Origin of the sequence: Sphingomonas nostoxanthinifaciens (assembly GCF_019930585.1) — a bacterium.
Taxonomy (GTDB): Bacteria; Pseudomonadota; Alphaproteobacteria; order Sphingomonadales; family Sphingomonadaceae; genus Sphingomonas_I; species Sphingomonas_I nostoxanthinifaciens.
Genome location: NZ_CP082839.1, coordinates 1864557 through 1920706, shown reverse-complemented (window position 1 = coordinate 1920706; position 56150 = coordinate 1864557). Strand labels below are relative to the sequence as shown.

The window sequence follows — 56150 nt, the reverse complement described above, 5'->3', positions numbered from 1 at the left end:
ATGCCTCGACCATGCCCGACCGCGCCGAGATCAGCTATACGGTCCATGGCGAGGGCACGACCTCCGACGAGGCGGTGCGGGCCTTGGTGGCGAAACGCGTGGCGATCGACGGCGGCCTCGCGACGTTCAAGGCCCAGCCGCAGGCGAGCAACGTGTCGGTCGGCGAGGTGCGCGGGCGCGACTGCAACACCCGCGGCTTTGGCAACCCGCACCTTTCGACCGGCGAGTGCGCGATCGTCGGCTACACCGCCGACCTGTTCGTGCGCGTGCGGACCGGCGCGGTGAAGGATGCGGGGACGATCGTCGGCCTGATCGGTCGGCTCGGTGGCACCAACCCGCATATCCAGACCTTCCAGGTCAGCGACGACGCCGCCGCGCGCCGCGCGGCGATGACCGAGGCATTCGCCGCCGCGCGCGCCCAGGCGCAGGCGGTGGCCGCCGCCGCCGGCGTCCATCTCGGCCCGATCATCCAGGCGACCGACGGCAGCTTTGGGGGCCTGTTCGGCAGCGACGACATCGTGCTGAGCGGAAGCCGCGTCGACGCGCCGTCGATCATGTCGGTTCCCGCACCGCCACCGCCGCCACCCCCCGTCCCGATGGCCCTGACCCCGCAGCCGATCGAGACCACCGCGCGGGTGACGGTGATCTACCAGATCGTTCCGTAGGCCGCCTTCAAGCGCCCACGTCACCCCGGACTTGTTCCGGGGTCCACCGGGCGGCCGGCGAGGCGCGTTCGGAACGAGCGATACGCGCTCGGCCGGCGTGGACCCCGGAACAAGTCCGGGGTGACGCTCAAAACCGGTTGAACCCGCCGCTCACCCCAGCCTTGCGAGCGCAGCGCGCAGCCGCTCCGCCTCGGCGGTCTTGGCGGCGTGGTCCTCGCGCGCCTTGGCGACGGCCTCGGGCTTGGCCTTCTCGACGAATGCCGGGTTGCCGAGCCGGCCGGCGAGCCCCGCCGCCTCCTTCTCCGCCGCCGCTGCCGCCTTGTCGAGGCGCCCACGCTCGGCGGCGAGATCGATCACGCCTTGGAGGGGCAGAACGAACGTCGCTTCGTCCACCACGATCTGTGCCGCCCCGCCCGGCGCGACCTGATCCGCCAGCTCGGCGACGCGGGCGAGCCGCTGGAGCGTTGACAGGTTGCGCGCGAGCCGGCCGGCGGTCGCCACGCCGGCATCGTTCACCGCCAGCGGCAGGCGCGCGCCCGGCGGCACGTTCAGCTCGGTGCGCGCCGAGCGGATCTCGCTGATCAGCCGGATCAACCACTCCACCTCGGCGACCGCGTCCGGATCGATCGCGCGCGCATCGGCCATCGGCCAGTGCGCGACGATGATGTCGTGGTCGCGCTCCGCAAGCTTGTGCCAGAGCTCCTCGGTGATGAACGGCATGAACGGGTGGAGCAGGATCAGGATCTGATCGAGCACCCAGCCCGCCACCGCGCGCGTCTCGCCCGCGCCCTCGGCACCTTCGTCCTGCAGGACCGGCTTGATAAGCTCCAGATACCAGTCGCAGAACGTATCCCACACGAAGTGATAGATGGTGTTCGCCATCTCGTCATAACGCAGGTCGGCGATGGCGAGATCGAGCGCCTGGATGGTCTTCACCGCCTCGGCGAGGATCCAGCGATTGACCGCCAGCGTCGCGGCCGGCGGCTCCAGCGTGGTCGATCCGCCGATTCCCTGGCCCTGCGCGAAGCGTGCGGCGTTCCACAGCTTGGTCGCGAAGTTTCGATAGCCCTCGACACGCTTCTCATCGAGCTTGATGTCGCGCCCCTGGCTCTCCATCGCCGCCAGCGTGAAGCGCAGCGCATCGGCGCCATATTTCTCGATCAGGCCGAGCGGGTCGACGGTGTTGCCCTTCGACTTCGACATCTTGGCGCCGTTCGCGTCGCGGACGAGCCCGTGCAGGTAGAGCGTCTTCCAGGGCTTTTCCTTCATGAAATGAAGGCCCTGCATCGCCATGCGCGCATCCCAGAAGAACAGGATGTCGAAGCCCGAGATCAGCACGTCGTTGGGATAATGGCGCGAGAGAAGCGAGTTCCCTTCAGCCCTCTCCCTTGAGGGAGAGGGTTGGGTGAGGGTGTCCGACGCCGACGGGGCGTGCTCGGCTGCGCCTCGCTCCCCCTCACCCAACCCTCTCCCCGCCGGGGAGAGGGCTTGATCGGCGCCATGCTCCGGCCAGCCGAGCGTGCCGAACGGCCACAGCGCCGACGAGAACCACGTGTCGAGCACGTCGCTGTCGCGGGTCAGTCGTTTGTTGCCGGCTTGCGCCTGCGCCGCCGCCTCGTCTTCTGCGACGTAGACCTGGCCGTCCTCGTCATACCATGCCGGGATCTGGTGCCCCCACCACAATTGGCGACTGACGCACCATGGCTGGATATTTTCCAGCCAGTTATACCAGGTCTTCTTCCACGTCTCGGGAACGACGCGGATGTCGCCCGAGCGCACTGCGTCCAGCGCCGGGCCAGCGAGCGTCTGCGCGTCGACATACCATTGGTCGGTCAGCCACGGCTCGATCACTACACCCGAGCGATCGCCATAAGGCGTCTGGATCACGCGATCCTCGACCTTCTCCAGCGCGCCCGCCTCGGCCAGCAGCGCCACGATCGTGTCGCGCGCCTCGAACCGGTCGAGCCCGATCAGGTCGGCGGGGATCAGCCCGTCGGCGGTCTGCGCCACCTTCGCATCGGCATCGAGCATGTTGAGCATGTCCGCAGGCTTGATCCCGGCGCGAACACCCACTTCGAAGTCGTTGAAATCGTGGCCTGGTGTGATCTTCACCGCGCCCGAACCGAGCTCCGGATCGGCATGCTCGTCGGCGACGATCGGGATCAGGCGGCCGGTGATCGGCAGGCGGATGCGCTTGCCCACCAATGCAGTGTAGCGCGCATCGTCCGGATGGACCGCGATTGCCATGTCGGCCAGCATCGTCTCGGGCCGCGTGGTCGCGACCGAGATCGTGTCCGAGCCGTCCTCCAACGGATAGGTCAGGTGCCAGAATTGGCCGTGGCGCTCCTTGGTCTCGACCTCAAGGTCCGAGATTGCGGTGCGGAAATGCGGATCCCAATTGACCAGCCGCTTGTCACGATACAGCAGCCCCTGCCGGTAAAGCTCGACAAAGACGTGCGAAACCGCCTTGGAGAAGCCGGCATCCATCGTGAAGCGCTCGTTCGCCCAGTCGCACGATGCGCCGAGGCGGCGGAGTTGGCCGGTGATCGCGCCACCTGACTGCGCCTTCCACTCCCACACATGCTCGATGAAGGCTGCGCGGCTCATATCCTGCCGCTTGACGCCCTGGCTGCCGAGGTTGCGCTCGACCACCATCTGCGTGGCGATGCCGGCGTGATCGGTGCCGACCACCCAGAGGGCATCCTTGCCCTGCAGCCGCGCATGGCGGACGAGGATGTCCTGCAGCGTCACGTCGAGCGCGTGGCCGATGTGGAGCGAGCCCGTGACATTGGGTGGCGGGATGACGATCGTGAACGGCTCGGCCGTCTCACGTGCCGGGCGGAACGCGCCGGTCGTCTCCCAATGCGGATACCAATGCGCCTCGATCTGCGCGGGGTGGAAGGTCTTGTCGATGGTCATGCGCGCGTCCTTAAAGGGGTCGCGCGCATGATGCACCTCCTTACCAAAGGTCATCCCGGACTTGTTCCGGGATCCACCGGGGGGCGGGAGCCGCGCCGTGCGGTCCGGACGCGCCGTGGACCCCGGAACAAGTCCGGGGTGACGATCTTCAGACCGCCTGCGAGGCCGGCACGTTCACGCCCATGCTGACGAGATAGCGCTTCAGATTGCGCGCCGCCTGGCGGATGCGATGCTCGTTCTCGACCAAGGCGATCCGCACATAGCCCTCGCCTTCCTCGCCGAAGCCGGTGCCGGGGGCCACGGCGACATTGGCATGGGTGAGCAGCTGCTTGGAAAATTCGAGGCTGCCGAGGTGGTGCAATGCCGGTGGGATCGGCGCCCATGCGAACATCGACGCGTCGGGCGGCGGAATGTCCCAGCCAGACCGGCCGAAGCTTTCGACCAGCACGTCGCGGCGGCCGCGGTAGAGCTTGCGGTTGGCCTCGACGATATCCTGCGGGCCGTTGATCGCCGCCACCGCCGCCGCCTGGATCGGGGTGAAGGCGCCATAATCGAGGTAGGACTTCACGCGCGTCAGCGCCGAGATCAACGTGCGGTTGCCCACCGCGAAGCCGATCCGCCACCCCGCCATCGAATAGGTCTTGGACATCGAGGTGAACTCGATCGCCACGTCCATCGCCCCCGGCACCTGCAGGATCGACGGCGTCGGCGTGTCGCCGAAATAGATTTCGGCATAAGCGAGATCGCTCAGTACCCAGAGCTTATGCTCCTTGGCAAACGCGACGACCTGCTCGTAGAATTTCAGGTCCGCGACGTAAGCCGTTGGATTGGAAGGATAGCCGATCACCAGCACCGACGGCTTCGGCACGGTATAGGCGATCGCATGTTCCAGCCGGCGGAAGAAATCCGGCCCCGGCGCCGCCGGGATCGATCGGATCGCGGCGCCCGCGATGATGAAGCCGAACGTGTGGATCGGATAGCTCGGGTTCGGCGCGAGCACGACGTCGCCCGGCGCGGTGATCGCCTGCGCAAGGTTGGCGAGCCCCTCCTTCGAGCCGAGCGTGACCACCACTTCCTTGGCGGGATCGAGCTCGACCCCGAAGCGCCGGGCATAATAGCCGGCCTGCGCCTTCTTCAGGCCGGGGATGCCCGACGAGGCGGAATAGCCGTGCGCATTGGGATTGCGCGCTACCTCACACAATTTCTCGATCACGTGCGGCGCGGGCGCACCGTCGGGATTGCCCATCCCGAGGTCGATGATGTCCTCGCCCGCCGCGCGCGCCGCCGCCTTCATCGCGTTCACTTCGGCGAACACGTAAGGGGGCAAACGGCGGATGCGGTAGAAATCCTCGGTCATCATGTCCTCGGTCGGTTCGAAGCCCCTAGCCGTGGCGGCGCGGATCGCCCATCTAGCCGGAGCGGCGCCGCTATAGCGGCTTCGGGCGGCCGGGACGAGAATCAATGGCGGATGAAGCGACCAAGGATACCGACACCCTCCTGAAGGAAATGTCGCACTGGACCGGCATCGCCGGCGAGATGCAGCAGCTGATGATGGAACATGGCGCGTCCGTGTTGCTGAAGATGGGCGACGACACCGCCGCCGGCCTCGCGACGACGCCGCTGCCGAGCACCGACCAGATGCTTGCTGCGCAGAAAGCGTGGTGGCAGGAAACTGCCGCGACGTGGCGCAAAATGATGCCGCTGTCGCCCGAAAGCGCCGCCGCCGCGACGGGCGACCGCCGCTTCGCCGGGGTGGAATGGCGCGAGCCGATCTTCGACATGATCCGGCAGACCTATACGGCGATCGCCGACCAGCTGCTGGCCGGGATCGCACGGGTCGAGGGGCTGGATCCCAAGCAGAAGGAGCAGTTGCTGTTCCTCACGCGCAACTTCGTCGAGGCGATGAGCCCATCCAACTTCGCGCTGACCAACCCGCAGGTGTTCGACAAGATCATCGAGACGGGCGGCCGCAACCTGGTGGTCGGGCTCGAACGGATCCTCGCCGACGTCGGCCGCGGCCAGATCAGCCACACCGCCGCCGACGCGTTCGAGATCGGCCGCAACATCGCCACCACGCCCGGCAAGGTCGTCAAGGAGACCGCGCTCTACCAGCTGATCCATTATGCGCCGACGACGCCGAACGTGAAGGCGACGCCGCTGCTGATCTTCCCGCCATGGATCAACCGCTTCTACATTCTCGACCTGCGGCCCGAGAAGAGCTTCGTGCGCTGGGCGCTCGACCAGGGGCTGTCGGTGTTCATGGTGTCGTGGAAGTCGGCCGACGCCAGCATGGCCGGCACGCTGATGGACGATTACATCCTTGCGGGCGAGCATGACGCGATCGACACGGTGCGCGACCTGCTCAACGTGCCGAGCGTGCATGTGATCGGCTATTGCGTCGCCGGCACCGCGATGGCGATGCTGCTGGCGTGGCTTGCGGCACGCGGCGAGGGCGAGAAGGTGGCGAGCGCGACCTTCTTCACCGCGCAGGTCGATTTCAGCCAGGCGGGCGACCTGTCGCTGTTCGTGGACGACGCCCAGATCGGCCTCATCAACAGCTTCGCCACCGACGGCTTCCTCGACGGGCGTTATCTCGCCGCGACGTTCAACTTGCTGCGCGGGCGCGACCTGATCTGGAACTATGTCGTCAACAATTACCTGCTGGCGAACGATTATGCGCCGTTCGACCTGCTGCATTGGAACAGCGACGTCACCAATCTGCCGGCCGAATGGCACCGGCGCTATCTGTCCGATCTCTACCGCGACAATCTGCTGGTGAAGGCGGGCGGGCTGAGCGTGGCCGAGGTGCCGATCGACCTCTCCCAAGTGCGCACCCCCAGCTACGTCCAGGCCGGCCGTGAGGATCATATCGCGCCGCCGGAAAGCGTGTGGAAGCTGACCCACCATTTCGCCGGCCCGCTGCGCTTCGTGCTGGCGGGCTCGGGCCACATCGCCGGCGTGGTCAATCCGCCCGCCGCCAACAAATACGGCTATTGGACCAACGACGCCAAGGTGCCGACGCTGGCGGAATTCGTCGCCGGTGCGACCGAGCATAAGGGAAGTTGGTGGCCCGACTGGATCAGCTGGATCGATACACTTTCAGGCGATGACGTCGCCGCCGACGGCGCGCGCATCCCCGGCCAGGGCAAGCTGCCCGCGATCGAGGACGCCCCAGGGCGCTACGTGCGCACGCGCTGAGAAGAAGGAGCGCAGTGCGCGGAGGCGCGTTGCCGCTTAATGCCGTCCACCGCGATCCGCGCCACCGCTTATGACGAAGACGATCGCCGGCTCGACGTGACCTTCGTCACCGGACGCCGTTACGCCTATCGCGACGTACCGCCCGAGATATTCGAGGAGCTGGAGAAGGCCCCATCCAAGGGGCGCTACTTCAACGAAGCGATCCGCGATCGCTTTCCGTTCACACGGAAGCGATGACGACGCTGGAGCGGGCGAAGGGATTCGAACCCTCGACCCCGACCTTGGCAAGGTCGTGCTCTACCCCTGAGCTACGCCCGCTCGCGTTGCAACCGGGGTGGACCCCGGGGGTGAGGCGCGCTGATAGCTGCGACCCTGCAAGGCCGCAAGCCCCTTTTCGCATCGACGCGCGGGCTTGTCGCGGCGGCGAAACGGACCACATAATGCCCGACCTTTGTTTTGGAGATGTGACCCTTGGCGACCCTGGGCCTGAGCGCCACCGAGCGCGAGGAGATCGAAGCGTTCAAGCGCGACGTGATCGAGCCGTCGATGGACGCGCTGGTGATCCTCGATTTCTGGGCCGAATGGTGCGGCCCCTGCAAGCAACTCGGCCCGGTGCTGGAGAAGGTCGCTGCGGCCTACGCCAATAAGGGCGTCAAGCTGGTCAAGGTCGACGTCGACCAGCAGAAGCTGATCGCGAGCCAGTTCCGCGTCCGCTCGATCCCGACCGTCTATGCGATCTTCCAGGGCCAGCCCGTCGCCGATCTCACGCCCGCGCGCACGGAGGGCCAGATCACGCAGATGCTGGACCAGATCCTGCGCCAGCTTCCGATCAACGGTGCCGACGACCAATTGCAGGAGGATATCGCCCCGCTGATCGAGATGGGCGAACAGGTGCTGGCCGAGGGCGACGCCGAGCGTGCGCTCTCGATCTTCGGACAGCTCGCCGAAATGGCGCCGGAGGATCCCGCGGTGGTGAGCGGCCATGTGCGCGCTTTGCTCGCCGCTGGTCATGTCGACGAGGCGCAGGCCGTGCTGGACGCTCTGCCCGAGGACAAGGCGAAGGATCCCGCCATCGCGCGGGCGCGCGCAGCGGTGGCGCTGGCGGGCGAGACCGGCCTGGCCGGCGATCTCGCCGCGCTGCGCGTGCGCGTCGCCGCCGATCCGACCGATCAGGACGCGCGCTACGAACTCGCCGGCGCGTTGATGGCGAGCGGCGACCGCGACGGCGCGGCGGACCTATTGCTCGATTCGATCGCGCAGGATCGCGACTGGAACGAGAATGCCGCGCGCAAGCGGCTGCTCACCTTGTTCGAGGCGACCGGGCTCGAGGATCCGTGGGTGGCGGCGCAGCGGCGGCGGCTCTCGGCGATATTGTTCGGCTGATGCTCAAGACCGGCAGCCGATTGTCGATCTTCCCGCTGCCGGGCGCCTTGCTGTTCCCGCGCAGCCATTTGCCGTTGCACATCTTCGAGCCGCGTTATCGGGCGATGGTCAGCGACGCGCTGGCGCGCGATCGCCGCATCGCCATGATTCAGCCGCGGCCTGGCGAGGAGAGCGACCGGCCAGCCTTGTTCGACATCGGCTGCCTCGGCCGCATCGCGCATGTCGAGGCGCTGGAGGACGGCCGCTTCAATCTGGTGCTGGAGGGGCTGAGCCGCTTCCGCACGGTGCGCGAGCTGGATGCTGGCACGCCTTTCCGCCAGATCGAGGCGAGCTTCGACGATTTTGCCGAGGATGCCGACGAGGATCAGCCGGTATTGGCGAGCATCCTGCGCGCCGATCTGGAGAATCATGCCAAGGCGTTCGCGCGGCGGCACGGCTATCAGGTGGATTGGGAAAGCGTCGGCCGGCTGGACGACGAGGCGCTGGTCAACGGCATCGCGCAGATCGCGCCGTTCGACATCGCCGCCAAGCAGGCGTTGCTGGAGGCGCGCGACGTGCCGGATCGCGCCGACCTGCTGGTCCAGTTCCTGCGCTTCTTCGGGCCGCACGATGGCGATGAGGCGACGCTGCAATAGCAGGTGCGATATCGTACTGCGGGCGATGGCGTTTTCCGGGCCGCGCCGCTAACCACCCCGCGCATGGAAGTATCCGATCTTCGCGTCGCCCTGTTCTCGGGCAACTATAATTATGTGCGCGATGGCGCCAACCAGGCGCTCAACCGCCTGACCGGCTATCTGCAGAAGAATGGCGCGCGGGTGCGGATCTACAGCCCCAAGAGCCCGAACCCGGCTTTCCCGTCGATCGGCAAGGTGATCGGCGTGCCCGCCATCCCCTTCCCCGGCCGCGCCGAATATCGCATGCCGCTCGGCATCACGCCCAAGGTGCAGCGCGATCTCAAGGATTTCGGCGCGAACATCTTCCACATCTCGTCGCCCGAATTCCTCGGCCATCGCGCGGTGACGCTGGCGCGTCGCTGGAACGTGCCGGTCGTGGCCTCGGTCCACACCCGGTTCGAGACCTATTTCCGCTATTATAACATGGCCTTCCTCGAGCCCGCGATCGAGGCGGTGATCCGTCGCCTCTATCGCCGCTGCGACGCGATCTTCGCACCGTCCGAGTCGATGGCACAGGTGCTGCGCGAGCAACGCATGAGCTACGACGTCGGCATCTGGTCGCGCGGCGTCGAGACCGACATCTTCAACCCCGCGCGGCGCGATCCGGTGTGGCGGCGCGCACTCGGCATTCGCGACGACGAGCCGGTGATCGCCTTCATCGGCCGCATCGTGATGGAGAAGGGGCTCGACGTCTTCGCCGAATCGATCGACGTGCTGCGGCGGAGCGGCGTGCGCTCGCGCGTGCTGGTGATCGGCGAGGGCCCTGCGCGGCAATGGTTCCAGGGGCGGCTGCCCGACGATGCGATCTTCACCGGCTTCCAGCGCGGCGACGATCTCGCCCGCGCTATCGCCAGTGCCGACATGCTGCTCAACCCGTCGGTGACCGAGACGTTCGGCAACGTCACGTTGGAGGCGATGGCGTGCGGCCTGCCGGTGATCGCGGCGCGCGCGACCGGCAGCCTCAGCCTCGTCGAGGAAGGCGTGACCGGCCGCCTGATCCGTCCCGGCGCGAGCGAGCAGTTCGCGCAGGCGCTGCGCCGTTACTGCGAGGATCCGGGCGCGCGGGCCGAGGCCGGCGCCGCGGGCCGTGCCACAAGCGAGCGTTATTCGTGGGATGCGGTCAACGGCGCGTTGGTCGAAGGCTATCTGCGCATCATCCGCCACCGCGAGGCAGGCGGCATGCCGATCAGCCGGCCACGCTGAACGCCCTCGTCCCAGCGAACGCTGGGATCTCGTTCGGACAGGGCGCGCGCATGCTTCGGGAGATCCCAGCTTTCGCTGGGATGACGGCGGCTTAATTAAAAGCGGTTCACGCCTTGCGCAGCGCCTGCGCGACCAGCTTGTGCAGCTTGGAATGCATGCTGTCGCTGGCGGCCAGATATTCGTTGCGGATCATCGGCTGGTCGCCGCCGCGGAAATCGGTGACGAAGCCACCCGCTTCCTTGACCAGCAGCATGCCCGCCGCCGTATCCCATGGCTTGAGGTTGCTTTCCCAATAAGCGTCGAAGCGCCCGGCGGCCACCCACGCCAGATCGAGCGCGGCGGCGCCGAAGCGGCGAATGCCCGCCACCTGCGGTCCGACATGCGCGAAGATGCGCGTCCACTGCTCGAAATCGCCGTGGCCCATGAACGGGATGCCGGTCGCGACCAATGCCTCCGACAGGTCGCGCCGCGCCGACACGCGCAGGCGCTTGTCGAACAGCCACGCACCCCGGCCCTTTTCCGCCCAGAAGCTTTCGTCGGTGAGCGGCTGGTAGACCAGTCCCTGCGTGATTTCGCCCTGCCCGTTCGGCTTCGGCTCCTCGACCGCGATCGAGATCGCAAAGTGCGGAACGCCGTGGAGGAAGTTGGATGTGCCGTCGAGCGGATCGACGATCCAGCGCGGCTTGGTGGGATCGCCCTCGCGCGCGCCCCCCTCTTCGCCGAGGAAGCCCCAGTCGGGCCGGGCTTTCTTCAGCTCCTCGTAGAGGGTCTCCTCGGCCTGCTGGTCGGCCTGGCTGACGAAGTCGGCCGGACCCTTGCGCGAGACCTGGAGTTGCTGGACCTCGCCAAAATCGCGGCGCAGGCGCGGCGCCGCCTTGCGGGCGGCGCGCTCCATGACGGTGATGAGGCCGGAATGGGCTGCCACTAGAAGCTCCTGATCGCCTCTCCCGACGGAGAGGGCCCGCGCGCAAAGGCGCGCGGAAGGGTAAGGACTATCACGACGAGGGCATATCCCCCGCCTTACGCCCTCCCAAACCGGGAGGGCTCGACAGGATCACTCCGCGCGGCGGACATATTCCTGGCTGTACACGTCGACGACGATGCGCGTGCCCGACGAGATATGCGGCGGCACCATCACGCGCACGCCATTGTCGAGCACGGCCGGCTTGTAGCTGGACGAGGCGGTCTGCCCCTTCACCACCGCGTCGGCCTCGACGATCGTCGCCTCGATCGTGTCGGGCAGCTGCACCGAGATCGGGCGCTCGTCGTAAAGCTCCATCACCACGTCCATGCCGTCCTGCAGGAACGCCGCGGCGTCGCCGAGGATGCCCGCGTCGAGCGTGATCTGGTCGTAGGTCTGCTTGTCCATGAACGTCAGCTGGTCGCCGTCGCGGAACAGGAACTGGAAGTCGGTGGTATCGAGACGGACGCGCTCGACCGTCTCCGCCGAGCGGAAGCGGACATTGTTCTTGCGGCCGTCGATGAGGTTCTTCATCTCGACCTGCATATAGGCCCCGCCCTTGCCGGGCTGGGTATGCTGGATCTTGACGGCGCGCCAGATGCCGCCCTCATATTCGATGATGTTGCCGGGACGAATGTCCACGCCGCTGATTTTCATGATTGTCTCGCGGATGTGAGAAAGAGCCGCGCGCATGTAAGGGGAAAGCGCGGCGAAGGCTAGAGGGATCGCACCCGTTCACCCCCGCTTCCCTCTGTCACCCCGGCAGAAGCATCGCCACCCCAGCGAAAGCTGGGGTCTGCCGCTTCAACGCGCCACCGCACGAGATGCCAGCGTCCGCTGGCATGACGCGGAGAGCGGAGGCGTCAGCGCAGCGCGACGACCCCGCCCGCCGCGGGCCGCGCATCGGCGAGACGATAGAAAGCGGTGTAGCCGATATGGTCGGACAGCATCCGGCCGTTCGCATCGTGCCCGAACGGGGCGTCGATGGCCGCCGGTGCGATCGCCAGTTCCGCGCCCGAGGCATAAGCCTGCCAATCCTTGCCGCGGCGAAAGGCCTTCTTGACCTCCACCGCCTGGCCGAGCGCGCAGCCGCTGTCGGCACCCAGACAGGTGCCGAGCGCGGTGCGCACGACGCCGGCATCGGTCGCGCGCGGCAGGCTCGCCAGCATCGCCTCGAATGCCGCGCGACGCTCCACCGACTTGCCGATATTGGTGTCGCCGGCCAACACATAGGGCGTGCCGGCTGCCAGATTGGCCTTCAGGAACGAACCGATCGTTTCCGACTGGCGCATCCACGCATAGGTGAAGCGATCCGCGGAGACGCCCGATGCCTGCCGCGAATTCATGTGGGTCGCGACGACGGCGACCGGCTGCGCGGCGCCGGGCACCTGCACCATCGCGAGCATGACGCCCTTGTTGGCGAGGCAGTCGTAACCCGCGCAGGCAAAGGTCGGGAATGCCGTGCGCGCGACCGAGACGATCGGGTAATCGGACAGGATGGCGAGCCCGCTGCCCGCCCACTTGCCGATGCCCTCACCCTTCATGAAATTGCCGCGCCGGGCGAATGCGCGGTCGGCATCGCTCTCCGGCTCGTGATTGACGAGATCACGATCGGGTCCGAAGGCGACATAGCGATAGCCTGCCTTGCGCCCGATCGAGCGCTGCGCGCTCCCGAACGCCTCCTGCAGCACGACGACATGCGGCTGCGCGCCATCGGCGCGCATCGCCGCCAGCTGCTCGGCGATCCGGCGCGCGGCGTCGCTGCGCCCGAACCGGACCGGCGTCGGCAGCCCCTCGATATTGTAGGTCATCACCGATAGCGTGTTCGCGTCGGCACGCGCCTCGACCAGCGCCGGCGGCGATGCCTGTGGCAGCGTCTCCTCGGCGCTCACGCCGGTCAGCGCGAACACCAAGGCTGACCCGAGCCCGATCCCTAACACTTTGCCTCGTAACGACCGCATGCTCGTCCCCGATGCCCTGCACCTAGGGAAGAGACGTTACCGTCGGAACAAAGCCTCAGCGGTTGCGTTGCGGCGCGCCGCAGATTCGGCAAGATGATCGACGCAAGCGATGAAATCAGGCCTCGCGATCCACGCGCGGCTGATCGGGCGCCCTTGCGACGGCGACCATCGCCGGGCGGAGCAGCCGATCCTTGATCATGTAGCCCGCCTGCATCTCCTGCACGATCGTGCCAGGGGCCTGATCGCTCGGCATCTCGATCATCGCCTGGTGGCGATTGGGGTCGAGTTTGGCGCCGATCGCCTCGATGCGGGTAATGCCGTTGCGCTGGAAGACATTGTCCAGCTCCTTGCCGGTCATCTCGATGCCGGTGACGAGGCCCTTGGTGCTCTCGCCCTCGCGCAGTTCGGCCGGGATCGCGGCGAGCGCGCGGGCTAGATTGTCGGCGACCGACAGCATGTCGCGTGCGAAGCCGGTGGCGGCATAAGCGCGCGCGTCGGTGGCGTCCTTCTCCAGCCGGCGACGTACATTCTGCGCCTCGGCCTGCGCATAGAGGATCTGCTTCTTCAGATCCTCGATCTCGGCGCGAAGCGCGGTGGCGTCGTCATGCTCGGCCACTTCGGGCGCTGCGGCCGCGGTTTCGTCGCGCAGGTCGGCGTCGGGGGTGGTCGTCTCTTCGGTCATGCCATCCATCTCGTCAGTGTCTGTGCGGTGAATTCCACCATGGGAACCACGCGCGCATAGTTCAATCGCGTCGGCCCGATAACCCCCACCACGCCGACCACCCGGCCGGCGGCATCATGATAGGGCGCGGCGATCACCGACGAGCCCGACAACGCGAACAGCTTGTTCTCCGATCCGATGAAGATCTTCATCGCGCGGGCGCCACGCGCGCTTTCCAGCAGCCGGGCGATCTCCTCCTTGCCCTCGATCTCGTCGAGCAGCTGGCGCACGCGCTCCAGATCGGCGGCGGCGGTCGCGTCGATCAGATTGGCCTGGCCGCGCACGATCATCACCGGACGGTGCGCGCCATCCTCCGACCATAACGCCAGCCCGCGCGCGACCAGCCCGCGCGCTGCCTCGTCGAGCGCGACGCGGCCTTGCGCGATCTCGTCGATCAGCCGCGCCTGCGCCTGCGGCAGGGTGAGCCCCGCCAGCCGGGCGCTGATATAATTGCCCGCTTCGTCGAGCGCGCCGAGCACCACGTCGGCCGGAATATCGACCACGCGATTCTCGACCGAGCCATCGGCACCGACCAGCACCGCCACCGCCTGCCCGCCATTCAGCGGCACGAACGAGAATTGGCGCAGCACCGGCTCGCGGCGCGGCACCAGCACGATGCCGGCGCAGGCCGACAGGCCTGACAGCACCTGGCTGGTCGCGACGAGCGCTTCCTCGATCGGGCCGCGCGCCTGCGCCTCGATCGCGGCGCGCTCGAGATCGGACGGCTCGGTCGCCTGCATCATCGCATCGACGAACAGGCGCAGCCCGCCCTCTGTCGGCATACGCCCGGCCGACGCGTGTGGCGCGGCGAGCAGCCCGCGCTCCTCCAGATCCTGCATCACGTTGCGGATCGATGCGGGCGAGAGGTTGAGGCCGCCCAACTGCGCGATGGTGCGCGATCCCACCGGCATCCCCGAATCGAGATAACCTTCCACCACGAGGCGGAACACCTGGCGCGCGCGGGCCGACAATTCAGCGACGGGTGGCATCCGTGCTTCATGTAAGGGCTTGGGGCGCGCGCCGAAAGCTTTTGCGGTGGCGACCGGGCGGGTCTAAGGCGCGGCTCCACCAGCGAATAAGGATCACCATGCGTCCCAGTGGCCGCGCGCCCGATCAGATGCGCGCCATCAGCGTGCAGCCTGGCTATACCCGCCATGCCGAGGGCTCGTGCCTGATCGGCTTTGGCGACACCAAGGTGCTGGTCACCGCCTCGATCGAAGAGCGCGTGCCGCCGTTCCTGCGCGGCAAGGGCCAGGGCTGGGTCACCGCCGAATATGGCATGCTGCCGCGCGCCACGCACACGCGCGGCCAGCGCGAGGCCGCCAAGGGCAAGCAATCCGGCCGCACGCAGGAAATCCAGCGGCTGATCGGCCGCTCGCTACGGACGGTGGTCGATCTGACCGCGCTCGGCGAACGCCAGATCACGCTCGACTGCGATGTGATCCAGGCCGACGGCGGCACGCGCACCGCCTCGATCTCGGGCGCGTGGGTCGCGCTGCGGCTGGCGGTCGACGGGCTGCTGTCGCAGGGCCTGCTGGCGCAGGATCCGATCAAGTCGCAGGTCGCCGCGGTCTCGTGCGGCATCTACGAGGGCACGCCGGTGCTCGACCTCGATTATGTCGAGGATTCGAACGCGCATGCCGACGCCAATTTCGTGCTCCTGTCCGACGGCAACATCGCCGAGGCGCAAGCGACCGCCGAGGGCGCGACCTATGACGAGGAAGCGCTGCTGCGCCTGCTCCGCCTCGCCCGCATCGGCTGCGGCGAGATCTTCGCCGCGCAGCGGCTGGCGGTGGGCAGGTGACGATCATGCTGGTCGACGACGAGCCGCCCGCGGTGCCGCATCGCCGGCTCCAGCCCGGCACGCTCGTCATCGCCAGCCACAATGAGGGCAAGGTGCGCGAGATCCGCGCCCTGCTCGCCCCCTATGGCATCGAACCGGTCTCGGCGGCGTCGCTCGACATTCCCGAGCCGGTCGAGACCGGCACGACCTTCTTCGCCAATGCCGAGCTGAAGGCGCGTTTCTCGGCCGATCTGGCCGGCATCGTCGCGCTCGCCGACGACAGCGGGCTGTGCGTCGACGCGCTCGGCGGCGATCCGGGCGTTTATACCGCCGATTGGGCCGAGACGCCGAACGGCCGCGACTGGACCATGGCCATGGAGAAGGTCGAGTCGGCGCTGGCGGCGGCCGATCCCGATGCGGGGCGCGACGCGCATTTCGTCAGCGTGCTGTCGCTCTGCTGGCCCGACGGCCATGTCGAGAGCTTCGAGGGGCGCGCCGAGGGTCACCTTGTCTGGCCGCCGCGCGGCACGATCGGCTTCGGCTATGATCCGATGTTCATGCCCAATGGCTACGACCAGACCTTCGCCGAACTCGATCCCGCCGAGAAGAACCGCATCAGCCATCGCGCGGCGGCGTTCGCCAAGCTGGTGGCGGCGTGCCTGGCGCCCTGACCGACGCCGACGGGCTCGCGCTCTACGTCCACTGGCCGTTCTGCGTCTCCAAATGCCCTTATTGCGACTTCAACAGCCACGTCCGCGACGGCGTCGATCAGGCGCGCTGGCGTGACGCGCTGCTGACCGACCTCGCTTATGAGGCCGAGCGCACCAGCGGGCGACGGCTGACCTCGATCTTCTTCGGCGGTGGCACCCCCTCGCTGATGCCGCCCTCCACCGTCGCGGCGCTGATCGCTGCAGCCGAGACGCGCTGGAGCTTCGCGCCCGATATCGAGATCACGCTGGAGGCGAACCCCTCTTCGGTCGAAGCGGCGCGCTTCACCGATCTGGCGGCGGCGGGCGTCAATCGCGTGAGCCTGGGGCTGCAGGCGCTCGACGACGAAGCCCTGCGTTTCCTCGGCCGCGCGCACGACGTGAACGAAGGGCTGGCAGCCCTCGACGTCGCGCAGCGCGCCTTCGACCGGGTGAGCGCCGATCTGATCTATGCGCGGCCCGGCCAGTCGATCGCGGCATGGGAGGCTGAACTCGCCCGCGCGCTCGGCTTCGGCACGGATCACCTGTCGCTCTATCAGCTCACGATCGAGCCGGGCACGCGCTTCGCGACATTGGTGGCACAAGGCAGGCTGGAGACGGTCGATCCCGACGAGGCCGCCACTCTGTTCGAGCTGACGCGCGACGTCACCGCCGCCGCCGGCTTGCCCGCCTACGAAATCTCGAACCACGCGCGCACCGGGCAGGAGAGCCGCCACAATCTCACTTACTGGCGCTACGGCGACTATGTCGGGGTCGGCCCCGGCGCGCATGGCCGGCGCGCGGGCATCGCGACGGTGCGGGCCAAGAAACCCGAGAACTGGCTCGCGCGCATCGACACGGCCGGCAACGGCATCGCCGAGGAAGAAGCCCTCGATGCGGCGACGCGCCCGGTCGAGGCCTTGCTGATGGGGCTACGGCTGGAGGAAGGCGTACCGCTCGCCCGCATCGCCGGCGCCTATGACGACGCGCGGGTGGCGCGACTCGAGCGGCAGGGCCTCGTCGCGCGCGATGCGGAGCGCCTGCGCGTATTGCCGGCCGGCATGCTCCTGCTCGACGCGATCCTGCGCGAGATCGCCGTCTGAGGCGCTAGAAGGCGGTCGGCGCGGGCGACACGACCGTGCCGCCGGCGCCCACCTGATGCACCGCCAGCGCGCGCTCGGCGACGTGGCCGCCGGAAAAACGGAACGCGCCGTCCACGCCGGAGAAGCCGCCCTCGTCCGCCAGTCGATCGACCGGGAACGGCGCGCCCATCTTCCAATCGGACGCGATCCGCGCGGCGAGCAGCACGCCGTCATAACCCAGGCTGGCGAGCCGATAGGGCGTGCGGCCGTCATACCGCGCCTTGTAGCGCGTCGCGAACTGACCGAAGGTCGTGTCGTCGACGCTGGCGAACCATGCACCGGCCATCACCGGCGCGGCATTCAGGCCCGGCTCGGCATTCCACAATTCGGTGCCGAGCAATTTCGCGGCCACGCCGTTCTTGCGCAGCAGCGGCGCCGCCGCGACCGCGATGCGCCCGCTGTCGGCGATCAGCACCGCATCGAACTTCTGCTTGGACAGCGACGTTACCGCATCGGCGATCGATTTCGGGCTGCGGTTGAAGCTCTGCATCGCGACCACGCTCCCGCCGGCCGCCTCGGCCGTGTGGATCAGCGTGCTGGCGGCGCCGCGTCCGTAGACGCCCTGCGGGATCAGCCCGGCGAAGCGGGTGAGCCCCCGGCTCTTGGCATAGCGCACCACCCGATCGATCGACTGGCCCGGCGAGAATCCCAGCAGCCAGACGTCGTCGCCCAGCACCGACGAATCGTTGGAAAAGGCGATCACTGGCACGCCGGCCGCCGCCGCAGTGGGCGCCACCGCACGCACGTCGTCGGCGAGAAGCGGGCCGAGGATCAGGCCGTTGCCCTCCGCCAGCGCCTTCTGCGCGGCGAGCTGTGCGCCCGGCGCGGTATCGTAGGTGGTGATGCGCAACGCCTTGCCGCCGGTATCGACCAAAGCGAGCGAAGCGGCGTCGGCGATCGAGCGCCCGACCGCCGCGGCCGGCCCCGTCAGGGGCACCAGCAGCGCCACGCGATGCCGTTCGACATCGACGGGAAGCCCGGTCTGCGGCGCGGGCGCCGGACCTGCAACGGGCGGCGGCGGCGGGGCGACGGCCCGCTCCGGGCCGCGGCCATGCGGCACCACGGTCGAGCACCCCGCCAGCGCCAGCGCGAGCGCCGCCGTCATGAAGCGCGTCACGATCGTGCGTGAAGATTGCCGCCGGGCACCAGCCTCTGCCATGGTCCGTTTATGTCCTTGTTCCAACCCGAAGAGGGGCGTCTTGCGCCGGGCCTCTACATCGTCGCGACCCCGATCGGCAACTTGTCCGACCTCTCGTCGCGCGCCGCGACGATCCTTGGCCAAGCCGATGCGATCGCGGTGGAGGATAGCCGCGTCACCGCCAAGCTGCTCGCCCACATCGGTACGAAGCGGCAGATGATCCCCTATCACGACCATAATGCCGACCGCGTCCGCCCCGGCTTGATCGCGCGGATGGCGACCGAGGCGATCGCGCTCGTCTCCGACGCGGGCACGCCGCTCATCTCCGATCCGGGCTACAAACTGGTGCGCGAGGCGCGCGAGGCGGGCCATGCGATCGTCACTATCCCCGGCCCGTGCGCTGCAATCGCGGCGCTGACGCTGGCGGGGCTGCCGACCGACCGGTTCCTGTTCATGGGCTTCCTGCCCGCCAAGGCCAAGGCACGCGCCGACACGATCGCCGAGGTGTCGGCGATCCGGGCGACGCTCGTATTCTACGAATCGGGGCCGCGGCTGGGCGCGACCCTCGCCGCGCTGGCGGAGGGGCTCGGCGGACGCGAGGCGGCGGTCGCGCGCGAAATCAGCAAGACCTACGAGGAATGCGTCGCCGATACGCTGCCGGCGCTCGCCGCCCGCTATGCCGACGCGCCGCCCAAGGGCGAGATCGTGGTGGTCGTCGCCCCGCCCGGCGAAGCGCCGCTGGCAGGGGCAGTCGATGCGGACGCGCTGCTCGTCCGCGCGCTGGAGCGGATGCCGGCCGCGAAGGCCGCGAAGGAGGTTTCGCAGGCGACCGGCCTCGCCCGCGCCGATCTGTATGCGCGCGCGCTGGAGCTGAAGGCCCGGTGACCGATCGGCGCAGCGCCGAACGACGCGGGCGCGTGGCCGAGACGGGCGCGGCGTGGTGGCTGCGGCTGAAGGGCTGGCGCATCCTCGCGCGCCGCGTCCGCACGCCGGTGGGCGAGATCGACATCGTCGCGCGGCGATCGGGCCTCGTCGCCTTCGTCGAGGTGAAGAGCCGGGCGACCGACGCCGAGCTCGACTTCGCGATCGACGAACGCCGCCTCGCCCGCGTCGCCGCGGCGGCCGAGCTACTGGCGCCGCGCTTCCTCCAGCCGAACGACGACATGCGGATCGACGTCATCCTGATCGCGCCCGGCCGCCGGCTGCGCCACATCGAGAATGCCTGGATCGGGTGACAGCCGGCGCGCGAGCGCCTATCGGCGCGCTCGACCCCAAAGGAGGACGACATGGCCCTGCGCGTCGCGGTCCAGATGGACCCGATCGAGACGATCAACATCGCCGGCGATTCGACCTTCGCACTGATGCTTTCGGCGCAGGCGCGCGGGCACAGCCTGTTCCATTATGCGGCGGGCGACCTGTCCTATCGCGACGGGCGGCTGACCGCGCCGGCGCGCCCTGTCACCGTCCAGCGCGTCGCGGGCGACCATCACCATTCGGGCGCGCCGATGACGCTCGATCTGGCCGAGGATGTCGATGTGGTGCTGATGCGGCAGGATCCGCCGTTCGACCTCGCCTACATCACCGCCACCCATCTGCTGGAACGCATCCAGCACCGCACCCTGATGGTCAACGATCCGGCGGCGGTGCGCAACGCACCCGAGAAACTGTTCGTGCTCGATTATGCCGAGTTCATGCCGCCGACGCTCATCACGCGCCGGCTGGACGAGGCGCGCGCCTTCCATGCCGAGCATCGCGAGGTGGTGGTGAAGCCGCTTTACGGCAATGCCGGCTCGGCGGTGTTCCATGTCGGCGCGAAGGACGCGAACCTTGCCGCGCTCACCGAATTGTTCGGGCAGGTGTGGCGCGAGCCGTTCATGGTGCAGGCGTTCCTTCCCGACGTGGCGAAGGGCGACAAGCGCATCGTGCTGGTCGACGGCAAGCCGGCGGGCGGGGTCAACCGCCTGCCCAAGGCGGGCGAGATCCGCTCCAACCTCGCCGTCGGCGGCAAGGGCGCGGCGACCGAGCTGACCCCGCGCGAGCTTGAGATCTGCGCGAAGATCGGCCCCGAACTGGCGAGGCGCGGGCTCGTCTTCGTCGGCATCGACGTGATTGCGGGCTACCTGACCGAGATCAACGTCACCTCGCCCACCGGCATCGTCGCGATCGACGCCTTCAACGGCACCGATACGCCCGCGCTGATCTGGGACGCGATCGAGGCGCGGTTCGCCGCGCTTTCATGACGAAAAGGCCGACGGACTCGCGTCCGCCGGCCTCTCCTGTCCAGATCGAAGGGTTCGCCGCCGGAGACGTCAGGCGAAGGTCACGTTCGCCGGACGACGCTGGCGGAGCATGAAGCCCATCAGGCCGAAGCCGACCAGCATCATCGCCCACGTCGCCGCTTCCGGCACCGCGCCCGCGGTAATGTTGATCGTGCTGTTGGCGGTGCCGCCGCCATCGGCGGTAGTGACCGTGTACTTGGCGACCTCGTAGCTGTCGTCGGTGCCGGCCGACGGCGCGCTGACCGAATAGGTCGACCCGAGATTGGTCGTGTCGAACATCGCGTTGGCGAGCTCGATGTCGTTCATGAAGGTCGATTCAGCCACCGAGACCAGGTTGTAGCCGTTGGCGGTGAAGGTGCTCAGCAGGCTCGCCGGCTGTGCGGTCAGGCCCGACTTGACGAGGTAGATCGTCAGCGAGCCGGCCAGATCGGCGCTGGTGTCGAGCGTCTGCGTGAAGAAATCGGCGCCGGTGGCCGAACCGCCGGCCGAAACGCCGATCGAGAAGGCACCATAATTGCCATTGTAGGTGAACAGGTTGGAGTTGGACGCGCCCACATAGGTCACGTTGCCGTTGTTCACGCCGCTCGTCTGCAGGAAAAGCGAGATGGTGGCATCCGCCTGGGAGCTGGCGCCCGCGAGAAGAGCGACGCCGGCGAGATAGGTCCAAACCTTCATAACAACTCCCAAGCTACTGTACACCGGCCATCCGCTGGCCGTGCCGCACTCATGGGCAAGTGTTCGCGCAGTGTCGATATTTAAAGAGCGTTAATACTGCAAAACGCAGCAACTTTTAAAGTAAATATGCCGATTGTGTGAAGGTTATTGGTAAATCACCGGCAGTAACTATCCCATATCGATCGCGAGGACGGGATTGGCACTCAATCGGCGCGGACCAGCGCACCATTCTCGATTCGGCGGTAGAAGCAGCTCGTCGCGCCGGTGTGGCAGGCCGGGCCGGCGGGATCGGCGCGCAGCCACAGCGCGTCCTGATCGCAATCGACGCGCAGTTCGATCACGCGCAGCACATGACCCGACGTCTCGCCCTTGCGCCACAACCGCCCGCGCGAACGCGACCAGAACCACGCCTCGCCGCCGGCGATCGTCCGCTCCAGCGCCTCTTCGTTCATATGCGCCACCATCAGCGGCTCGCCCGTCTGGTGATGCGTCACCACGGCGGTGACGAGCCCGGCCGCATCCCATTTGAGCTGAAGGCGCGTGCCCTGTTCGCGATCGTCGGTCATGGCCGACGCCCCTAGCCGATCACGGTAACCAACGGAATTCGTCACATGATCGTCACGGAGGGCGACAATCGTGTTTGGCTGCCCTATATCCGCCACGCGTTCCACCCAGAGGCGGGCGATGCTCACCACGAATCCCTTCGACGACGACCATCTCCGCGAGGAATGCGGCATTTTCGGCGTTTACGACGTCGAATCTGCCGCCGCCATCGTGGCGCTCGGTCTCCATGCCCTCCAGCATCGCGGCCAGGAGGCGGCGGGCGTCACCACCTGGGACGGCCACCTGTTCCATACGCATCGCGCGATGGGCCACGTTGCCGGCAATTTCGATCGCGACGACGTGATCCGCAGCCTGTCGGGCCGCGTCGGCATGGGCCACGTGCGCTATTCGACGACCGGCGAGACCGCGATCCGCAACGTCCAGCCGTTGTTCGCGGAGCTTGCCTCAGGTGGCTTCGCGGTGGCGCATAACGGCAATATCTCCAACGCGATGACGCTCAAGCGCGAGTTGATCCGCCGTGGTTCGATCTTCCAGTCGACCAGCGATACCGAAACGATCATCCACCTCGTCGCCACCTCCAGCTATCGCACCCTGATCGACCGCTTCATCGACGCGCTCCGCCGGATCGAGGGCGCCTATTCGCTGATCTGCATGACCCCCGAGGGCATGATCGCCTGCCGCGATCCGCTCGGCATCCGGCCGCTGGTGATGGGCAAATTGGGCGACGCGACTATCTTCGCATCGGAGACGGTCGCGCTCGACGTGTGCGGCGCCGAATTCGTACGCCATGTCGAGCCGGGTGAGCTCATCACCGTGTCGGAAAGCGGCATCCGCTCGATCCACCCGTTCGCGCCGGTACGCGCACGGCCCTGCGTGTTCGAGCAGGTCTATTTCTCGCGTCCCGATTCGGTCGTCGACGGCCAGTCGGTCTATTCGGTGCGCAAGGCGATCGGCGCAGAGCTCGCGCGCGAGAATCCGGCCGATGCGGATTATGTGATCCCCGTGCCCGATTCGGGCGTGCCCGCCGCGATCGGCTATGCTCAGGAGAGCGGCGTGCCGTTCGAGCTGGGCATCATCCGCTCGCATTATGTCGGTCGCACCTTCATCCAGCCGGCGGACAATATCCGCCACCTTGGCGTGAAGCTGAAGCACAATGCCAATCGCGCGCTGCTCGCGGGCAAGCGGATCGTGTTGATCGACGATTCGATCGTGCGCGGCACGACCAGCCTCAAGATCGTGCAGATGATGCGCGATGCCGGCGCGACCGAGGTGCACATGCGCATCGCCTCGCCGCCGACGCGGCACAGCTGCTTCTACGGAGTCGATACGCCGGAGCGGGCCAAGCTGCTCGCCGCGCGCATGACGGTGGAGGAGATGGCGGCCTATATCGGCGCGGACAGCCTCGCCTTCGTCTCGGTCGACGGACTTTACCGCGCGATGGGCGAGCCCGGCCGCGACGCCGCCAGCCCGAGCCATTGCGACGCCTGCTTCACCGGCGATTACCCGACCACCCTGACCGACCATGACGAGGCGGCGGTGCCCGACCAGTTCGCGTTGCTGGACGAGCGGGTGATGGCCTGATAGCCGCGCGGCCCCAGCCAGGAGCCGCCGCCCGATGACCGACCACCCGCTTTCCGACACGATCGCGCTCGTCACCGGCGCCAGCCGCGGCATCGGCGCGGCGACCGCGCGCGCGCTGGCGGCGAAAGGTGCGCACGTCGTGCTGACCGCACGCACCCCCGGCGGGCTGGAGGAGACCGAGGAGGCGATCCACACCGCCGGCGGCACCGCGACCATCGCGCCGATCGACCTTGCCGACGGCGATGCGATCGGGCGACTGGCGTCGGCGGTGGGCGAGCGCTGGGGCCGGCTCGACACGATGGTGCTCAACGCGGCGATGCTCGGCACGCTCGCGCCGGTGCCGTCGATCGACGCCAAGGAATTTTCGCGGCTGCTGTCGCTCAACATCGGCGCCAATCAGGCGCTGATCGCGGCGTTCGATCCGTTGTTGCGGCAGAGCCCGCGCCCGCGCCTCGTCGCGCTCACCTCCAGCGTCGGCGCGAAGCCACGCGCTTTTTGGGGCGCCTACGGTGCGTCCAAGGCCGCGCTGGAGACGCTCGTCCTCGCTTATGCCGAGGAGATGGAGGGATTGGGCGATCTGCGCGTCGCGATCGTCGATCCCGGCGCCACCGCCACCGCGATGCGGCGCGCGGCCTTTCCGGGCGAAGATCAGGCGACGCTGAAGTCGCCCGAGGTGGTCGGCGAAGCGGTCGCCGACCTGGTGGCGGATGGCTATCCCACCCGCCACCGTATCCGGATCGGCTAGGCCGCCGAAGACCGGCTTAGCGCGGTGCGCCGCCGCCCGGCGGGTTGGCGAGTGCATGCAGGAATGCCGAGCGATCGGCCGGCGTCAGCTGCGCGGCAACCTGCAGCAGCCGATCGTCGCGACGCGCCAGCACCTGCGTGATCAGGCCCTGCTGCTGCTTCAGCAAGGCGCCGAGCTTGGTGAGATCGACGGTCGGCGCCATCACGGCGGCCACGATCTGCTGATGCACGGCCCGCTGCTTGCCGGCGAGATCGACGAGCATCGGATCGGGCGTCGTCTGCGCCTTGGCGAGGATGGCGTTGCCGGCATCGGACACGCCCGGCAGCTTGGCCGGCTGCGGCGCGCCGGGCTGGGTCAGCTGGGTCCGCTGCAATTGCGTCGGCGGCACGGCCGGCACGGCGGAGGCGGCGCTGGCCCCCAGCAGGATCGCGAATGGCAGCAAGGCCTTCATCTTGGTCTCCGGTTGATATCGGTCTGATATCTCCATTGAAGCCTCCGCGCGCTGAACACAATCTTGATACCGGCCCGCTTCTGGGCGATCTGCCTTCATACGCCCCAAGGAGCACCGCCGATGACCGACCTCCCCTACCGTCCCGCCGCCGGCATCATGCTGCTCAACGCCGACGATCGGGTGTGGGTGGGCCAGCGGATCGATAATGCGGTGGAGGCGTGGCAAATGCCCCAGGGTGGCCTCGATCCGAACGAGGAGCCGCGCGCGGGCGCGCTGCGCGAGCTTGAGGAGGAGACGGGCATTAGCCCCGATCTGGTGGAGATCATCGCCACCGCCCCACGCACGCTCGATTATGATCTGCCGCCCGACCTGGTCGGCAAGTTGTGGCGCGGGCGCTATCGCGGCCAGCGCCAGACCTGGTTCCTCGCCCGCTTTCTCGGCACCGACGCCGATGTCCACATCGACCAGAAGCACCCCGAGTTCCGGGCGTGGAAATGGGCCGATCCGCGTCATCTTCCCGACATGATCGTGCCGTTCAAGAAGGCCCTGTACCACGCCGTACTCGACGAGTTCCTGCCGCTGATCGGGTGACCTCATGATGCCACCGCGTGCCTGCCTTCCAGCTTTCGCGGTCGCCCTGGCGGCCGCCGCGCCTGCCATGGCGCAGGTCGACCTCAGCTCGCCCTTCGTCGGCGTGGCACCCGTGCCTGCACTCGCGCCGCCGGCGGCGCCCAAGCCGAAGCCCAAGGGCATTCAGGCCGATCCGACCGTTCCGCCCGTGCCCGCCAATCCCGATGCGGCCGACGCCTTGGCGGCGATGATCGCCGCGGCTTATCGTTCGGGCGACGATGCGACGATCAACGCGGTGGTCGGCGTCGCCAAGGCGACCTTCCCCGATCGCGCGGCCGAGATCGACCGGCTCGCCGCGGGCGACGCCGCGATCCTCGCCAGCGCCCGCAAGGAAGAGAATGAGCGCCAGCAGGCGCGGATCGCATCGGCGCGGTTCTTCGAGATCTGGAAGGGCGAGCTGGAGTTCGGCGCCAGCCGCTCGACCGGCAGCACGCAGCAACTGGGGATCTACGCCTCGGCGAAGCTCAATCGCGAGGGGCTGAACTGGATCCAGAAATTCTCCGGCCGGCTGGATTACCAGCAGACCGATCACGTGACGACCACCGAGCGTGTCGTCGCGCTCTATCAGCCCGACTACAAGATCAACGACAAGCTCTATGTCTACGGCCTTGGCCAGTATGAGCATGACCGCTTTCTTGGCTACAACCATCGCTTCACCGGCGGCACCGGCGTCGGCTACACGGTGTTCAACCGCGGCGATCTGAAACTGCAGGTCGAAGGCGGCCCGGCGGTGCGCCAGACCGATTATACCGATCTGGCCAACCGCACGACGCTCGCCGGGCGCGCCGCGATGAGCGCGCGCGTCGCGATCACCCCGACCCTAGTCTTTAGCCAGGACGCCGCCTTGTTCTTCGAGGCGCGCGACACCACCGCCAGCGCCACCACCTCGCTCGACACGAAGCTGATCGGCGCGCTGAAGGCGCGGCTGTCATACAACGTCCAGTTCGAGCAGAATGCGCCGCAGGGCGGGCACGAACTCGACACGATCAGCCGCGCCACCTTGGTCTACAGCTTCTGACGATGGCGGCGATCGTCCGCCCCGCGCGCGCCGACGACCTCGACGCGCTGTATGAAATGGCGAAGCTTGCCGGCGGTGGCTTCACCAACCTGCCGGCCGACCGCCCCGCCCTCGCCGACCGGCTGGCGCGCTCCGCCGCCGCCTTCGCGCGCACCGGGAACGGCGTGCACGACGACGTCTTCCTTCTGATCCTTGAGGATCGCGCCGAGGATCGTGTCGCGGGCACCGCGCAGATCATGGCGCGCGTCGGCGAGACCGCACCCTTCCATTCCTATCGGCGCGGCGTGCTGACCCAGCATTCGCCCGAACTGGGCCGTAGCTTCCGCACCGAGATGCTGTCGCTCACCACCGATCTCGAAGGGTCGACCGAGGTGGGCGGACTGTTCCTCCATCCGCGCTATCGCGCCGGCGGGCTCGGCCTGCTGCTCGCGCGCAGCCGTTATCTGTTCATCCGCCGCCACCGCGCGCGCTTCGCCGATCGCGTCATCGCCGAACTGCGCGGGGTGATCGACGAGGCGGGGGCCGCCCCGTTCTGGGACGGAATCGCCGGCCGTTTCCTCGGCATGGACTTCCGCGAGGCGGATGCCTTCAACGCGATCAACGGCCACCACGCCATCGCCAACCTGATGCCCAAGCACCCGATCTACCTCGCGATGCTGCCCGAGCCAGCGCGCGCGGTCGTCGGCGTGCCGCACCCCACCGGCCGCGCGGCGATGCGCATGCTGGAAACCGAGGGGTTCGCCTATGACGGCTATCTCGACATCTTCGACGGTGGTCCGACCCTGTCGGCCCCGACCGATCGTATCCGCACCGTCGGCGATGCACGTGAGGGTCAAGTGAGCCGTGTCGACGGCGATGGCGGCAACCGCAGCCTCGTGGCGACCGGTGAATTCGCCACCTTCCGCGCGGGCTTCGCTCTCGTCGGAGAGGTGGCGGGCGAGGTCATGATCGACCCGATCGCGGCCGATCTGCTGACACTGGGTAAGGGCGACACGATCCTTCACATCGCCCGCTGAGCGACACTCTACCGCGTGAAGGCGGCAGCAAGCTCGACGTGGGTCGACCAGCGAAACTGGCCGACCGGCCGGATCCAGTCGAGCCGCCACCCGCCATCCAGCAGCACGCGGGCGTCACGCGCGAACGTCGCGGGATTGCACGAGACGTAAGCAAGCCGCGCGACATCCGCCTTCGCCAGCGCGGGCATCTGCTCGCGCGCGCCAGCACGCGGCGGATCGAGCACCACCGCGTCGAACCGCGACAACTCGGCGGCATCCAGCGGCCGGCGGAACAGATCGCGATGCTCGACCGCGACCATCAGCCCGGCACGATTGACCGCGGTGCGCAGCGCCAGCGCCGGATCGCGCGCGCCCTCCACCGCAAGCACGCGTGCATGCGCAGCCAGCGGCAGCGCGAACGTGCCCAGTCCGGCGAACAGGTCTGCAATCGCTGCGGCATCGCCGACCGCCTCGGTCACGCAAGCAGCGAGCGCCGCTTCGCCATCGGCGGTCGCCTGCAGGAAAGCGGCCGCGGGCAACGGCACCGAGACACTGCCGATCGTCACCGATGCCGGCTGAGGCTCCCACCGCGCCTCCAGGCCATAGCCCTCGTCGATCGACAGCCGCGCCAGTGCATGGCGTTCGGCGAAGGCGGTCAGGGCCTCGGTCGCGGCGAGCCCCTCGACCGTGACTCCGTCGACCGCCATGTCGATGCCCTGATCGCACAGGGTGAGGCGCAGACCGGCCTGTCTTTTCTCGCGCAGCATCGGCCCGAACAGCGTGCGCAGCGGCTCGACCAAGGCGAACAGGCGCGGATCGAGCACATGGCATTCGCGCATGTCGACGATCTTGTGCGTCGCGCCTTCGTTGAAGCCGATCAATATCTTGCGGCCGATTCTTTCCATCCGGAACGAGGCGCGGCGGCGCGTACGTGGCGGCGACAGATGCGGCGGGCGCAGCGTCGGCAGCGCGATATTCTGCGCTGCCAGCGCACCGCTGATGTGACCTGTCAGGTAATCGGCATAGGCCACGTCGTCGACATGCTGGAGCTGGCAGCCGCCGCAGCGTGGGAAATGCCGGCACGGTGGCGTCGCACGATGCGGCCCCGGCGTGACCGTCCCGTCGGCCGTCACGCGGTCGCCCGGTGCCGCCAAAGCGATGTAACGCCCGTCATCGGTCAGCCCTTCGCCGCGCGGGGCGAGGCGGATCACGGTCGCGTCGGTCAAAGGCAAAGGGCCATGGCACGGGGGAGGACGGCGATCAGGTCGTCGGCGATCAGCATCGGCCCGGCGATCCGCGCCGCCTCGGCATGCAACCACACGCCGGCCTTGGCCGCAGCGAATGGATCGAGGCCCTGCGCCAGCAGCGCACCGATAATGCCCGACAGCACATCACCCGTCCCCGCGCTCGCCAGCCATGATGGCGCGAGCGGCAGGGTCGCGGCGCGCCCGTCGGGATGCGCGACGGTGCTGTCCGATCCCTTGAGCAGCACGATCGCGCCGCTCGACGCCGCTGCCGCGCGCGCCTGGCTCAGCCGATCCGCACCGCTATCACCGAACAGGCGCACGAACTCGCCCCAATGCGGCGTGACGACGTGGCCGCGCAGCCGCTCGTGGCCCTCATGCCCGACCAGGGTAAGCGCATCGGCATCGAGCAGCAGTGGTTTGCCGCAGGCGAAGGCGGCGTCGAGCCGTACTCGCGCCGTATCGTCGGCGCCGAGCCCCGGCCCGATCGCGACCGCCCGGATGCGCGGATCATCGAGCGTGTGCGGCGTCCACGGCCGCTGGACGAGCGCATGCGCGACCCCACCGACCGGATCGCCCGCCAGCTCGACATAGCCGGCCCCCGCGCGCTGCGCCGCCGACGCGACCAACGCCGATGCGCCGGTCATGCTGCCGCCGACGACGACCAGCTTGCCGCGCGCATATTTGTTCGACGAGGGCGGCGGCGTATCGAGATGCGGTCGGCCCAGTTCGAGCAGCGGATGGTCGTCCGCGATATCGAGGCCGATGTCCGCGATGGCCACGCGCCCGCACCGCGCCGCCGACGGCATCAGCCGGTGCGCCGGCTTGAGCGCGCCGAGCGCGACCGTCAGGTCAAAGCCGGGTCCGTCGGTCAGCAGCGCGCCGGTATCGCTTTCGATCCCGCTCGGCAGATCGATCGCGACACGCAGCGCAGCGGCGACAGCGAGCGCCGTGAATCGTTCCGCAACAGCATCTTCCAGCGGCCTCTTGAGCCCGGTTCCGAATAACGCATCGACCAGAACAGGCGCCGGCTCCGCGGTATCGAGCGCCGCCACCTCGCCACCCCACAGCGCCCGCGCCGCTTGTGCAGCGTCGGTACGCGGATCGGCGGAGGCGGCAATGCGGACGGAAACGCCAGCAGCGCGCAGGTATCGCGCGGCGACATAGCCGTCGCCGCCATTATTGCCCGGCCCGCACAGGATCAGCACGTCGCGGGTGCCGGCAAAGCGCAGCACCGCCTCGGCCACAGCCGCACCGGCGCGCTCCATCAGCAAGTCCACCGACGCGCCGGCAGCCATTGCCCGCACCTCGGCAGCGCGCGTCTCGGCTGCGGTCAGGATCGGGCGCGCACTCACAGGCCCGCCCGCACCTGCCGGATGATCGGCGCCAGCCGCGCGGCCCAACGAGCGATGCCGGCATCGTCCGAGATCAGATCCTGCCGCACCTCGATGCCCAGATAGGCGATGCCGTTCGCCTCGCCATGCGCGTTCATCGTCGCGTTCAGCAGCTTGCCCGAATAAGGCAGATTATCGCCCGCGACGATCCCAGCCGCCGCCAGCAGCGGCAGCGCGATCCGCGCGGCGCGCTCGTCCTGATTGTAGAGAATGCCGATCTCCCACGGGCGCGGCGTGGCTTCGGTGCGCAACTCGGGCGTGAAGCTATGCAGCGAAATCAACAGGATCGGCGACGTCGCTGCGATCCGTTCGGCGATACGCCGATGATAAGGCCGCCAATAGGCGTCGATCCGGCGCTGACGCACATCGCGGTCGATCGCGTTGCCCGGAATGACATGACCGTCGCTGGTCGCGGGAACGAGACCGGGTGCATCCGCCTCGCGATTGAGGTCGATCACTAGCCGCGACACGCCACCGAGAATGGCCGGACAATCGAGCGCACGACAGAGCGCTTCGGCGAGCGGCGCCACGCCGATGTCGACCGCGACATGCTCGCGCATCAGCGCCGCCGGCACGCCGAGATCGACGCCATCCGGCACATGGCTGGAGGCATGATCGCCGATCAGCAGCACGCCGGTGTCGGCGCCTTCGATGTCGTGCCAGGGCGTCACAGCAGGTGCGTCGCCAGCCGCCACCATCCCGTCGCGGCCTTGCCGATCGCCGCATCGGCGGCATCACGCGCGGCGGCATCCTCGAACAAGGCGAAGCATGTCGCACCCGAGCCCGACATGCGCGCCAGCGTCACGCCCGCGCAGGCGTGCAAGGCATCCAGCACCGCGTCGATTGCGGGCAGCAGCGTGCGCGCCGGCGGCTCGAGATCGTTGCGGGCCGCCCGCGCCACGTCGAGCGGATCACCGTCGGCCAGCGGGCCGCGATCGACGCCGTCCCATGCCGCGAAAACCGGGCCGGTCGCCAGCGGCAGGCGCGGGTTGACCAGCAGCACCGGCATGCCCGCCAAGGTCGATGCGATCGGCTGCAGGCGATCGCCGCGACCGTCGCCCCGCGTCGGCTGCGACAACAGGCAGGCCGGCACATCCGCACCAAGGCTCGCCGCAAGCGTCATCAGGCGGGGGTCGGTCGCCGCCACGCCCTGCGCGCGCGCCAGCAGACGCAGCGCCGCCGCCGCGTCGGCCGATCCTCCACCGATGCCCGCCGCCACCGGCAGCCTTTTGTCGAGATGAAAGCCCGCCTCTTCGTCACCGAATATCTCGGCAAAGCCCCGTGCGGCGCGCGTGACCAGATTGTCGCCGCCCTCGCCCAGGGCGCCCGCAAACGGCCCGGACACGATGAGCCCGGGCCCCTCCGTCCGCGTCAGGACATCGCCGTCAGCGCAGAAGACGAACAGGGTTTCGATCGCGTGATAGCCGTCCGCCTCACGCCGCCGCACATGCAAAGCGAGGTTGAGCTTGGCATGGGCAACCTCCGGCGCACCCGTCACGGCGACGCCGTCGCCGGCGTCAGGCCGCCGTCGATCTTGGCGGTCAGGCGAGGCTTGTCCTTGTCCTCCGCGGTGACGAGCGCCGCGCGCCACGAATAGCGCGCCTCGTACAACCGCCCGCTCGACCAGTAAGCATCGCCAAGATGCTCGTTGATCGTCGGCTCGACCGGATTGGCCACGACCGCTTTCTCCAGCAGCGCTACCGCATCGGCCACGCGGCCCTGCAGGTAATAGGACCAGCCGAGCGAATCGGTGATCGCGGGATCGTCGGGTCGCAGCGCGCTGGCGCGTGCGATCATGTCGCTCGCCTGCGGCATGTCCTCGCGGTGCGCGATCTCCGAATAGCCGAGCTGGTTGAGCACCAGCGGCTGATCGGGCGCGAGCGCGAGCGCCTGGCGGAGTACGTCACGCGCGCTGTTCCAGTCGCCCGAGCGATCGAGCGCTTCGGCCCGCTGCAGCAGGATCGGCCATTGCTGCTCGGACGGCGCCTTGCCGGCTACAGCGAGGTCGACCGCCTTGCCGTAGGCGTCCGCAGCATCGCGCGGCCGGTCGAGCTGGAAATAGACGTCGCCCAGCCGCGCCCAGCCGATGAACCCGGCGGATCCCGATTCGGCGGTCTTGATCGCGTCGGCCAGCGCCGCCTGCTTGTCGCCGCGCTGCGCAAGCAGGTCGATCCGCATCGACCGCGCGGAAGTGACGAGCGGATCGTCGGGCTGGACATTGTCGACGGCGGCGAGCGCCAGATCGCGCTGGTGGCCCGTCGCCAGCACGTCGGCGGCAAGCACCCACGTTGCGCCATTGGCGGGCGCGGCAAAGGTGGCAAGGCGGGCGAAGGTCAGCGCGACCGGCGCCAGCCGTTGGCGGCCGAGATCGATCGCGACGTTGATGAACAAAGCTGCGACGCCATCCGCCGGCGAGCGCACGCCTTCCGGCAGCCGCGCATTGGCGGCGAGGCGTGCGCGGCCCGCCACCAGTGCCGAGTCATCGCCGCTCAGCACCCCGATTGCCCGATCGCGCTGGTGGCTGGCGGCGAGCGCATCGGCCAGCGCGAGGCGCACCCGCGACGACAGCCGATCGAGCGAGGCCGGACCGGGCCGGCGCAGCGCCGCCACCCCTTCTTCTGTGCGCCCCAGTGCGATCAGCAGCAGCGCCCGCTGCTCCTCGATATAATTGCCCGCCAGCGCGATGGTGCGCGCCTGGTCGAGCGTCGCGAGCGGATCGCCGTCATGCGCGCCCACCATCACCCACGCGCGCAGCATCGGCACGAGGAAGGCGAACAGCCGGTCCTTCTCGATCAGGTCGACCTGAGCGCGCGCGGCGGCCCAATCCTTCGCGCGCAACGCGTCGGTGAACAACAGCAGCCGGCCGTCGGGCGGCAGCGCGCCGCGCCGGTCGAGGAGCCGTGCCGCGCGCCCGGCCAGCGCCGGATCGCCGCCGAGCAATCCCTGGCGAAAGGCGCGCTGCACGATCACCGTGTCGACCGGCTCGCGCGCGATCAGAAGGCCGAAATAGGCGTTGGCCGTCGTCGCATCGCCCGCCACCGATGCGGCGCGGGCACGCACATACAGGCTTTCGGGCGGGTCGAGCCGGCTCGGCGCGCCGAACGACGGCGTGGCGAGCAATGCTGCGGTCACACCGGCGATCACGATACGTGGTGTGGGCATAACGTGTGGCCATAACCGCGCCGGATGCGCACGTAAACGTCGCGTATCGCTGGCGTCGCGGGCGATGTGCGCGCTGTCGCGGCGCGCGAACGCCTCGTCATACGCCTGTCATCCTTTGCTTGACGACGGCTCCGGCAGGCAGCTTAGCTATGGCCGTTGCGGGGATAAGGCGAGGATGAGCGATAGCCTTGCGCTGAGCGCGCTCGACTGGTGGGTCGAGGCCGGGGTCGATACGATCGTGGACGATTGTCCGCGCGATTGGCTGGCGACGGCTGCACCGTCGGTCGTGCCCCCTGCCCCCATCGTCCCACCACCCGCGCCATCGCCACAGGATCTAGCCAGTTTCCGCCGCTGGCTGCTCGCCGACGCGAGCGTGCCGGGGCCGACGACAGCGCGGATCGATGCGATGGGCGACGCCGACAGCGGCATCGCGGTCGTGGTCGACATGCCGGAGGCGGGCGACCGCGCCGCCGGGCAGATCCTGTCGGGCGAGGCAGGCGCGTTGTTCGATCGCATGCTGACGGCGATGGGGCTGGCCCGCACCGGCCTCTATCTGCTGCCGTTCGCGCCCGCCCGGCCGCCTGCCGGCAAGGTGGCCGCGGCGGACGTCATCACGCTGGCACCTTTGCTTCGCCGCCATCTCGCGCTTGCACGGCCGCGCCGGCTGCTGCTGCTGGGCGACGCGCCGACGCGCGCGCTGCTCGATTTGCCGCTGGCGCAGGCGCGCGGCGAGGTGCGCCAGGTCGAGATCGACGGCGCATCCATTCCGACGATCGCCACCGCCCACCCCCGGCTGGTGCTCGACCGGCCCGATTATCGCAAAACAGTGTGGACCGAGCTGCAATTGTTTATGACCCTCGGCGATGCGTAAGCTCGCCTTCATCCTCGCCTGCTCCGCTGCCGCGGCTGGCCCGTTGCGCGCGGAGGCGCCCGCGGCACCGCTTCCACACGTGCTGAGCGACAGCGATCGCGCGACCTATACCCAGGGGTTCGCTGCCCTCCACGCCGCCGATTGGGCCACCGCCGCCGCCGCCTTCGCGCGACTGCGGGGCGGCGCGCTGACCGCGGTCGGCCAGGCCGAACTCTGCCTCGCACGCGGCGCGCCCGTGCCCGATACGACGACGCTGACGGCTTTGCTGGCGACCGCACCCGAACTGCCGCAGGCGCCCGCCGTGGCGCAGCTGGCGCGCAAGCGCGGTGCCGACGCGCTGCCACCGCTGCCCGCCACGCACGATTTGTTCCGCGTCGCCGGCGCGAGCAAGCGGCAGGCGGCGCGCTCGCGCAGCGATGCCGCGGCCCAACGGCTCGCCGGTCAGGTGCAGCCGCTCGTCAAGGCCGGCACGATCGCCGCGGCCGAACCTTTGGTCGAGCAGGCCGCCGCCACGTTGACGCCCGAGGCGCTGACCGAATGGCGCCAGCGCCTCGCCTGGGCCTATTATCAGACGGGCGACGATGCCTCGGCGCGGCGCATGGCCGAGCTGGCGCGCACCGGTGCCGGCGAGTGGGCGGTGCAGGCGGCATGGGTCGCCGGGCTCGCCGCGTGGCGTGCCGCCGATTATGCCGCCGCCGCCGACGCCTTCACTGCGGTTGCCGGCAATGGCGGCGATGCCGAGACGATCGCCGCCGGCCATTTCTGGGCCGCGCGCGCGATGACGGCAGCGGGCAAGCCCGATCGCGTCGCCGCCCACCTGCGCGCCGCGAGCCGGCTGGGCGAGACCTTCTACGGCCTCGTCGCCGGCGCCGCGCTGGGCGTGCCGCCGCCCGCGCCGACCAGCTTGGCCGCCGCCGATCCCGATGCATTGTTGCGCCATCCCGATCTGCGCGCGGCCGCCGCGCTGATGGAGATTGGCGAGCCGCAGCTGGCCGACCAGATGATCCGCCAGCAGGCGCGGATCGGCGCCGCGTCGGAGCATATTCCGCTGATCGCCTTCGCCGGCCGGCTCGGCCTGCCCGCGACCCAATTGTGGCTCGCGCAGAATGCGCCGGCCGGGGTCGTCTCGTCGCCGGCGCAGCGTTATCCGATGCCGGCATGGGCGCCGAGCGGAGGCTGGCGGATCGATCGCGCCTTGCTCTACGCCCATGCGCTGCAGGAATCGCAGTTCCGCACTGATGCGGTCAGCCGTGCCGGCGCGCGCGGGCTGATGCAGATCATGCCGGCGACGGCGCGACTAGTCGCGCGCCATCGGGGCGATCCGATGGCGATGGCCGACCGCATGGGCGAACCCGCGCTCAACTTCGAATATGGCCAATCCTATCTGGAGGAGCTGGCCGCGCATTACGGCACCGGCGGGCTGCTGCCGAAGGTGATCGCCGCCTACAATGCCGGGCCGAACAACGTCGCCTTATGGAACCAGCCGGCGACCCAGCATGATCCTTTGCTGTTCATCGAGTCGATCCCGTTCTCGGAAACCCGCGCTTATGTCGCGATCGTGCTGCGCAATTACTGGATGTACCAGCGCCAGAGCGGCGCCGCGACCGCCAGCCTGAACGAGTTGGCCACCGGCCGCTGGCCACTCTTCCCGCGCCGCGCCACGTCGACCCCCGCCGCCACCGTCGCCGCGCGTGCCGACGATGGCCCAGCGGTCGCGGGCGGCATCGGCAACTGATCGCGTGGCGATCGACGAAAGCCTGCCGTTCCTGCCGGTCCGCATCGCGCTGCTGACCGTCTCCGACACGCGTACCCACGCCGACGACCGTTCCGGCGACACGCTGGCCGAGCGTATTGCCGGCGCCGGGCACATTCTCGCCGACCGCGCGATCGTGCGCGACGATGTCGAACTGATCGTCGCGCGGCTGCACGGCTGGATCGACGATCCGGCGATCGACTGCATCATCACGACCGGCGGCACCGGCGTGACCGGGCGCGACGTCACCCCCGAAGCGTTCGCGCGCGTCCGCGACAAGGAGATTGAGGGCTTCGGCGAACTGTTCCGCTGGCTCAGCTACGCCAAGATCGGCACCTCGACCATCCAGTCGCGCGCCACCGCCGCCGTCGCGCGCGGCACCTACCTGTTCGCTCTGCCCGGCTCGACCGGCGCGGTGAAGGACGGATGGGACGGCATCCTCGCGACCCAGCTCGACAGCCGCCACCGCCCCTGCAACTTCGTCGAATTGATGCCGCGCCTGATGGAGCGCTGATCCGGCGACGCTTGCGTGCGTTCCTTATATGTTCTAGTTTATGCCAATGCCGAGCCAAGCTCGCCCCGGCCGTGGTGCCACGCTCAACGCGACGCCGCAGCGCTTCAACCTGAAGGCGCGCGAGGAAGATGACGACTGGCTCGACGATCGCGAAACGGTCGACGGCGAGGCGCCGCGCCTGCGCACGACGGTCACGGTCGAGCGGCCGAAGACGATCCTCACCACCAACAACTCGCCCGACATCGGTTTCGATCGATCGGTGAATCCCTATCGCGGTTGCGAGCATGGTTGCATCTATTGCTTCGCGCGGCCGACCCACGCCTTCCACGATCTGTCGCCCGGTCTCGATTTCGAGACGCGGCTGTTCGCCAAGCCCGACGCGCCTGCCTTGCTGCGGAGCGAGCTGGGGAAGCGCGGCTATGTCGCGCGGCCGATCGCGTTCGGCACCAACACCGATCCCTACCAGCCGATCGAGGGCGACTGGGGCATCACGCGCGCCTGCCTCGAGGTGCTGGTCGAGACCGGCCATCCCTTCACGATCACGACCAAGTCGGATCGGGTGGTGCGCGATCTCGACCTGGTCGGGCCGGCCGGCGTGCGCGGGCTGGCAGCAGTGGTGATCTCGGTGCCGACGATCGACCCGGCCATCGCGCGGACGCTGGAGCCGCGCGCGCCGCATCCGGCCAAACGGCTCGCCGCGATCGGTGCGCTCGCCGCCGCGGGCGTGCCGGCCTATGTCAGCCTCGCGCCGGTGGTGCCGCAGATCAACGATCACGAGATGGAGCATATCCTCGAGGCGGCGCAGGCGGTTGGCGCGCGCGGTGCCTTCTTCCTGCCGGTGCGGCTGCCGCACGAGGTGGCGCCCTTGTTCCGCGCGTGGCTCGACGAACATCATCCCGATCGCGCGGCGAAGGTGATGGCGACGATCCAGTCGATCCGCGGCGGCCGCGACAACGATCCGAACTTTCACACCCGCATGCGCGGCCAAGGGCCATGGGCGGAGCTGTTGCGCACGCGCTTCCGCATCGCCTGCCGCAAGCTGGGCTTCACCGGCGAGCGGATGGCGCTGCGCACCGATCTGTTCCGTCCGCCCGCGGGCGACCAGCTCAGCCTGCTGTGAACATGTGGCGCGAGACCGGCTCCCACGGGCCGCCGCGATAGCGCCACAGCGCGAGGCCGGCGATCGCGACCGGCCGCGCGACGAAATCGGCCTCCAGCGACCGCTGCAGCCGCCGCGCTTCGTCGGCTGCCACCTTGTTCTGCACGGTGACGTGCGGGCGCCAGCCGGCCCGGTCCTGCGGCGTCAGCAGCCCGGTAAAGGCCTCGGCAAGCTCCGCGCGCATCGCCTCCAGCGCCGGCGAGACGATGCGGATCGCGGTGCCGCCGCCGAGATTCTGGATGCCCGCCGCCTGCGCGCGCGGCGTCGGCATGCCGCGCGTCAGCCCCGCCAGACGCCGTCGCGTCTCGGCCTCGACCGAGGGCGGCAGATGATGGAACAGGGTAAGGTGTGCGGCGAGATGGTTGCGTTCGGGCGGGAAATGCGCGCGCCGCAGCGCATCGAGCCACGCAAAATCATCCGCGCCGAACAGCGCCGAGACGATCAGCGGTGCGGCTTCGTCACCCAATCGCTCAGCCCGGCAGCGCCGCCAGCCATTCGGCGACCAGCGCCCGCCCCGCCACGACCGCGCGCGGGCCATGCGCGGCATAATCCGCGCGGACCCGCGCGGCATCGGTGCCGGCCTCGGCCAGATAGGCGTCGCTGCCGTCGAGCCACGCCTCGATTCGCGGATCCTCGCCCATTTCAGGGTGGAATTGCAGCGCGAGCAGCCATGGATCGATGCGGAACGCCTGATGCGCGTAGAGTTCGGTCTCCGCCAGCCGCTCGACGCCCGTGGGCAGATCGAACGTATCGCCGTGCCAGTGCAGGACGGGAATACCCGCGACATGACGCAGCGGCGATCCCGTCCCTTCCGGCAGCAGCGCGACCGGCGCGAACCCCACCTCCTTGGTCGGCCCCGGAAAGACGCGCGCGCCCAGCGCCGCCGCGATCATCTGGCTGCCGAGGCAGACGCCGATCGTCGGCCGCGCCGCATCGAGCCGCCGGCGCAGGCCGGCAAGCTCGGCGGCGATCCACGGATAGATCGCGTCTTCGTGGACCCCCATCGGCCCGCCCATCAGCGCGACCAGATCGGGCGTCGTCCAATCAAGATCGGCGAAGGCGGGATCGGTCACGTCGATCCGGCTGACCGCATATCCCGCCTGCTCGATCGGCAGGCGGAAGCCGGCAATGCCCTCATAGGGCGTGTGGCGGACGATCAGCGCCGTCTTGGCCATGCGCTCAGTCGCCGGTCAGGATGCGGTCGACCAGTTGCTTGACCGTCGGCACGAAGCCGTTGGAATAGAATGGATCTTGCTTGAACTTGTAGGCCGCGTGGCCGGCGAACATCAGATTCTGGTCGATCGGCGCGCCATGGCCGATGTCCTGCAGCGTCTTCTGGATGCAGAAGCTGCGCGGATCGGCCAGCCGCCCGGTCGAATTGCCCTCGGTATCCGCCCATGACGAGAAGGCACACTGGCTGAGGCAGCCCATGCAATCGGCCTGATCCTTGCGGATCACCTTCATCTCGTCGGTGGTGACGAAGACCAAAGTGTTGTCCGGCGTCTTGAGCGCGGTGGTGAATCCGCGCGCATCCCATTCGCGTGCGCGATGGAGATCGCCCAGCGTCACCCAGAAGCTCTTGCCCTTCACGCCGACGTCGAGCTGGAACTGATGGTCGCCTGCCGCTTCCATCGAGTAGGGGATCTGCCGCTCCGACCGCGCCTCGAGATTGCGCAGGAAGTCGTTGCGGACGGCCGACGAATAGAAGCCGGTCGGCGAGAAGCGGTGCAGTAGCACATCGCCCTCGTCCAGCGACGTCAGCCGCGCCTTCCACTCCTCGGAGATCGGGCTTTCCTGCGTCAGCAACGGCCGCGTGCCGAACTGGAACGCGATCGCGCCGAGCTCGGGATTGTCGATCCAGTCGCTCCAGTCGCGCAGGTGCCACACACCGCCGGCCATGATGATCGGCACGTCTTCGGACACGCCGCCGGCGCGCATCGTCTCGCGCAGCGCCTTGACGCGCGGATAGGGATCCTGCGGCGCGCGCGGGTCTTCGGCATTCGACAGGCCGTTATGGCCGCCGGCAAGCCACGGATCCTCGTAGACCACACCGGCCAGCCATTCGGCCGCCTTGGAATAAGCCCGCTTCCACAATGCGTTAAACGCGCGGCCCGAGCTGACGATCGGCAGATAGTTGACGCCGTAGGAGGCTGCGATCTCGGACAATTTGTAGGGCATGCCCGCGCCGCAGGTGACGCCTGCGACGAGGCCCCTGGTGCGCTCGAGCACGCCGTGCAGCACGCGCTGCGCGCCGCCCATCTCCCACAGCACGTTGATGTTGATCGCGCCCTTGCCGCCGGCAATCTCCCACGCGCGCTTCACCTGCTGGACCGCGCCGTCGATCGCATATTGGACGAGCTCTTCGTGCCGGTCGCGCCGGGTGAGCGCGCGATAGATCTGGGGGATGATCTTCCCCTCGGGATCGTAGCTGTCGGCATTGACCGCGGAGATCGTGCCGATGCCGCCCGCCGCTGCCCACGCACCCGCGCTGGCATGGTTCGACACGGCGACACCCTTGCCACCCTCGATCAGCGGCCAGACCTCACGGCCGCCATACATGATCGGGCGCAGACCTTTGAACAAACCATCCTCCGAACAAATAAGCTTCGGCCTATAAGCCAGCATCGGCCGGATTGCGCGCGAAAATTCTCAGGCGTTGATCCGCTGCAACAGTCGGTCGATCCCGGCGACCGCCTCCGCCTCGTCCAGCGTCGGCGCGTGACCAACGTCCGGCACGGTGACGAGTTCAAGATCGGGCAGGATTGCGGCCATGCGCTCTGCCGTCGCTGCGCTCAGCAGGTCGGACAAGCCACCCCGCACGAGCAAGGCCGGGCTGCCCGCCAGCGCGAGCAAACCGGGCCAGAGGTCGACCGGCGGATCGGGCGGCGGCAGGCGGAATGGCTCGGCGATCCGCCCGTCGTAATCGAACACGATCCGTCCCTGCTCGGTCAGGCGACAGGTACGGTGCGCCATCGCCAGCCAATCCTCCAGCTGCCAATGCGGGAAGAAGGCGGCGTGCGTCTCCTCGATGGACCGCGCGGCGTGCAGCCAGGTCGGCCAGCTCGCCGATTTGCCGACATAGGATCCGATCCGCGCCAGCCCGACCGGCTCCAGCACCGGCCCGACATCGTTCAGCAGCACCCCCGCCAGCACCGGCCGCGCCGCAAGCGCCGCCAGCATCGCCATGATCCCGCCGAGCGAGGTGCCGAACCAGACGACGCGCGGGAGGCCCAGTTCGGCCAGGAGCGTCAGCACATCGTCGACATAGACCGGCGGCACGTAGCTGAGCGGATCGGGCGCCTGGCCGCTCTGACCGCGACCGCGCAGATCGACCGCGATGACGCGGCGGGTGCCCGCCAGCCGCTCCGCCACCGCCGCAAAGTCGCGCGCATTGCGGGTAAGGCCGGGCACGCACAGGATCGGCAGGCGATCGGAGGCGCCCGGATAATCGCGATAATGCAGGCGGATGCCGTCGCGCGAGCGCCACCAGCCGTCGCGCCAAAGGCGGTCGTCCCGAGGTTCCGCGCCGCCCATCCTTGCGCCTCCGCTGCCGAGCCCCTCATATCGACGGATGACCATTTCGCCGCAAGCCACCTCGTCCCGCCCCGAACGCATCTTGCTGGAGGTGGCGGATTTCCTCGCCGATCCGGTGGCCGCGGCGCGCTTTCCACAGACCATCCTGCGCTTCCGCAACGACCGCGCCGCGGCCGAGGTGGGGCTGGACGGGCTGAGCGACGCCGAATGGCTCGCGCATTTCGGCCGGTTCGAGCCGCTGCCGGGATCGCTGCCCGAGCCGCTGGCACTGCGTTATCACGGCCATCAGTTTCGCGCGTACAATCCCGACATCGGCGACGGGCGCGGCTTCACCTTCGCGCAGGTGCGAGACGAGGACGGCCGCCTGCTCGATCTCGGCACCAAGGGTTCGGGCACCACGCCCTACTCGCGCTTCGGCGACGGGCGGCTGACGCTGAAGGGCGGCGTGCGCGAGATCCTGGCGACCGAGATGCTGGAGGCGCTTGGCGTCCGGACGTCGCGCTCCTTCTCGCTGGTCGAGACGGGCGAAGCGCTGCACCGGGGCGACGAGCCGTCGCCGACGCGCTCGGCGGTGCTGGTGCGGCTGAGCCACGGCCATATCCGCATCGGCAGCTTCCAGCGGCTCGCGACGCTCGGCCAGCCCGCGGAGATGGCCCGCCTGGTCGCCTACGTGCTCGAGCAGCTTTACGGCGAGCAGCCGGGCGAGGCACCTGCGCTGCAATTGCTGGAGCATGTCGTCGCCGGCACCGCCCGACTGGCGGCGAGCTACATGGCGGCGGGCTTCGTCCACGGCGTGCTCAACAGCGACAATATCAACGTCACCGCCGAAAGCTTCGATTATGGCCCATGGCGCTTCACCCCCTTTTGGGACACCGGCTTCACCGCAGCCTATTTCGACGCGCAAGGCCTCTATGCCTTCGGGCGGCAGGCGCAGGCGATCCACTGGGACGTCGTCCAACTCGCGATCGCGCTGACCAAGCTCGCCGATGTCGAAGCGCTGGGGGCGATCCTCGATGCCTTTCCGGCACTTTACGAGCAGGCCCACGCCGCGGCGATGCTGGCGCGGCTCGGCGTCACGCCGCGCGGCGAGGCGGAGGATCTCGCGCTGGTGCAGGCGATCGAGGAGAGCCTGACGCCGGGCTCGGTCACGATCGATCGCTTCTTCTTCGACTGGGCCGGCGGTCGCCGCCGCGCACCGTCACCCGCCGACGACGCTTATGCGGCCGATTTCGCAGGATTGGAGGCGCTACTGGCCCCCTATGCGCCCTCGCGCAGGCTCGACCACGCTTACTGGTCGGATGCCGAACCCTGTTCGATGCACATCGCGGAGGTCGAGGCGATCTGGAGCGCGATCGATCGCGACGACGATTGGGCCCCGCTCCACGCCAAGGTCGCCGCGATCCGCCGGATGGGCGAAGCGCTTGCCTAGCGGGGCCAGCTCCGCCCGCGGCCGAGCCCCATGCGCGCGAGTTCGGGCTGCCGGTCGATCAGCTGATGCTTTAGCGCTCCGCCGATGTGGATCACCAGCAGCACGAGCAGGATCCAGCCGCCGAGCAGGTGGAACGTCTCGATCCGCTCGTGCAGCGCGCGCTGCTGCGGCACGCCCTCGGGCGTCCGCCCGATCTCGTTGACCGGGGTGATGAGCGGCAGCTTGAACAGCCCCCATACCATGATCGGCCCATGCTTGCGCGGCGGGGTGCCCCCGCCCTGACCCTGGCCGGCGGGAGCCGGCGGCCCCTTCGTCTCGCGACCCGAGGGCGCGACCTGCGGCTGCACCGGCTCGTGCGCCGCACGCTCCGCATCGGCATAGGCCGCGCCGGGCGAGCCGGCCGGCGGACTGGCCGACACCATCGCCCAGCCGGAGAAGGGCAGCAGCAGCATCGCGGCATAGAGCAAGGCGTGGACTGTGTGCGCGAGCCCCCGCTCCCACGGCGCCATCGGCAGCAAAGGCGGCGGCCGGTGGGTCAGCCGCCACAGCACGCGGACGATGCTGAGCGTCAGGATCGTGATCCCCGACGAGATGTGGAAGATGAAGAAACCGCGCGGCATCACCGGCCGCAGCAGGCCCGAAGCGAGATTGTAGAGGATCGCGATCGCGATCAGCCAATGGAGCGTGATCGCCACGTCGGAGTAACGCGCGGCCTTTGCCGGCCCCAGATCCCATGTCGCGCGCGCCATCGATCGATCTCCCCTGTCGGACCGAACCTCGCTTGGGGCGGCCATGGCGTCAAGCGCTCCGCGAGAAGCTGACCTAGCCGGTCGCAAAGATTGCTTCATTTGCGGATCGGACGCGATTACCCCATGTGGCGAGCATGGCGACGTTGCTGGATCCGATCGGGCGTGGGAAGGTGATCCTCGTGGGCGCGGGGCCGGGTGATCCGGGCCTGCTCACCATTCGCGCGGTCGATGCCCTGCGCCAGGCCGACGTGGTGGTGCATGACGGGCTGATCGATCCGGCTGTGCTGGATCATGCCCCCGCCGCCGCGCAGCGCATCTCGGTCGCCAAGACGCGCGCGCGCCACACCTTGCCGCAGGAGGCGATCAACGCGCTGATCGTCGCGCATGTGAAGGCCGGCTCGATCGTGGTGCGCCTGAAAGGCGGCGATCCGTTCGTGTTCGGCCGCGGCGGCGAAGAGGTCGAGGCGGTGCGCGCAACCGGCCTGCCGGTCGAGGTGGTGCCCGGCGTGTCGGCCGCACTCGGCTGCGCGGCCGAGGCGATGCTCCCACTTACCCATCGCGACTGGTCGAGCGCGGTCAGCTTCGTCGCGGGCCAGTGCAAGGGCCTGTCCGAGCAGGACTGGTCGGGCCTCGCCGGCAAGGGTCGCACGCTCGTGATCTACATGGGCGTCGCCTCCGGCCCGGCGATCGCCGACAAATTGATGATGGACGGGCTCGCCCCCGATCTGCCGGTGGCGGTGATCGAGCGCGGCACGCTGCCGGGTTCGCGCCGGCTGCGCACCGTGCTCGCCGATCTCGGTGGCATGCTCCAGCGCGAGCGGATCGTCAGCCCGGCGATCATCGTCGTCGGCGAGGTGGTGTTGCTGTCCGATGCCGAGGACCGGCTGGCCACCCTATCCCAACAGGCAGAGGCGCTGGCATGAGGCTCGTCACGGGCAACGATCTCGGTAGCGGCGACGTCGTGTGGTGGACCGGCGAAGCCTGGTCGCGCCACATATCCGACGCGGTCGATGCGGGCGACGCCGCCGAGGCGATCGCCAAGCGCGAGGAAGCGGCGCTGCGCGTCAACGTACCCTATGTGGTGGATGCCGCGCCGGGTCCGATCGGGCCGGTGCCGCTCCACATCAAGGACCGGATCCGCGCCACCGGGCCGACGGTTCGCCCCGATCTGGCGGTTGCGCCGGTCGACCCTGCAAGCGGAAGCTGGACGATCTGATGTATCGCTACGACGAATATGACCAGGCGATCGTGGACGCGCGCGTCGACGAGTTTCGCGATCAGGTGGCGCGCCGGCTGTCGGGCGAGATGTCCGAGGATCAGTTCAAGCCGCTGCGGCTGATGAACGGCCTCTATCTGCAGCTCCACGCCTACATGCTGCGCGTCGCCATCCCTTATGGCACGCTCAACGGCCGGCAGATGCGCAAGCTGGCCGATATCGCCCGGCGCTACGACCGCGACTACGGCCATTTCACCACGCGCCAGAACCTCCAGTATAACTGGATCCGGCTGGAGGATGCGCCCGATATCGTGGCCGAGCTGGCGACGGTCGAGATGCACGCCATCCAGACCAGCGGCAACTGCATCCGCAACATCTCGTCGGATCATTATGCCGGCGCCGCGGCGGACGAGGTGGCGGACCCCCGGCCCTATGCCGAGCTGCTGCGCCAGTGGAGCACCTTCCACCCCGAATTCACCTACCTGCCGCGCAAGTTCAAGATCGCGGTGATCGCGAGCGACGACGATCGCGCAGCGATGCGGCTGCACGACATCGGCCTGCTGCTGAAGCGCGATGCGGCGGGCGAGCTGGGCTTTGCCGTCTATGTCGGCGGCGGCCAGGGGCGGACGCCGATGATCGCCCCGCTGATCCGCGATTTTGTGCCCGCGGCCGACTTCGTCAGCTATCTGGAGGCCTGCCTGCGGGTCTACAATCGCTACGGCCGCCGCGATAACATCTACAAGGCGCGGATCAAGATCCTCGTCCACGAGATCGGTGCCGACGAATATCGCCGGCAGGTGGAGGAGGAATTCCTCCACGTGAAGACGCTCGCGCTCGATCCGCCGGCGACGGAACTGGAGCGGATCGCAGCGATGTTCGCGCCGCCACCGTTCGTCGACGGCCCGACCAAGCTGGATCGCAGCGACCCCGATTTCGCGGTGTGGCTCGATCGGCAGACGGCCGCGCACAAGCGCGCCGACCATGCGATCGTGACGATCAGCCTGAAGCCGATCGGCGGCATTCCCGGCGACGCCTCGTCGGCGCAGATGGCGCTGATCGCCGACCTCGCCGAGCAGCTGGGCTATGACGAGCTGCGCATCAGCCACGCGCAGAACATCGTCCTGCCGCACGTGCCCAAGGCGCGACTGCCAGAGCTTTGGGCCGCGCTGGATGCGGCCGGGCTGGCGACGCCCAATCTCGATCTGGTCAGCGACATCATCGCCTGCCCCGGCCTCGATTATTGCAGCCTCGCCAATGCGCGCTCGATCCCGCTCGCGCAGAAGATCGCCGGGCGCTTCGCCGATCTCGAGCGGCAGCGCGATCTGGGCGAGGTGAAGCTCAAGATTTCGGGCTGCATCAACGCCTGCGGCCACCATCATGCCGGTCACATCGGCATCCTCGGCGTCGACAAGAAGGGCGAGGAAAATTACCAGCTCTCGTTCGGCGGATCGGGCGCGGAGGATGCGAGCCTCGCCCGCATCGTCGGCCCCGGCTTCTCCGAGGACGGCGTGGTCGATGCGGTCGAAACCGCGCTCGAAACCTATCGCGGCTTGCGGCTGGAGGGCGAGCGCTTCCTCGACACCTATCGCCGCGTCGGCCTCGATCCGTTCAAGGCAGCGATCTATGGTTGAGCCGTACGTCATCCCAGCGCAGGCTGGGATCTCCAGTTATTCTCGGGCGCGTAATCCTCACGAGATCCCAGCCTTCGCTGGGATGACGGGTGGGAGCGTGTGCGCATGACGCTCATCCGCTTCCGCACCGACGAACCGCACGAGGAGCCTGCCGGCACGCTCGACGACTTCCTCGGCCAGTCCAATGCCACCGCAGTGCGGCTGGAGGCCGGCGAGGATGCGCGCGCTTTGCTGCCGCACCTCGACCGGCTGGCGCTGATCGAGATCGCCTTTCCCGCCTTCCGCGACGGGCGCGGCTATTCGGCCGCGCGCATCCTGCGCGAGGCGGGCTATGACGGCGAACTGCGCGCGGCCGGCGACGTATTGCTCGACCAGGTGGTCGAGATGCGCCGCTGCGGCTTCGACGCGCTGGCGAGCGAGCGGCCGCTCGACCCGGCTGCGGTCGATACCGCGCTCGCGCGCTTCCCGTTCGTCTACCAGAAGGCGGCCGACGGCGCGCAGCCGGTATGGGCGCTGCGTCATGGCTGAGGCGGCACGCATCCTCGACACGCTCGACGTGCGGCCGGCGTTCACCGCCGCCGATGTCGCGGAACTCAACGCACGCTTCATCGGCATGCCCACCGCGGACATGCTGCGCACGTTGCTGACCGGCGAGTTGCACGGCCGGGTCGCGCTGGTCTCCTCGTTCGGGGCCGAAAGCGCGGTGCTGCTGCATCTCGTCTCGGAGATCGACCGCGACGTGCCGTTGGTCTTCACCAACACGCAGAAGATGTTCGGCGAGACCCTAGCCTATCGCGACGAGCTGGCCGAGCGACTGGGCTTCACCGATCTGCGCGTCTTCCGCCCCAATCCGCGCTTGCTCGCGGAAAAGGACAAGACGGGGCTGCGCTGGTCCTACGATCCCGACGGCTGCTGCGCGATCCGCAAGGTCGAGCCGCTGCAGCGCGCGCTTGTGCCGTTCGACGCGTGGATCTCAGGCCGCAAGGGCTTCCAGGCGGGCACGCGCAACGCCCTTCCGATCTTCGAGCTCGACCGGGAGCATCCATCGGGCCCCAAGCTCAAGCTCAATCCGCTCGCCGGCTGGAGCAAGGACGCGCTCAACGCCTATTTCGAGGCGCACGACCTGCCGCGCCACCCGCTGGAAGCCGAGGGCTATCTGTCGATCGGCTGCTCGCCCTGCACCAGCAAGGTCAAGCCCGGCGAGGATCCGCGCGCCGGCCGCTGGCGCGGCTGGGACAAGGTCGAGTGCGGGATGCACTCCGCCGTTCCGCAGGCACCGCAGGAAAACGACCCAATCTTCTGACGCTCCTAAGCCCTCTCCCTGGAGGGAGAGGGTTGGGTGAGGGTTCACCACCTTGATGCAGAATGCGCCGGCTGCGCCGCCGTCCCCTCATCCCGACCTTCTCCCCATCGGGGAGAAGGAGAAGGTCAGAAGAACAGTTTCCGCACGCTCAGCCGGATCGTGCGCCCCAGCGGGTCGAGATAGGCCGGCTGATAGCGCACCGGCGTGTCACCATTGGCGTCGCGCACATGCTGGCGGCTGTCGGTGATGTTGTTCAGCTCCAGCGTGATGCGCGTGCCGCGCGCCCATGGCTTGCCGACGAAGGCCGGCATCTGGGCGAGGTCTGCGAACAGCCGCAGATTGGCCTTGGCCAGCCCCGAGAAATTGAGGTCGCCGGTGGTGCTGCCCGCACCCGCGCGCACGAACGTGCCGGTCTGGTAGCTGCCGCTGATCCGCGCGCCGATTCCGTTATTGGCATAGCCGAGCTGGAGCTGGACATTGTGCGCCGATTGGCCGCCGCCCGAGCCGACCGCCGAACCGTTGAGCAGATCGAGCAACGGCACGCCCCGCCGGATCAGCACCGTGTCCTTGAGCGTCCACGTATCGTAGACCGCGATCTGCAGGCGTCCCTGCCCCTGCCGGCCGCCGATGCCGCCGCGACCGCCACCACCCGGGCCGCCGGGCCCGCCCGGCCCGCCACCGGGAGGACCGCCGAAGCCGCCCCCGCCGGGCGGTCCACCGGAGCCACCGCTGCGCCCGCCCTCGCCGGGGGGCGGGCCATCGGGCGGCGGGCCGCCATCGGGGGGAGGCGGCGGCGCACCATTCGCGCTCTGCTGGCCCTGCGCCTGCTGCTGCCCCTTGGCCTGCGCCTGCTGGCGCTGCTGCTCCATCCGCCGGCGCATCGCCTCGGGGATCGGGAAAGGCGGCGGCACATCCTTGCCGGCGCGACGCTCGGCGATCCACGCCTCGAACTTGCGCTGCAGCGTCGACTTCATCGACAGCGAGACGTTGAAGCCGAAGCGCAGTTCGTCCTGCTGCTCGCGCGCGAAATTGACCGGGCTGGTGTCGATCCGCGTCAGATTGCCATCGGCGTCGCGGACGAAACGGTCGGGAAAGGCGCTCTCGATGTCCGAGGTCGGCTCGGGCAAGGTCGCGATCGCGTTCTTGGTGCGCGTGCGCAGATAATTGGCGATGATGCTGAGGTCGCTCTTGGGCAAAGGCTTGAGCGTGAGCCCCAGCTTCACCACGCGCCGGTCGTCCGCCAGCAGCCCGCGATTGCCGCCGCTGACCTGCGTCACGTCGACGGTCGTGCCACGCAGATAATCGAACACGCGCACCTGCGGCGTCACCACCTGCGGATTGCCGAGCTGCTGGATCGTCGGCGCACCCTGATCGTCGGTCACCGAGGCGATCAGCTCGATCTTCGCGATCGGCACCCAGTGCAGCCCGTAACCGATCGTATGCAACGTGCCGAAGTCGGACAGCTGGCGCACGGCGATGTTGAAATTGGCGTCGAGCTGGCCGAGGAACGGCAGGAAGCCATATTTGCGGCTGGCGAGCGGCAGGTCGAAATTGACCTGCCCATTGGCGTTGCGGCGGCCGAGGCTGCTCGATTGGATCAGGCCCGAGCGGAGCGAGGTGGCGTCGAAGCCGCTATCCTCGAACCCGATCTTGACGTTGGTGCCAAGCGGACCGGCCGGCAGCTTCGACAGGATCGGCCCGCCCGCCACCGCCTGGATGTTGCCCGAGTTCGAGACCGACTTGGCACGATCGACCAGCAGCCCGCCCATGAGCGCCGAGGACGGATCGGCGAACGGGTTCACGGTCGGGTCGAGCGCCGTGATCCGGCTCTGGAAGCCGCTCACGTCGAGCCCGGTCTCGGTGTGCGTGCGCGCGTCGCTATAATCGTAATTGCCGGTCAGCGACCAGCGCCACTTACCCTTGTCGCCATTGACGCTGACGCCGAGATGGCCGGTCAGCGTCTCGGTGCGCTGATGCAGCGGCGTGGTGCCGAGATAGCGGTAGAGCGCGACATCGTCGCCGAACGGCGAGAAAGGATTGCCGTTGGGGATCGTGACCGTCTCGCCCGGCAGGCCCTGCAGCCCGTCGGTGGTGGCGTAGGACAGGCTGCCATTGATCGTCGCGGTCGAGCGCGCGAAAACCGGATGCGCGTAGACGATGTTGGTGCTGGCGGTCTGCCCGCCCGCCTTCAGCGTGCGATAGGGCGAGATATCGGTCGTGTTTGCGTCGTTGGCGGTTTCCGCGAACTGGGCGAGCGTCGGCACCCCCGTCGCCGCCGAGCCGGGCACGCCGGCGACCGTCACGGTGCGGCCGGCGAGTGCCGACAGCGCCGGATCGATCTCGGTCGAAGCCGAACCGCGCGGCGGCGCGATGTTGCCGATCGCATCGAACGGCTGGCCGCTGCCGGTGGAGGTGACACCGCGCTGACTCTCGCGCAGCTTGTCATTCTCCTGATAGCGGACGTTGATCGAGAGGCGCTGGTCGCCCTGAATGCGGACGAGGTTCGCCTCCGGATTGGCGGCAAAGCCGCCGCCGTCGGTCGAGGTGCTGGCTCCGGCTTCGCCCACGACCGCACGGAAACGGCGGCGCAGCACGAAATTGACGACGCGCTGGTCGGCCGAATAGCCGTATTTGAGGCTCACCTCCTCGGGCAGGATCTCGACGCGCAGGATCGCCTCGGTCGGTAGGTCGCGAATCTCCGAGAAGCTGGAGATGCGCCGGCCGTTGAGCAGCACCACCGGCGCGCCACCGCGCCCACGATCGCTGGTCGTCTGCGGCGCCAGTTCGTCGAGCAGGTCCGAGATGTTGTTGACGCCATAAGCGCGCACGTCGGCCGGGTTGAGCGTCACCTCGGGCTCGATGTCGCCGACCACCGATCCGAGCGGCTTCTGCCCGCGCACGACGATGTCCTGCTCCTCCGCGTCCATCGCCGCCTGGCGCGTCGTGGACGTGGATTTGGCAGGCGTCGCCGCCGTCTGCGCATGCAGCACGGCGGGGAGAGCGGAGACGAGAAGCAAAGCGCGACGGTTCAGCACGAACATCCGTCTAGCCATCTTTTGCAAGCGTGCATTGCAGCGCCGCAACGAAGCGGCTCAGCAACAATTTGAAACGGTCTGCCGTGGCGGCCCCGCCACAGTGGCGCTCAGCGCCGCGCCGCCGCGCTGGTCGCCCGCGTTGCCTTGAACTCCGAACCGTTGCTCCACTGCGGCCAGGCGCGGCCGTTCGCCAGCGTCAGCCCGATCGAATAGAACAGATCGACATCCTGTGCCGCGCCGCGCAGATTCCATTGCGGCGACCATGTGTCGCACGGCTGATGATAGCATTTCATGTAGGCGGTCAGCCATGCATCGCCCGCCGCCTTGCCGCCGGCGACCAGATCGCTGCCGCCGCTCATGCCCATCAGCAACAAAGCCGGCACGCCGTGCCGCACGACCGAGAAATGGTCGGCGCGATAGAACAGGCCGCGCTCGGGCAGCCCTTCCGGCGCGACCGTCCGCCCCTGCGCAGCGGCGGCGCGGGCGAGCAGGCCGTCGAGGTCGCTCTGCCCCTCGCCCACCGTCAGCACGTCGTGCGCGGGGCCGGCGGTCTGCAGCACGTCGATCGTCAGGTTGGCCGCGGTCTTCTCCAGCGGCATCACCGGATGCGCCGCATAATATTCGGAGCCGAGCAGGTTGCGCTCCTCCGCCGTCCACAGCGCGAACAGCAAGGTGCGCTGCGGGCGTGGCGCCGCCTTGAACGCGCGTGCCAGTTCCAGCACGCCGGCGACGCCCACCGCATCGTCGGCGGCGCCAGCACGAACAGTGTGCCCGTCGGCATCGGGCGCGCCGACGCCATAGGCATCCCAGTGCGCGCCGAACATCACGGTCTCGTCGGGATGGGCCGTGCCGGTCAGCTTGGCGAGGACGTTGCGGCTCTGGACGGTCTCGTGCGTCACGGCGAGATCGGCCGAGAAGCGCGCGTCGCCAAGCACGACGGGGCGGAAATCGGCGCGCCGCGCCGCGACTCGCAGCGCGTCGAGATCCTGGCCGCTCGCGGAAAACAAGCGCCGCGCCGCCTCGCCCTCGATCCAGCCCTGCATCAGCACCGGCGGCGTCGCCTGCGCGATGGCGTAGCCGATGCCGCCGGGGGCGATGACGGTCGACCAGCCATAGCCCGCACCGGCGGTATCGTGGACGATCAGCGCGGCGACCGCGCCCTGCCGGGCCGCCTCCTCGAACTTGTAGGTCCAGCGGCCATAATAGGTCATCGCTCGCCCGCCGAAGCGGCCCGTCACCGGCTCACCGGCGGCGGCGTTGAAATCGGGATCGTTGACCAGGAAGACCGCGACCTTGCCGTGCAGGTCGACGCCCTTGAAATCGTCCCAGCCGCGCTCGGGTGCCTTCACGCCATAGCCGACGAACACCATCGGCGCGTGCTGGATCGCGATCCGGTCGACCGGGCGCATCGTGCTGACATAGATATCGCTGCGCTGGGCGAGCGGCATCGCCTTGCCGCCCACCTCGACACCAATCGCACCCGCCCCGATTTGAGTACGGAGAAGCGGCACCGCCTGCGTCCACCCGCCATTATCACCGGCGGGCTCGAGCCCGAGCGCCTTCAGCCGCGCGACGAGATAGTCGACCGTGCGCGCCTCGCCCGGCGTGCCCGGCGCGCGCCCCTCGAATGCGTCGGACGCAAGCATCCTCACCGTCGCGCTCATCGCGGCGGGATCGACCGGGCCGACTGACTCCGCCGAAGCGGTTGCTGCCAGCGCGCATGCCGCCAGCCCAATCATCGTCCCGCGCATCGCAATATTCCTCGTCTTGTCCGCGCTCGCCTTAGCGCGGAGCCGCATCTAGGCCAGCCCCTCGCGTTGCGGCGGCCCATATGATGCGCTATATGGATGGCCTTACCGCCCCGCCCGCGCGCGCTCCTCGCGTCCGCGTTCGGGGCGCTTCTCTTTTCGGTCGCTCAGGAGAGCCCATGTCCCGCCGCCGCCAGATTTACGAGGGCAAGGCCAAGATCCTCTACGAGGGCCCCGAGCCCGGCACGCTGATCCAGTATTTCAAGGACGATGCCACCGCGTTCAACGCCCAGAAGAAGGGCACGATCAGCGGCAAGGGCGTGCTCAACAATCGCATTTCCGAGCATGTCTTCACTTTGCTCGGCAATATCGGCGTGCCGACCCACTTCATCCGCCGCCTCAACATGCGCGAGCAGCTGATCCGCCAGGTCGAGATCGTGCCGATCGAGGTGGTGGTGCGCAACGTCGCCGCCGGATCGCTGTCGAAGCGGCTGGGGATCGAGGAAGGCACGCAGCTGCCGCGCACGATCATCGAATATTATTACAAGGACGACGCGCTCGGCGACCCGCTGGTTTCCGAAGAGCATATCGCTTGCTTCGGCTGGGCAAGCCAGGAGGAGATGCACGACATCGCCGACATGGCGATTCGCGTGAACGACTTCATGAGCGGGCTGTTCGCGGGCGTCGGCATCCGGCTGGTCGACTTCAAGCTGGAGTTCGGCCGCGTCTGGGACAATGACTATAGCCGCATCATCCTGGCCGACGAGATCAGCCCCGACGGCTGCCGCCTGTGGGACGTTGCGACCAACGAGAAGCTCGACAAGGATCGTTTCCGCCAGGATCTCGGCGGCGAGGTCGAAGCCTATCAGGAAATCGCGCGCCGGCTGGGCCTGCTGCCCGAAGGCGAGAATACCGTGCTCGACATGGCCGAGCACCGGAAGAATCGCGGCAAGTAAACGCGGTCAAGGGTCGCCCCGCCGGGGCGGCCCGCTTTATGGGGCCAAGCCTTCGGTGCGCGCGGGCGCGCGCCTTGCGCTGGCCGATCCAACTCACGAAAAGTCGTCAGGACGCCAGCCCGGTGCGCTCGCGAGAACGGATCGTTGTGCGCCCGATCCCACCGAGCTAATTGCGATTGACTATCAATAGCAGAGGTGGAAATCTGTCTTCCCATGAGGAGGCACGGATGACCGAACGCACGATTCCCACCGAGGCTTTGCTGCCGCATGCGGTGCCGGCGGATCCCTATGCGCGACTGCTGCTGTTCGGCATCCGTCGGATGGCGGCGGGCGGCATCGCCGATGCGCATGCGGCGCATGCTTTCTTCACCGGCTTCGGCCTCGGCTATCGCCGTCCGTTGGTGTTGCTGCGCGCTCTGATGGCCGAGATGTCCCGCGTCGCGACGACCAAGGTGGCGGTCGCGCCATGCTGCTGCCCGCGCATGACCCGCGCCGAGCGCCACCTGCTCGATGCGATCGTCCAAGCCGGACCGGCGCCCGCCATCGCCCACGCGACGCTGACTGGACTGCTGAAAGTGCATGACTGCCTCGGCCTCGTCACCAGCGCGCAGGCGGTCAGCATCAGCTTCGCCGATGCCGGAATGACCATCAAGGCCTGATGCATTTTCTGCATCTGCGACGAACTGTTTCTGAGTTGCGGCGAGTTGAGCGCCTCACCATATGCGCTGCAGCGCAGCATTTGCTGCCACTCAGGAGAAATCGTTGTGAGATTGTTCGAAGGGGCGACGAGCCTTGTGCTCGCGATCGCCGTCCAGACGCTTGTCGTGGGCGTGATCGTCGCCCTGTAAGATTGCCGGTCCGGGCGGGCATCGCCCGCCGGACCGCCTTTCCGCCTACGTTTCCGCCCTCGTCAGCGCCTCGCGCTGTGCGCCCACGGCGCCGGCCCAGGCATAAAGCGCGAGCAGCGCCAGCCCCGCATCCCACCGGCCGACCAATGCCAGCGGCGCCATCGCCCAGATCAGCCCGTCCGGCCGGGCCAGCCAGATCGGTGCCCAGCCCGGCACCAGCCGCTGCTCGCGGGCCGACGCGATCATGCCGAGCAATGCAGCCCCCCCGACCACCGCCCAGCCCCATTGGCCACTGCCGCTCGCGATGCGCAGCGCCAGCGCCAGCAGAGCCACCGCGGCAAAAACGATCCGCGCCTCGCTAAGCAACCGGCCGTGCGGCACCGGCCGATCGCGAACACGCGCGATCCGCGCCGCGATCGCGGCGAGCGGCCCGCTCGCCAGCAGCAGGACGAGCGCACTGCCGCGCCAATCCATGATCGCCAGCCCCGCCGCCAGTGCGCTGGCGACGCTGCTTCCCAATGCGAGCGACAGCGCCTCGACCCGCCGCTCGAGCAATGGCGGCAGCACCACCTCTTCGAATCGTCCGAATACGCCGCGCTCGATCCAATCGCGACCGGGACGGCGCGCCGCCTCGATCATCGTGCGCTCGGCATCGTCGCGGCGATCGGCCTCGACCATCAGCGCCGGCGGCTGCGCGTCCGCCACCAGCCGGGCCGCATCTTCCTGAACCGCGCGCCGCAGCAGCGTGGAGACCGGATCCCAGTCCCCGATCATCGCCGCCGTCTCGCCGATGCGGTGCCCGTCCAGCAGCGCCAGTCCTGCCCAGCGCGTGACCGCATCGATCCGCTCGTGGCGCTGATGATCGGGGCCGTCCTGCAACGTCGCAAGCGCGGGCACAGGCAGCCACGCGAGTGCCTCGATCAGTTCGATCTCGGGCAGGCAGGCGTCGCCGATCAGCAGCACCGGATCATGTTCGGGCAGCGCGTCCGCTGCCGCGCCGATCGATTCGACGAATGCCAAAGTGATGCCGTCGCGACGCAGCCGCGCCACGGTCTCGGCCAGTTCGGGCGGCACCGTCTCGATCAGCAACAGCACGCGGCCCGCACCCGCCGCCACCGCGCGCCGCACCTGATGCTCGACGAGGGTCGCGCCGGCGAGCGGCAGCAGCGCGCGCAGGCCGCCCGGCCCCGGCCCCGGTTCATAAGCGCCGATCAGCGCGGTCAGGGCAGGATCAGCGGCGGCCACGCAACAGCGATAAGGTGCGGTTGCCCGTTCGATCAAGCGGCGCCTGCGCTTCCGCCCGCCGGCAAAGCTGGTAAGGTCGCGCGATGAATCAGGGGGCGACGGCGAAAGACCATTGGGCGAGCGAGAGCACGCCCGATGAGACCATGGTATCGGTCGACGGCGAAGCCGCGTTCGATCAGACACTTGTGCATGATGGAAAGCGCTGGCGCCGTGCCGCCGCAGGAATCATCCTGCTCGTTGCGGCGGTCGGCTGGATCGCGTTGCTCGCCGTCGGGCTCGCCACAGCCGCGCCGCCCGGTGGCCTCGCGCCGCTCAAGCTCGCCGCGTGGGTCGGGCTCGGCAGCGGCCCGCTCGCATTGCTGGCGGTGCTGTATCTGCTGATCGCGCGCAGCGGCGCCGCCGAGACGCGGCGTCAGGCGCGCATGTCGGCGCAACTGCGGGCGGATGCCGGCCTGGTCGTCGATGCGCTGGATACGCTGAACGAGCGGCTGACGGTCGCACGCGCGGCACTGCAGGTGGAGGCGGAGGCGCTCAACACGCTCGGCAGCGAAACCGGCGCACGCATGACCCGCGCCGCAATCGACCTGCGCAGCGAGGCCGAAGCGTTCGGCCGCGCCGCGGCGACGTTCGACGATGCCACCGGCATCGCCCGCGCCGATCTGGGCGTCCTCATGTCCGATTTGCCTCAGGCGGAGGCGACCGCGCGCATGCTGGCCGAGCGGTTGCGCGAAGGCAGCAGCGAGGTGGACGGCCGTGCGCGCACGCTGGCCGAGCTGCTGGCCGAACTCGATGCGCGCGCGCGCTCGGCGGGCGAGGCGACCGCCGGCGCCGCCGCCCGGCTGGCCGGACAGCTCGACCGGGTCGAGATGAGCGCTGCCGCCGCCGACAAACGGATCGAGGATGCCGCGCTCGGTATCGGCCGCGCGGTCGACATCGCGCTGGACGTTGCCGCCGAAGGCGTCGAGCAGACGCGTCAGGCGGTCTCCG

Annotated in this window: 54 protein-coding genes and 1 tRNA gene (2 of these 55 cut by a window edge); 30 read left to right on the top strand and 25 right to left on the bottom strand. The window is 68.8% G+C overall.

The features are described 5' to 3' along the window. Positions 1-665, top strand: partial view of an SIMPL domain-containing protein gene (locus K8P63_RS09190; RefSeq protein WP_223799499.1) — the 3' portion only. 94 nt of this gene lie to the left of the window's left edge; only the last 665 of its 759 coding nucleotides appear in the window; the start codon falls outside the window, past its left edge; its stop codon occupies positions 663-665. A 150-nt stretch (positions 666-815) separates the two neighbouring features. On the opposite strand, the gene K8P63_RS09185 is transcribed toward K8P63_RS09190, so the two are convergent. Both K8P63_RS09185 and K8P63_RS09180 read right to left on the bottom strand, forming a co-directional pair. Continuing rightward, on the bottom strand, positions 816-3584 hold the full coding sequence (locus K8P63_RS09185) for a valine--tRNA ligase (RefSeq protein ID WP_223799498.1): 2769 nt from the start codon (positions 3582-3584) through the stop codon (positions 816-818). A 148-nt stretch (positions 3585-3732) separates the two neighbouring features. Next, the gene (locus tag K8P63_RS09180) at positions 3733-4941 is read right to left on the bottom strand and encodes an LL-diaminopimelate aminotransferase (protein WP_223799497.1); all 1209 of its coding nucleotides are present in this window, start codon (positions 4939-4941) and stop codon (positions 3733-3735) included. Positions 4942-5045: 104 nt separating this feature from the next. On the opposite strand from K8P63_RS09180, the gene K8P63_RS09175 reads away from it, so the two are divergent. Continuing rightward, entirely contained in the window at positions 5046-6782 is a 1737-nt protein-coding gene (locus K8P63_RS09175; protein WP_223799496.1) for a PHA/PHB synthase family protein, read from the top strand. Between the two features lie 39 nt (positions 6783-6821). Next, positions 6822-7019, top strand: coding sequence for a KTSC domain-containing protein (locus K8P63_RS09170; RefSeq protein ID WP_223799495.1), 198 nt, complete (start codon positions 6822-6824; stop codon positions 7017-7019). Between the two features lie 6 nt (positions 7020-7025). On the opposite strand, the gene K8P63_RS09165 is transcribed toward K8P63_RS09170, so the two are convergent. Further along, a tRNA-Gly gene (locus tag K8P63_RS09165) sits at positions 7026-7100 on the bottom strand. 168 nt (positions 7101-7268) lie between these two features. Between K8P63_RS09165 and K8P63_RS09160 the strand changes: the two genes are divergently transcribed. The 3 genes from K8P63_RS09160 to K8P63_RS09150 all read left to right on the top strand — a co-directional run bounded on the left by K8P63_RS09160 (position 7269) and on the right by K8P63_RS09150 (position 10042). Further along, the gene (locus K8P63_RS09160; protein WP_223799793.1) at positions 7269-8165 is read left to right on the top strand and encodes a tetratricopeptide repeat protein; all 897 of its coding nucleotides are present in this window, start codon (positions 7269-7271) and stop codon (positions 8163-8165) included. Next, the gene (locus K8P63_RS09155; RefSeq protein ID WP_223799494.1) at positions 8165-8800 is read left to right on the top strand and encodes an LON peptidase substrate-binding domain-containing protein; all 636 of its coding nucleotides are present in this window, start codon (positions 8165-8167) and stop codon (positions 8798-8800) included. Before K8P63_RS09160 ends, K8P63_RS09155 begins: the two co-directional genes overlap by 1 nt. A 63-nt stretch (positions 8801-8863) precedes the next feature. After that, positions 8864-10042, top strand: a complete 1179-nt coding sequence (locus tag K8P63_RS09150) for a glycosyltransferase family 4 protein (RefSeq protein WP_223799493.1) — start codon at positions 8864-8866, stop codon at positions 10040-10042. Between the two features lie 106 nt (positions 10043-10148). Here the strand turns inward: K8P63_RS09150 and K8P63_RS09145 are convergent, their stop codons facing one another. The 5 genes from K8P63_RS09145 to hrcA all read right to left on the bottom strand — a co-directional run bounded on the left by K8P63_RS09145 (position 10149) and on the right by hrcA (position 14674). Continuing rightward, positions 10149-10967: an inositol monophosphatase family protein gene (locus K8P63_RS09145; RefSeq protein WP_223799492.1), complete on the bottom strand. Its 819-nt coding sequence runs from the start codon at positions 10965-10967 to the stop codon at positions 10149-10151. Positions 10968-11096: 129 nt separating this feature from the next. Next, the gene (gene efp, locus K8P63_RS09140) at positions 11097-11660 is read right to left on the bottom strand and encodes an elongation factor P (protein WP_223799491.1); all 564 of its coding nucleotides are present in this window, start codon (positions 11658-11660) and stop codon (positions 11097-11099) included. Between the two features lie 206 nt (positions 11661-11866). Then, positions 11867-12913 (bottom strand): endonuclease/exonuclease/phosphatase family protein, encoded by a 1047-nt coding sequence (locus K8P63_RS09135; RefSeq protein ID WP_223799490.1) that lies wholly within the window; start codon positions 12911-12913, stop codon positions 11867-11869. A 166-nt stretch (positions 12914-13079) separates the two neighbouring features. After that, the gene (grpE, locus tag K8P63_RS09130; protein ID WP_223799489.1) at positions 13080-13646 is read right to left on the bottom strand and encodes a nucleotide exchange factor GrpE; all 567 of its coding nucleotides are present in this window, start codon (positions 13644-13646) and stop codon (positions 13080-13082) included. Then, positions 13643-14674: a heat-inducible transcriptional repressor HrcA gene (gene hrcA / locus K8P63_RS09125; RefSeq protein WP_223799488.1), complete on the bottom strand. Its 1032-nt coding sequence runs from the start codon at positions 14672-14674 to the stop codon at positions 13643-13645. Before hrcA ends, grpE begins: the two co-directional genes overlap by 4 nt. A gap of 98 nt (positions 14675-14772) precedes the next feature. On the opposite strand from hrcA, the gene rph reads away from it, so the two are divergent. The 3 genes from rph to hemW are packed head-to-tail and all read left to right on the top strand — an operon-like array spanning position 14773 to position 17257. After that, positions 14773-15489 carry a ribonuclease PH gene (gene rph / locus K8P63_RS09120; protein WP_223799487.1) on the top strand — a complete coding sequence of 239 codons (717 nt, stop codon included), beginning with the start codon at positions 14773-14775 and terminating at the stop codon, positions 15487-15489. A 5-nt stretch (positions 15490-15494) separates the two neighbouring features. Then, positions 15495-16139, top strand: coding sequence for an RdgB/HAM1 family non-canonical purine NTP pyrophosphatase (gene rdgB / locus K8P63_RS09115; RefSeq protein ID WP_223799792.1), 645 nt, complete (start codon positions 15495-15497; stop codon positions 16137-16139). Next, positions 16124-17257 carry a radical SAM family heme chaperone HemW gene (gene hemW, locus K8P63_RS09110; RefSeq protein ID WP_223799486.1) on the top strand — a complete coding sequence of 378 codons (1134 nt, stop codon included), beginning with the start codon at positions 16124-16126 and terminating at the stop codon, positions 17255-17257. Before rdgB ends, hemW begins: the two co-directional genes overlap by 16 nt. 4 nt (positions 17258-17261) lie before the next feature. On the opposite strand, the gene K8P63_RS09105 is transcribed toward hemW, so the two are convergent. Continuing rightward, complete coding sequence (locus K8P63_RS09105; RefSeq protein WP_223799485.1) at positions 17262-18455, bottom strand: penicillin-binding protein activator; 1194 nt, start codon at positions 18453-18455, stop codon at positions 17262-17264. Positions 18456-18464: 9 nt separating this feature from the next. On the opposite strand from K8P63_RS09105, the gene rsmI reads away from it, so the two are divergent. Genes rsmI through gshB form a run of 3 tightly spaced genes read left to right on the top strand, consistent with a single transcriptional unit; the run spans position 18465 to position 20674 of the window. Continuing rightward, positions 18465-19319 carry a 16S rRNA (cytidine(1402)-2'-O)-methyltransferase gene (rsmI, locus tag K8P63_RS09100; protein WP_223799484.1) on the top strand — a complete coding sequence of 285 codons (855 nt, stop codon included), beginning with the start codon at positions 18465-18467 and terminating at the stop codon, positions 19317-19319. Then, positions 19316-19669, top strand: coding sequence for a YraN family protein (locus tag K8P63_RS09095; protein ID WP_223799483.1), 354 nt, complete (start codon positions 19316-19318; stop codon positions 19667-19669). The genes rsmI and K8P63_RS09095 overlap by 4 nt, the downstream gene beginning before the upstream one ends. Before the next feature lie 51 nt (positions 19670-19720). Further along, positions 19721-20674, top strand: a complete 954-nt coding sequence (gene gshB, locus K8P63_RS09090) for a glutathione synthase (protein WP_223799482.1) — start codon at positions 19721-19723, stop codon at positions 20672-20674. Positions 20675-20743: 69 nt separating this feature from the next. On the opposite strand, the gene K8P63_RS09085 is transcribed toward gshB, so the two are convergent. Together K8P63_RS09085 and hisI are read right to left on the bottom strand one after the other, a co-directional pair. Beyond that, positions 20744-21388 (bottom strand): PEPxxWA-CTERM sorting domain-containing protein, encoded by a 645-nt coding sequence (locus K8P63_RS09085; protein ID WP_223799481.1) that lies wholly within the window; start codon positions 21386-21388, stop codon positions 20744-20746. A gap of 203 nt (positions 21389-21591) precedes the next feature. Further along, positions 21592-21954: a phosphoribosyl-AMP cyclohydrolase gene (hisI, locus tag K8P63_RS09080; RefSeq protein ID WP_223799480.1), complete on the bottom strand. Its 363-nt coding sequence runs from the start codon at positions 21952-21954 to the stop codon at positions 21592-21594. Positions 21955-22072: 118 nt separating this feature from the next. On the opposite strand from hisI, the gene purF reads away from it, so the two are divergent. Both purF and K8P63_RS09070 read left to right on the top strand, forming a co-directional pair. Further along, a complete protein-coding gene (purF, locus tag K8P63_RS09075; RefSeq protein WP_223799479.1) occupies positions 22073-23533 on the top strand; it encodes an amidophosphoribosyltransferase in 1461 nt (486 codons plus the stop codon). A 34-nt stretch (positions 23534-23567) separates the two neighbouring features. After that, the gene (locus tag K8P63_RS09070) at positions 23568-24278 is read left to right on the top strand and encodes an SDR family NAD(P)-dependent oxidoreductase (protein WP_223799478.1); all 711 of its coding nucleotides are present in this window, start codon (positions 23568-23570) and stop codon (positions 24276-24278) included. 16 nt (positions 24279-24294) lie between these two features. Here K8P63_RS09070 and K8P63_RS09065 read toward each other — a convergent pair whose 3' ends face one another. Beyond that, complete coding sequence (locus tag K8P63_RS09065; RefSeq protein WP_223799477.1) at positions 24295-24729, bottom strand: hypothetical protein; 435 nt, start codon at positions 24727-24729, stop codon at positions 24295-24297. 120 nt (positions 24730-24849) lie between these two features. Between K8P63_RS09065 and K8P63_RS09060 the strand changes: the two genes are divergently transcribed. From K8P63_RS09060 to K8P63_RS09050, 3 genes are all read left to right on the top strand, one after another. Further along, a complete protein-coding gene (locus K8P63_RS09060) occupies positions 24850-25320 on the top strand; it encodes an RNA pyrophosphohydrolase (RefSeq protein WP_223799476.1) in 471 nt (156 codons plus the stop codon). A gap of 67 nt (positions 25321-25387) precedes the next feature. Beyond that, complete coding sequence (locus K8P63_RS09055) at positions 25388-26377, top strand: DUF481 domain-containing protein (RefSeq protein ID WP_223799475.1); 990 nt, start codon at positions 25388-25390, stop codon at positions 26375-26377. Between the two features lie 2 nt (positions 26378-26379). After that, positions 26380-27393, top strand: coding sequence for an arginine N-succinyltransferase (locus tag K8P63_RS09050; protein WP_223799474.1), 1014 nt, complete (start codon positions 26380-26382; stop codon positions 27391-27393). A gap of 8 nt (positions 27394-27401) precedes the next feature. On the opposite strand, the gene K8P63_RS09045 is transcribed toward K8P63_RS09050, so the two are convergent. Genes K8P63_RS09045 through K8P63_RS09025 form a run of 5 tightly spaced genes read right to left on the bottom strand, consistent with a single transcriptional unit; the run spans position 27402 to position 33172 of the window. Continuing rightward, positions 27402-28598 carry a class I SAM-dependent RNA methyltransferase gene (locus K8P63_RS09045; protein WP_223799473.1) on the bottom strand — a complete coding sequence of 399 codons (1197 nt, stop codon included), beginning with the start codon at positions 28596-28598 and terminating at the stop codon, positions 27402-27404. Then, positions 28595-29971 (bottom strand): NAD(P)H-hydrate dehydratase, encoded by a 1377-nt coding sequence (locus K8P63_RS09040; protein WP_223799472.1) that lies wholly within the window; start codon positions 29969-29971, stop codon positions 28595-28597. The genes K8P63_RS09045 and K8P63_RS09040 overlap by 4 nt, the downstream gene beginning before the upstream one ends. Next, entirely contained in the window at positions 29968-30681 is a 714-nt protein-coding gene (locus K8P63_RS09035; RefSeq protein ID WP_223799471.1) for an N-formylglutamate amidohydrolase, read from the bottom strand. The genes K8P63_RS09040 and K8P63_RS09035 overlap by 4 nt, the downstream gene beginning before the upstream one ends. Next, the gene (locus tag K8P63_RS09030; protein ID WP_223799470.1) at positions 30678-31508 is read right to left on the bottom strand and encodes a 4-(cytidine 5'-diphospho)-2-C-methyl-D-erythritol kinase; all 831 of its coding nucleotides are present in this window, start codon (positions 31506-31508) and stop codon (positions 30678-30680) included. The genes K8P63_RS09035 and K8P63_RS09030 overlap by 4 nt, the downstream gene beginning before the upstream one ends. Further along, on the bottom strand, positions 31505-33172 hold the full coding sequence (locus K8P63_RS09025; protein ID WP_223799469.1) for a tetratricopeptide repeat protein: 1668 nt from the start codon (positions 33170-33172) through the stop codon (positions 31505-31507). Before K8P63_RS09025 ends, K8P63_RS09030 begins: the two co-directional genes overlap by 4 nt. A gap of 175 nt (positions 33173-33347) precedes the next feature. On the opposite strand from K8P63_RS09025, the gene K8P63_RS09020 reads away from it, so the two are divergent. The 4 genes from K8P63_RS09020 to K8P63_RS09005 are packed head-to-tail and all read left to right on the top strand — an operon-like array spanning position 33348 to position 37430. Next, positions 33348-34043, top strand: coding sequence for a uracil-DNA glycosylase family protein (locus K8P63_RS09020; protein ID WP_223799468.1), 696 nt, complete (start codon positions 33348-33350; stop codon positions 34041-34043). After that, positions 34036-35778, top strand: coding sequence for a lytic transglycosylase domain-containing protein (locus K8P63_RS09015; RefSeq protein WP_223799467.1), 1743 nt, complete (start codon positions 34036-34038; stop codon positions 35776-35778). The genes K8P63_RS09020 and K8P63_RS09015 overlap by 8 nt, the downstream gene beginning before the upstream one ends. 4 nt (positions 35779-35782) lie before the next feature. Continuing rightward, positions 35783-36310, top strand: coding sequence for a molybdenum cofactor biosynthesis protein B (moaB, locus tag K8P63_RS09010; RefSeq protein ID WP_223799466.1), 528 nt, complete (start codon positions 35783-35785; stop codon positions 36308-36310). Positions 36311-36356: 46 nt separating this feature from the next. Continuing rightward, positions 36357-37430, top strand: a complete 1074-nt coding sequence (locus K8P63_RS09005; RefSeq protein ID WP_223799465.1) for a PA0069 family radical SAM protein — start codon at positions 36357-36359, stop codon at positions 37428-37430. Here K8P63_RS09005 and K8P63_RS09000 read toward each other — a convergent pair. The 4 genes from K8P63_RS09000 to K8P63_RS08985 form a co-directional block, all read right to left on the bottom strand. Continuing rightward, complete coding sequence (locus K8P63_RS09000; RefSeq protein ID WP_223799464.1) at positions 37417-37935, bottom strand: 2'-5' RNA ligase family protein; 519 nt, start codon at positions 37933-37935, stop codon at positions 37417-37419. The genes K8P63_RS09005 and K8P63_RS09000 overlap by 14 nt on opposite strands. 4 nt (positions 37936-37939) lie before the next feature. Beyond that, a complete protein-coding gene (locus tag K8P63_RS08995) occupies positions 37940-38644 on the bottom strand; it encodes a glutamine amidotransferase (RefSeq protein ID WP_223799463.1) in 705 nt (234 codons plus the stop codon). A 4-nt stretch (positions 38645-38648) separates the two neighbouring features. Continuing rightward, positions 38649-40052, bottom strand: a complete 1404-nt coding sequence (locus K8P63_RS08990) for an NAD(P)H-dependent flavin oxidoreductase (RefSeq protein WP_223799462.1) — start codon at positions 40050-40052, stop codon at positions 38649-38651. A 66-nt stretch (positions 40053-40118) separates the two neighbouring features. Continuing rightward, complete coding sequence (locus K8P63_RS08985) at positions 40119-41003, bottom strand: alpha/beta fold hydrolase (protein ID WP_223799461.1); 885 nt, start codon at positions 41001-41003, stop codon at positions 40119-40121. Positions 41004-41040: 37 nt separating this feature from the next. On the opposite strand from K8P63_RS08985, the gene K8P63_RS08980 reads away from it, so the two are divergent. Continuing rightward, a complete protein-coding gene (locus tag K8P63_RS08980) occupies positions 41041-42432 on the top strand; it encodes a protein adenylyltransferase SelO family protein (protein WP_223799460.1) in 1392 nt (463 codons plus the stop codon). Here the strand turns inward: K8P63_RS08980 and K8P63_RS08975 are convergent. Continuing rightward, positions 42429-43181 carry a cytochrome b gene (locus K8P63_RS08975; RefSeq protein WP_223799459.1) on the bottom strand — a complete coding sequence of 251 codons (753 nt, stop codon included), beginning with the start codon at positions 43179-43181 and terminating at the stop codon, positions 42429-42431. The two genes, K8P63_RS08980 and K8P63_RS08975, sit on opposite strands and share 4 nt — an antisense overlap. A 134-nt stretch (positions 43182-43315) precedes the next feature. Here K8P63_RS08975 and cobA point away from each other — a divergent pair, with 134 nt between their 5' ends. The 5 genes from cobA (at position 43316) to K8P63_RS08950 (ending at position 47331) form a co-directional block, all read left to right on the top strand. Beyond that, on the top strand, positions 43316-44104 hold the full coding sequence (cobA, locus tag K8P63_RS08970) for a uroporphyrinogen-III C-methyltransferase (protein ID WP_223799458.1): 789 nt from the start codon (positions 43316-43318) through the stop codon (positions 44102-44104). Then, positions 44101-44397, top strand: coding sequence for a DUF2849 domain-containing protein (locus K8P63_RS08965; RefSeq protein ID WP_223799457.1), 297 nt, complete (start codon positions 44101-44103; stop codon positions 44395-44397). Before cobA ends, K8P63_RS08965 begins: the two co-directional genes overlap by 4 nt. After that, positions 44397-46028: a nitrite/sulfite reductase gene (locus K8P63_RS08960; protein WP_223799456.1), complete on the top strand. Its 1632-nt coding sequence runs from the start codon at positions 44397-44399 to the stop codon at positions 46026-46028. Before K8P63_RS08965 ends, K8P63_RS08960 begins: the two co-directional genes overlap by 1 nt. A 105-nt stretch (positions 46029-46133) precedes the next feature. Further along, entirely contained in the window at positions 46134-46556 is a 423-nt protein-coding gene (locus K8P63_RS08955) for a DUF934 domain-containing protein (RefSeq protein ID WP_223799455.1), read from the top strand. Beyond that, entirely contained in the window at positions 46549-47331 is a 783-nt protein-coding gene (locus K8P63_RS08950; protein ID WP_223799454.1) for a phosphoadenylyl-sulfate reductase, read from the top strand. Before K8P63_RS08955 ends, K8P63_RS08950 begins: the two co-directional genes overlap by 8 nt. Before the next feature lie 125 nt (positions 47332-47456). Here K8P63_RS08950 and K8P63_RS08945 read toward each other — a convergent pair whose 3' ends face one another. Both K8P63_RS08945 and K8P63_RS08940 read right to left on the bottom strand, forming a co-directional pair. Beyond that, the gene (locus tag K8P63_RS08945) at positions 47457-50372 is read right to left on the bottom strand and encodes a TonB-dependent receptor (protein WP_223799453.1); all 2916 of its coding nucleotides are present in this window, start codon (positions 50370-50372) and stop codon (positions 47457-47459) included. Between the two features lie 101 nt (positions 50373-50473). Continuing rightward, entirely contained in the window at positions 50474-52117 is a 1644-nt protein-coding gene (locus tag K8P63_RS08940; RefSeq protein ID WP_223799452.1) for a M28 family metallopeptidase, read from the bottom strand. A 176-nt stretch (positions 52118-52293) separates the two neighbouring features. Between K8P63_RS08940 and purC the strand changes: the two genes are divergently transcribed. Together purC and K8P63_RS08930 are read left to right on the top strand one after the other, a co-directional pair. Next, the gene (purC, locus tag K8P63_RS08935) at positions 52294-53070 is read left to right on the top strand and encodes a phosphoribosylaminoimidazolesuccinocarboxamide synthase (protein WP_223799451.1); all 777 of its coding nucleotides are present in this window, start codon (positions 52294-52296) and stop codon (positions 53068-53070) included. A gap of 227 nt (positions 53071-53297) precedes the next feature. After that, a complete protein-coding gene (locus tag K8P63_RS08930) occupies positions 53298-53729 on the top strand; it encodes a DUF6628 family protein (protein ID WP_223799450.1) in 432 nt (143 codons plus the stop codon). Between the two features lie 234 nt (positions 53730-53963). Here the strand turns inward: K8P63_RS08930 and K8P63_RS08925 are convergent, their stop codons facing one another. After that, entirely contained in the window at positions 53964-55163 is a 1200-nt protein-coding gene (locus K8P63_RS08925) for a glycosyltransferase family protein (protein ID WP_223799449.1), read from the bottom strand. An 83-nt stretch (positions 55164-55246) separates the two neighbouring features. On the opposite strand from K8P63_RS08925, the gene K8P63_RS08920 reads away from it, so the two are divergent. Further along, on the top strand, positions 55247-56150 hold the start of the coding sequence (locus tag K8P63_RS08920; RefSeq protein ID WP_223799448.1) for a coiled-coil domain-containing protein. It continues 1376 nt past the right edge of the window; the window shows 904 of its 2280 coding nt (coding positions 1-904); it begins with the start codon at positions 55247-55249; the stop codon falls past the right edge of the window.

Excerpts from the sequence above, each read along its gene's own strand:
- K8P63_RS08930 (WP_223799450.1), top strand. The coding sequence starts at position 53,298 with ATGACCGAACGCACGATTCCCACCGAGGCTTTGCTGCCGCATGCGGTG.
- K8P63_RS09050 (WP_223799474.1), top strand. The coding sequence starts at position 26,380 with ATGGCGGCGATCGTCCGCCCCGCGCGCGCCGACGACCTCGACGCGCTG.
- purF (WP_223799479.1), top strand. The coding sequence starts at position 22,073 with ATGCTCACCACGAATCCCTTCGACGACGACCATCTCCGCGAGGAATGC.
- K8P63_RS08985 (WP_223799461.1), bottom strand. The coding sequence starts at position 41,003 with ATGGGCGGCGCGGAACCTCGGGACGACCGCCTTTGGCGCGACGGCTGG.
- K8P63_RS09025 (WP_223799469.1), bottom strand. The coding sequence starts at position 33,172 with ATGCCCACACCACGTATCGTGATCGCCGGTGTGACCGCAGCATTGCTC.
- K8P63_RS08980 (WP_223799460.1), top strand. The coding sequence starts at position 41,041 with ATGACCATTTCGCCGCAAGCCACCTCGTCCCGCCCCGAACGCATCTTG.
- K8P63_RS09170 (WP_223799495.1), top strand. The coding sequence starts at position 6,822 with ATGCCGTCCACCGCGATCCGCGCCACCGCTTATGACGAAGACGATCGC.
- K8P63_RS09005 (WP_223799465.1), top strand. The coding sequence starts at position 36,357 with ATGCCGAGCCAAGCTCGCCCCGGCCGTGGTGCCACGCTCAACGCGACG.
- purC (WP_223799451.1), top strand. The coding sequence starts at position 52,294 with ATGTCCCGCCGCCGCCAGATTTACGAGGGCAAGGCCAAGATCCTCTAC.
- K8P63_RS08960 (WP_223799456.1), top strand. The coding sequence starts at position 44,397 with ATGTATCGCTACGACGAATATGACCAGGCGATCGTGGACGCGCGCGTC.
- K8P63_RS08965 (WP_223799457.1), top strand. The coding sequence starts at position 44,101 with ATGAGGCTCGTCACGGGCAACGATCTCGGTAGCGGCGACGTCGTGTGG.
- grpE (WP_223799489.1), bottom strand. The coding sequence starts at position 13,646 with ATGACCGAAGAGACGACCACCCCCGACGCCGACCTGCGCGACGAAACC.
- rdgB (WP_223799792.1), top strand. The coding sequence starts at position 15,495 with ATGCTGGTCGACGACGAGCCGCCCGCGGTGCCGCATCGCCGGCTCCAG.
- K8P63_RS09105 (WP_223799485.1), bottom strand. The coding sequence starts at position 18,455 with ATGGCAGAGGCTGGTGCCCGGCGGCAATCTTCACGCACGATCGTGACG.
- K8P63_RS09015 (WP_223799467.1), top strand. The coding sequence starts at position 34,036 with ATGCGTAAGCTCGCCTTCATCCTCGCCTGCTCCGCTGCCGCGGCTGGC.
- K8P63_RS08945 (WP_223799453.1), bottom strand. The coding sequence starts at position 50,372 with ATGTTCGTGCTGAACCGTCGCGCTTTGCTTCTCGTCTCCGCTCTCCCC.
- K8P63_RS09070 (WP_223799478.1), top strand. The coding sequence starts at position 23,568 with ATGACCGACCACCCGCTTTCCGACACGATCGCGCTCGTCACCGGCGCC.
- K8P63_RS08955 (WP_223799455.1), top strand. The coding sequence starts at position 46,134 with ATGACGCTCATCCGCTTCCGCACCGACGAACCGCACGAGGAGCCTGCC.
- K8P63_RS09175 (WP_223799496.1), top strand. The coding sequence starts at position 5,046 with ATGGCGGATGAAGCGACCAAGGATACCGACACCCTCCTGAAGGAAATG.
- hisI (WP_223799480.1), bottom strand. The coding sequence starts at position 21,954 with ATGACCGACGATCGCGAACAGGGCACGCGCCTTCAGCTCAAATGGGAT.
- K8P63_RS09085 (WP_223799481.1), bottom strand. The coding sequence starts at position 21,388 with ATGAAGGTTTGGACCTATCTCGCCGGCGTCGCTCTTCTCGCGGGCGCC.
- K8P63_RS09065 (WP_223799477.1), bottom strand. The coding sequence starts at position 24,729 with ATGAAGGCCTTGCTGCCATTCGCGATCCTGCTGGGGGCCAGCGCCGCC.
- K8P63_RS08995 (WP_223799463.1), bottom strand. The coding sequence starts at position 38,644 with ATGGCCAAGACGGCGCTGATCGTCCGCCACACGCCCTATGAGGGCATT.
- K8P63_RS09185 (WP_223799498.1), bottom strand. The coding sequence starts at position 3,584 with ATGACCATCGACAAGACCTTCCACCCCGCGCAGATCGAGGCGCATTGG.
- K8P63_RS08975 (WP_223799459.1), bottom strand. The coding sequence starts at position 43,181 with ATGGCGCGCGCGACATGGGATCTGGGGCCGGCAAAGGCCGCGCGTTAC.
- rph (WP_223799487.1), top strand. The coding sequence starts at position 14,773 with ATGCGTCCCAGTGGCCGCGCGCCCGATCAGATGCGCGCCATCAGCGTG.
- K8P63_RS09150 (WP_223799493.1), top strand. The coding sequence starts at position 8,864 with ATGGAAGTATCCGATCTTCGCGTCGCCCTGTTCTCGGGCAACTATAAT.
- K8P63_RS09020 (WP_223799468.1), top strand. The coding sequence starts at position 33,348 with ATGAGCGATAGCCTTGCGCTGAGCGCGCTCGACTGGTGGGTCGAGGCC.
- K8P63_RS09180 (WP_223799497.1), bottom strand. The coding sequence starts at position 4,941 with ATGACCGAGGATTTCTACCGCATCCGCCGTTTGCCCCCTTACGTGTTC.
- K8P63_RS09060 (WP_223799476.1), top strand. The coding sequence starts at position 24,850 with ATGACCGACCTCCCCTACCGTCCCGCCGCCGGCATCATGCTGCTCAAC.
- K8P63_RS09055 (WP_223799475.1), top strand. The coding sequence starts at position 25,388 with ATGGCGCAGGTCGACCTCAGCTCGCCCTTCGTCGGCGTGGCACCCGTG.
- cobA (WP_223799458.1), top strand. The coding sequence starts at position 43,316 with ATGGCGACGTTGCTGGATCCGATCGGGCGTGGGAAGGTGATCCTCGTG.
- efp (WP_223799491.1), bottom strand. The coding sequence starts at position 11,660 with ATGAAAATCAGCGGCGTGGACATTCGTCCCGGCAACATCATCGAATAT.
- K8P63_RS08940 (WP_223799452.1), bottom strand. The coding sequence starts at position 52,117 with ATGCGCGGGACGATGATTGGGCTGGCGGCATGCGCGCTGGCAGCAACC.
- K8P63_RS09155 (WP_223799494.1), top strand. The coding sequence starts at position 8,165 with ATGCTCAAGACCGGCAGCCGATTGTCGATCTTCCCGCTGCCGGGCGCC.
- gshB (WP_223799482.1), top strand. The coding sequence starts at position 19,721 with ATGGCCCTGCGCGTCGCGGTCCAGATGGACCCGATCGAGACGATCAAC.
- K8P63_RS08950 (WP_223799454.1), top strand. The coding sequence starts at position 46,549 with ATGGCTGAGGCGGCACGCATCCTCGACACGCTCGACGTGCGGCCGGCG.
- rsmI (WP_223799484.1), top strand. The coding sequence starts at position 18,465 with ATGTCCTTGTTCCAACCCGAAGAGGGGCGTCTTGCGCCGGGCCTCTAC.
- hrcA (WP_223799488.1), bottom strand. The coding sequence starts at position 14,674 with ATGCCACCCGTCGCTGAATTGTCGGCCCGCGCGCGCCAGGTGTTCCGC.